Origin of the sequence: Fictibacillus barbaricus, assembly GCF_031457135.1 — a bacterium.
Lineage (GTDB): Bacteria > Bacillota > Bacilli > Bacillales > Fictibacillaceae > Fictibacillus > Fictibacillus barbaricus_A.
The window spans coordinates 1-55,479 of the sequence record NZ_JAVDWA010000011.1 but is presented as its reverse complement, the minus strand read 5'-3'; the positions used below and the strand labels follow the sequence as shown (position 1 = coordinate 55,479).

At 41.6% G+C, this 55,479-nt stretch carries 72 protein-coding genes and 2 other annotated features (1 of these 74 only partly in view); of the genes, 70 read left to right on the top strand and 2 right to left on the bottom strand.

Features of this window, described 5'->3' with window-relative positions:
* From radA to J2X07_RS18480, 67 genes are all read left to right on the top strand, one after another.
* On the top strand, window positions 1-1,278 hold the 3' portion of the coding sequence (gene radA / locus J2X07_RS18810) for a DNA repair protein RadA (protein ID WP_310262404.1). 96 nt of this gene lie to the left of the window's left edge; only the last 1,278 of its 1,374 coding nucleotides appear in the window; its start codon lies beyond the left edge, outside the window; its stop codon occupies window positions 1,276-1,278.
* A gap of 5 nt (window positions 1,279-1,283) precedes the next feature.
* On the top strand, window positions 1,284-2,357 hold the full coding sequence (disA, locus tag J2X07_RS18805) for a DNA integrity scanning diadenylate cyclase DisA (RefSeq protein ID WP_310262401.1): 1,074 nt from the start codon (window positions 1,284-1,286) through the stop codon (window positions 2,355-2,357).
* A gap of 81 nt (window positions 2,358-2,438) precedes the next feature.
* On the top strand, window positions 2,439-3,530 hold the full coding sequence (locus J2X07_RS18800; RefSeq protein ID WP_310262397.1) for a PIN/TRAM domain-containing protein: 1,092 nt from the start codon (window positions 2,439-2,441) through the stop codon (window positions 3,528-3,530).
* Between the two features lie 19 nt (window positions 3,531-3,549).
* Window positions 3,550-4,245: a 2-C-methyl-D-erythritol 4-phosphate cytidylyltransferase gene (ispD, locus tag J2X07_RS18795; protein ID WP_310262395.1), complete on the top strand. Its 696-nt coding sequence runs from the start codon at window positions 3,550-3,552 to the stop codon at window positions 4,243-4,245.
* Window positions 4,242-4,715, top strand: coding sequence for a 2-C-methyl-D-erythritol 2,4-cyclodiphosphate synthase (gene ispF / locus J2X07_RS18790; protein ID WP_310262391.1), 474 nt, complete (start codon window positions 4,242-4,244; stop codon window positions 4,713-4,715). Before ispD ends, ispF begins: the two co-directional genes overlap by 4 nt.
* A gap of 430 nt (window positions 4,716-5,145) precedes the next feature.
* Window positions 5,146-6,615 (top strand): glutamate--tRNA ligase, encoded by a 1,470-nt coding sequence (gene gltX / locus J2X07_RS18785; RefSeq protein ID WP_310262388.1) that lies wholly within the window; start codon window positions 5,146-5,148, stop codon window positions 6,613-6,615.
* A gap of 56 nt (window positions 6,616-6,671) precedes the next feature.
* Window positions 6,672-6,905, top strand: a binding site (T-box leader).
* 245 nt (window positions 6,906-7,150) lie between these two features.
* Window positions 7,151-7,798, top strand: a complete 648-nt coding sequence (gene cysE, locus J2X07_RS18780) for a serine O-acetyltransferase (protein WP_310262385.1) — start codon at window positions 7,151-7,153, stop codon at window positions 7,796-7,798.
* Window positions 7,799-9,202, top strand: a complete 1,404-nt coding sequence (gene cysS / locus J2X07_RS18775) for a cysteine--tRNA ligase (protein WP_310262384.1) — start codon at window positions 7,799-7,801, stop codon at window positions 9,200-9,202.
* Window positions 9,203-9,613, top strand: coding sequence for a Mini-ribonuclease 3 (locus J2X07_RS18770; protein WP_310262381.1), 411 nt, complete (start codon window positions 9,203-9,205; stop codon window positions 9,611-9,613). It abuts the gene before it with no gap.
* Window positions 9,614-9,615: 2 nt separating this feature from the next.
* Window positions 9,616-10,386 (top strand): 23S rRNA (guanosine(2251)-2'-O)-methyltransferase RlmB, encoded by a 771-nt coding sequence (rlmB, locus tag J2X07_RS18765; RefSeq protein WP_310262378.1) that lies wholly within the window; start codon window positions 9,616-9,618, stop codon window positions 10,384-10,386.
* On the top strand, window positions 10,383-10,901 hold the full coding sequence (locus J2X07_RS18760; protein WP_310262375.1) for an NYN domain-containing protein: 519 nt from the start codon (window positions 10,383-10,385) through the stop codon (window positions 10,899-10,901). The genes rlmB and J2X07_RS18760 overlap by 4 nt, the downstream gene beginning before the upstream one ends.
* Before the next feature lie 79 nt (window positions 10,902-10,980).
* Complete coding sequence (gene sigH, locus J2X07_RS18755) at window positions 10,981-11,631, top strand: RNA polymerase sporulation sigma factor SigH (RefSeq protein WP_310262372.1); 651 nt, start codon at window positions 10,981-10,983, stop codon at window positions 11,629-11,631.
* Between the two features lie 554 nt (window positions 11,632-12,185).
* Entirely contained in the window at window positions 12,186-12,335 is a 150-nt protein-coding gene (gene rpmG, locus J2X07_RS18750) for a 50S ribosomal protein L33 (protein WP_077365486.1), read from the top strand.
* Between the two features lie 58 nt (window positions 12,336-12,393).
* On the top strand, window positions 12,394-12,600 hold the full coding sequence (gene secE / locus J2X07_RS18745; RefSeq protein ID WP_310262367.1) for a preprotein translocase subunit SecE: 207 nt from the start codon (window positions 12,394-12,396) through the stop codon (window positions 12,598-12,600).
* 76 nt (window positions 12,601-12,676) lie between these two features.
* Complete coding sequence (nusG, locus tag J2X07_RS18740) at window positions 12,677-13,210, top strand: transcription termination/antitermination protein NusG (protein ID WP_310262364.1); 534 nt, start codon at window positions 12,677-12,679, stop codon at window positions 13,208-13,210.
* Between the two features lie 158 nt (window positions 13,211-13,368).
* On the top strand, window positions 13,369-13,794 hold the full coding sequence (gene rplK, locus J2X07_RS18735) for a 50S ribosomal protein L11 (protein WP_310262361.1): 426 nt from the start codon (window positions 13,369-13,371) through the stop codon (window positions 13,792-13,794).
* Window positions 13,795-13,950: 156 nt separating this feature from the next.
* Window positions 13,951-14,652, top strand: coding sequence for a 50S ribosomal protein L1 (gene rplA, locus J2X07_RS18730; RefSeq protein WP_310262358.1), 702 nt, complete (start codon window positions 13,951-13,953; stop codon window positions 14,650-14,652).
* A gap of 45 nt (window positions 14,653-14,697) precedes the next feature.
* Window positions 14,698-14,852, top strand: a sequence feature (ribosomal protein L10 leader region).
* A gap of 39 nt (window positions 14,853-14,891) precedes the next feature.
* Window positions 14,892-15,392: a 50S ribosomal protein L10 gene (gene rplJ, locus J2X07_RS18725; RefSeq protein ID WP_310262355.1), complete on the top strand. Its 501-nt coding sequence runs from the start codon at window positions 14,892-14,894 to the stop codon at window positions 15,390-15,392.
* A 47-nt stretch (window positions 15,393-15,439) separates the two neighbouring features.
* Window positions 15,440-15,805, top strand: a complete 366-nt coding sequence (rplL, locus tag J2X07_RS18720; protein WP_310262352.1) for a 50S ribosomal protein L7/L12 — start codon at window positions 15,440-15,442, stop codon at window positions 15,803-15,805.
* Window positions 15,806-15,904: 99 nt separating this feature from the next.
* Window positions 15,905-16,507, top strand: a complete 603-nt coding sequence (locus J2X07_RS18715; protein ID WP_310262350.1) for a class I SAM-dependent methyltransferase — start codon at window positions 15,905-15,907, stop codon at window positions 16,505-16,507.
* A 291-nt stretch (window positions 16,508-16,798) separates the two neighbouring features.
* Window positions 16,799-20,341, top strand: a complete 3,543-nt coding sequence (gene rpoB, locus J2X07_RS18710) for a DNA-directed RNA polymerase subunit beta (protein WP_310262347.1) — start codon at window positions 16,799-16,801, stop codon at window positions 20,339-20,341.
* 29 nt (window positions 20,342-20,370) lie between these two features.
* Window positions 20,371-23,994 (top strand): DNA-directed RNA polymerase subunit beta', encoded by a 3,624-nt coding sequence (gene rpoC, locus J2X07_RS18705; RefSeq protein WP_310262344.1) that lies wholly within the window; start codon window positions 20,371-20,373, stop codon window positions 23,992-23,994.
* A gap of 84 nt (window positions 23,995-24,078) precedes the next feature.
* Window positions 24,079-24,327, top strand: coding sequence for a 50S ribosomal protein L7ae-like protein (locus J2X07_RS18700; protein WP_077365502.1), 249 nt, complete (start codon window positions 24,079-24,081; stop codon window positions 24,325-24,327).
* Between the two features lie 120 nt (window positions 24,328-24,447).
* Window positions 24,448-24,870, top strand: a complete 423-nt coding sequence (rpsL, locus tag J2X07_RS18695; RefSeq protein ID WP_310262339.1) for a 30S ribosomal protein S12 — start codon at window positions 24,448-24,450, stop codon at window positions 24,868-24,870.
* A gap of 46 nt (window positions 24,871-24,916) precedes the next feature.
* The gene (gene rpsG / locus J2X07_RS18690; RefSeq protein WP_310262335.1) at window positions 24,917-25,387 is read left to right on the top strand and encodes a 30S ribosomal protein S7; all 471 of its coding nucleotides are present in this window, start codon (window positions 24,917-24,919) and stop codon (window positions 25,385-25,387) included.
* 73 nt (window positions 25,388-25,460) lie between these two features.
* Complete coding sequence (gene fusA / locus J2X07_RS18685; protein ID WP_310262333.1) at window positions 25,461-27,539, top strand: elongation factor G; 2,079 nt, start codon at window positions 25,461-25,463, stop codon at window positions 27,537-27,539.
* Between the two features lie 115 nt (window positions 27,540-27,654).
* Window positions 27,655-28,845 (top strand): elongation factor Tu, encoded by a 1,191-nt coding sequence (tuf, locus tag J2X07_RS18680; RefSeq protein ID WP_310262330.1) that lies wholly within the window; start codon window positions 27,655-27,657, stop codon window positions 28,843-28,845.
* A gap of 720 nt (window positions 28,846-29,565) precedes the next feature.
* Window positions 29,566-29,874, top strand: coding sequence for a 30S ribosomal protein S10 (gene rpsJ / locus J2X07_RS18675; RefSeq protein WP_053356198.1), 309 nt, complete (start codon window positions 29,566-29,568; stop codon window positions 29,872-29,874).
* 49 nt (window positions 29,875-29,923) lie between these two features.
* Complete coding sequence (gene rplC / locus J2X07_RS18670) at window positions 29,924-30,562, top strand: 50S ribosomal protein L3 (RefSeq protein WP_310262326.1); 639 nt, start codon at window positions 29,924-29,926, stop codon at window positions 30,560-30,562.
* Between the two features lie 17 nt (window positions 30,563-30,579).
* Complete coding sequence (gene rplD / locus J2X07_RS18665; RefSeq protein WP_310262324.1) at window positions 30,580-31,203, top strand: 50S ribosomal protein L4; 624 nt, start codon at window positions 30,580-30,582, stop codon at window positions 31,201-31,203.
* Window positions 31,203-31,490, top strand: a complete 288-nt coding sequence (rplW, locus tag J2X07_RS18660) for a 50S ribosomal protein L23 (protein WP_310262320.1) — start codon at window positions 31,203-31,205, stop codon at window positions 31,488-31,490. The genes rplD and rplW overlap by 1 nt, the downstream gene beginning before the upstream one ends.
* Window positions 31,491-31,518: 28 nt before the next feature.
* Window positions 31,519-32,349 (top strand): 50S ribosomal protein L2, encoded by an 831-nt coding sequence (rplB, locus tag J2X07_RS18655; RefSeq protein ID WP_310262317.1) that lies wholly within the window; start codon window positions 31,519-31,521, stop codon window positions 32,347-32,349.
* A 56-nt stretch (window positions 32,350-32,405) separates the two neighbouring features.
* Complete coding sequence (rpsS, locus tag J2X07_RS18650; protein WP_310262315.1) at window positions 32,406-32,684, top strand: 30S ribosomal protein S19; 279 nt, start codon at window positions 32,406-32,408, stop codon at window positions 32,682-32,684.
* Window positions 32,685-32,703: 19 nt separating this feature from the next.
* Window positions 32,704-33,045, top strand: coding sequence for a 50S ribosomal protein L22 (gene rplV / locus J2X07_RS18645; protein ID WP_066237948.1), 342 nt, complete (start codon window positions 32,704-32,706; stop codon window positions 33,043-33,045).
* A 3-nt stretch (window positions 33,046-33,048) separates the two neighbouring features.
* Window positions 33,049-33,708 (top strand): 30S ribosomal protein S3, encoded by a 660-nt coding sequence (gene rpsC, locus J2X07_RS18640; protein WP_310262313.1) that lies wholly within the window; start codon window positions 33,049-33,051, stop codon window positions 33,706-33,708.
* 2 nt (window positions 33,709-33,710) lie between these two features.
* Window positions 33,711-34,145 carry a 50S ribosomal protein L16 gene (gene rplP, locus J2X07_RS18635; RefSeq protein ID WP_066237943.1) on the top strand — a complete coding sequence of 145 codons (435 nt, stop codon included), beginning with the start codon at window positions 33,711-33,713 and terminating at the stop codon, window positions 34,143-34,145.
* Window positions 34,135-34,338, top strand: coding sequence for a 50S ribosomal protein L29 (gene rpmC / locus J2X07_RS18630; protein WP_066237940.1), 204 nt, complete (start codon window positions 34,135-34,137; stop codon window positions 34,336-34,338). The genes rplP and rpmC overlap by 11 nt, the downstream gene beginning before the upstream one ends.
* A gap of 22 nt (window positions 34,339-34,360) precedes the next feature.
* A complete protein-coding gene (rpsQ, locus tag J2X07_RS18625; RefSeq protein ID WP_310262307.1) occupies window positions 34,361-34,624 on the top strand; it encodes a 30S ribosomal protein S17 in 264 nt (87 codons plus the stop codon).
* A gap of 45 nt (window positions 34,625-34,669) precedes the next feature.
* Window positions 34,670-35,038, top strand: coding sequence for a 50S ribosomal protein L14 (rplN, locus tag J2X07_RS18620; protein ID WP_310262304.1), 369 nt, complete (start codon window positions 34,670-34,672; stop codon window positions 35,036-35,038).
* 57 nt (window positions 35,039-35,095) lie between these two features.
* The gene (rplX, locus tag J2X07_RS18615; protein ID WP_310262425.1) at window positions 35,096-35,407 is read left to right on the top strand and encodes a 50S ribosomal protein L24; all 312 of its coding nucleotides are present in this window, start codon (window positions 35,096-35,098) and stop codon (window positions 35,405-35,407) included.
* A 26-nt stretch (window positions 35,408-35,433) separates the two neighbouring features.
* Window positions 35,434-35,973, top strand: a complete 540-nt coding sequence (gene rplE, locus J2X07_RS18610; RefSeq protein WP_310262302.1) for a 50S ribosomal protein L5 — start codon at window positions 35,434-35,436, stop codon at window positions 35,971-35,973.
* Window positions 35,974-35,997: 24 nt separating this feature from the next.
* Window positions 35,998-36,183 (top strand): 30S ribosomal protein S14, encoded by a 186-nt coding sequence (gene rpsN / locus J2X07_RS18605; RefSeq protein WP_008356542.1) that lies wholly within the window; start codon window positions 35,998-36,000, stop codon window positions 36,181-36,183.
* 32 nt (window positions 36,184-36,215) lie between these two features.
* Window positions 36,216-36,614, top strand: coding sequence for a 30S ribosomal protein S8 (gene rpsH / locus J2X07_RS18600; protein WP_310262299.1), 399 nt, complete (start codon window positions 36,216-36,218; stop codon window positions 36,612-36,614).
* A gap of 29 nt (window positions 36,615-36,643) precedes the next feature.
* On the top strand, window positions 36,644-37,183 hold the full coding sequence (rplF, locus tag J2X07_RS18595; RefSeq protein ID WP_310262296.1) for a 50S ribosomal protein L6: 540 nt from the start codon (window positions 36,644-36,646) through the stop codon (window positions 37,181-37,183).
* Between the two features lie 34 nt (window positions 37,184-37,217).
* On the top strand, window positions 37,218-37,580 hold the full coding sequence (gene rplR / locus J2X07_RS18590; protein WP_310262294.1) for a 50S ribosomal protein L18: 363 nt from the start codon (window positions 37,218-37,220) through the stop codon (window positions 37,578-37,580).
* 14 nt (window positions 37,581-37,594) lie between these two features.
* Window positions 37,595-38,095 (top strand): 30S ribosomal protein S5, encoded by a 501-nt coding sequence (gene rpsE / locus J2X07_RS18585; RefSeq protein ID WP_310262421.1) that lies wholly within the window; start codon window positions 37,595-37,597, stop codon window positions 38,093-38,095.
* Between the two features lie 13 nt (window positions 38,096-38,108).
* Window positions 38,109-38,297 carry a 50S ribosomal protein L30 gene (gene rpmD, locus J2X07_RS18580; protein ID WP_066285557.1) on the top strand — a complete coding sequence of 63 codons (189 nt, stop codon included), beginning with the start codon at window positions 38,109-38,111 and terminating at the stop codon, window positions 38,295-38,297.
* Window positions 38,298-38,328: 31 nt separating this feature from the next.
* Window positions 38,329-38,769, top strand: coding sequence for a 50S ribosomal protein L15 (gene rplO / locus J2X07_RS18575; protein ID WP_310262290.1), 441 nt, complete (start codon window positions 38,329-38,331; stop codon window positions 38,767-38,769).
* Entirely contained in the window at window positions 38,769-40,070 is a 1,302-nt protein-coding gene (secY, locus tag J2X07_RS18570; RefSeq protein WP_310262287.1) for a preprotein translocase subunit SecY, read from the top strand. Before rplO ends, secY begins: the two co-directional genes overlap by 1 nt.
* A gap of 69 nt (window positions 40,071-40,139) precedes the next feature.
* Entirely contained in the window at window positions 40,140-40,793 is a 654-nt protein-coding gene (locus J2X07_RS18565; RefSeq protein ID WP_310262284.1) for an adenylate kinase, read from the top strand.
* The gene (map, locus tag J2X07_RS18560; protein WP_310262280.1) at window positions 40,790-41,536 is read left to right on the top strand and encodes a type I methionyl aminopeptidase; all 747 of its coding nucleotides are present in this window, start codon (window positions 40,790-40,792) and stop codon (window positions 41,534-41,536) included. The genes J2X07_RS18565 and map overlap by 4 nt, the downstream gene beginning before the upstream one ends.
* Window positions 41,537-41,553: 17 nt before the next feature.
* A complete protein-coding gene (locus tag J2X07_RS18555; protein WP_310262277.1) occupies window positions 41,554-41,874 on the top strand; it encodes a KOW domain-containing RNA-binding protein in 321 nt (106 codons plus the stop codon).
* Window positions 41,867-42,085, top strand: a complete 219-nt coding sequence (infA, locus tag J2X07_RS18550) for a translation initiation factor IF-1 (protein ID WP_066237890.1) — start codon at window positions 41,867-41,869, stop codon at window positions 42,083-42,085. The genes J2X07_RS18555 and infA overlap by 8 nt, the downstream gene beginning before the upstream one ends.
* A 35-nt stretch (window positions 42,086-42,120) precedes the next feature.
* Window positions 42,121-42,234: a 50S ribosomal protein L36 gene (gene rpmJ, locus J2X07_RS18545; RefSeq protein ID WP_007203526.1), complete on the top strand. Its 114-nt coding sequence runs from the start codon at window positions 42,121-42,123 to the stop codon at window positions 42,232-42,234.
* 18 nt (window positions 42,235-42,252) lie between these two features.
* A complete protein-coding gene (gene rpsM / locus J2X07_RS18540) occupies window positions 42,253-42,618 on the top strand; it encodes a 30S ribosomal protein S13 (RefSeq protein WP_310262262.1) in 366 nt (121 codons plus the stop codon).
* 20 nt (window positions 42,619-42,638) lie between these two features.
* Complete coding sequence (rpsK, locus tag J2X07_RS18535) at window positions 42,639-43,034, top strand: 30S ribosomal protein S11 (protein WP_310262260.1); 396 nt, start codon at window positions 42,639-42,641, stop codon at window positions 43,032-43,034.
* Window positions 43,035-43,174: 140 nt separating this feature from the next.
* Window positions 43,175-44,119, top strand: a complete 945-nt coding sequence (locus J2X07_RS18530) for a DNA-directed RNA polymerase subunit alpha (RefSeq protein ID WP_310262257.1) — start codon at window positions 43,175-43,177, stop codon at window positions 44,117-44,119.
* A gap of 58 nt (window positions 44,120-44,177) precedes the next feature.
* Window positions 44,178-44,540 carry a 50S ribosomal protein L17 gene (gene rplQ, locus J2X07_RS18525; RefSeq protein WP_310262255.1) on the top strand — a complete coding sequence of 121 codons (363 nt, stop codon included), beginning with the start codon at window positions 44,178-44,180 and terminating at the stop codon, window positions 44,538-44,540.
* 323 nt (window positions 44,541-44,863) lie between these two features.
* Entirely contained in the window at window positions 44,864-45,697 is an 834-nt protein-coding gene (locus J2X07_RS18520) for an energy-coupling factor ABC transporter ATP-binding protein (protein WP_310262252.1), read from the top strand.
* A complete protein-coding gene (locus J2X07_RS18515) occupies window positions 45,682-46,548 on the top strand; it encodes an energy-coupling factor ABC transporter ATP-binding protein (protein ID WP_310262249.1) in 867 nt (288 codons plus the stop codon). Before J2X07_RS18520 ends, J2X07_RS18515 begins: the two co-directional genes overlap by 16 nt.
* A gap of 1 nt (window position 46,549) precedes the next feature.
* Complete coding sequence (locus tag J2X07_RS18510; RefSeq protein WP_310262247.1) at window positions 46,550-47,347, top strand: energy-coupling factor transporter transmembrane component T family protein; 798 nt, start codon at window positions 46,550-46,552, stop codon at window positions 47,345-47,347.
* A gap of 15 nt (window positions 47,348-47,362) precedes the next feature.
* A complete protein-coding gene (truA, locus tag J2X07_RS18505; RefSeq protein ID WP_310262245.1) occupies window positions 47,363-48,103 on the top strand; it encodes a tRNA pseudouridine(38-40) synthase TruA in 741 nt (246 codons plus the stop codon).
* 162 nt (window positions 48,104-48,265) lie between these two features.
* Window positions 48,266-48,703, top strand: a complete 438-nt coding sequence (gene rplM, locus J2X07_RS18500; RefSeq protein WP_066237860.1) for a 50S ribosomal protein L13 — start codon at window positions 48,266-48,268, stop codon at window positions 48,701-48,703.
* A gap of 18 nt (window positions 48,704-48,721) precedes the next feature.
* A complete protein-coding gene (rpsI, locus tag J2X07_RS18495) occupies window positions 48,722-49,114 on the top strand; it encodes a 30S ribosomal protein S9 (RefSeq protein WP_310262238.1) in 393 nt (130 codons plus the stop codon).
* A gap of 550 nt (window positions 49,115-49,664) precedes the next feature.
* On the top strand, window positions 49,665-50,105 hold the full coding sequence (locus J2X07_RS18490; RefSeq protein WP_310262236.1) for a DUF2521 family protein: 441 nt from the start codon (window positions 49,665-49,667) through the stop codon (window positions 50,103-50,105).
* Between the two features lie 64 nt (window positions 50,106-50,169).
* Window positions 50,170-50,883: an N-acetylmuramoyl-L-alanine amidase CwlD gene (cwlD, locus tag J2X07_RS18485; RefSeq protein WP_310262233.1), complete on the top strand. Its 714-nt coding sequence runs from the start codon at window positions 50,170-50,172 to the stop codon at window positions 50,881-50,883.
* Between the two features lie 468 nt (window positions 50,884-51,351).
* Entirely contained in the window at window positions 51,352-52,404 is a 1,053-nt protein-coding gene (locus J2X07_RS18480; RefSeq protein ID WP_310262230.1) for an Mrp/NBP35 family ATP-binding protein, read from the top strand.
* A gap of 28 nt (window positions 52,405-52,432) precedes the next feature.
* On the opposite strand, the gene gerD is transcribed toward J2X07_RS18480, so the two are convergent.
* Window positions 52,433-53,047: a spore germination lipoprotein GerD gene (gene gerD, locus J2X07_RS18475; RefSeq protein WP_310262418.1), complete on the bottom strand. Its 615-nt coding sequence runs from the start codon at window positions 53,045-53,047 to the stop codon at window positions 52,433-52,435.
* 153 nt (window positions 53,048-53,200) lie between these two features.
* On the opposite strand from gerD, the gene J2X07_RS18470 reads away from it, so the two are divergent.
* Entirely contained in the window at window positions 53,201-53,803 is a 603-nt protein-coding gene (locus J2X07_RS18470) for a KinB-signaling pathway activation protein (RefSeq protein WP_310262227.1), read from the top strand.
* A gap of 127 nt (window positions 53,804-53,930) precedes the next feature.
* Here the strand turns inward: J2X07_RS18470 and pdaB are convergent, their stop codons facing one another.
* The gene (pdaB, locus tag J2X07_RS18465; protein WP_310262225.1) at window positions 53,931-54,692 is read right to left on the bottom strand and encodes a polysaccharide deacetylase family sporulation protein PdaB; all 762 of its coding nucleotides are present in this window, start codon (window positions 54,690-54,692) and stop codon (window positions 53,931-53,933) included.
* A gap of 81 nt (window positions 54,693-54,773) precedes the next feature.
* On the opposite strand from pdaB, the gene J2X07_RS18460 reads away from it, so the two are divergent.
* Both J2X07_RS18460 and J2X07_RS18455 read left to right on the top strand, forming a co-directional pair.
* On the top strand, window positions 54,774-55,217 hold the full coding sequence (locus J2X07_RS18460; protein WP_310262222.1) for a hypothetical protein: 444 nt from the start codon (window positions 54,774-54,776) through the stop codon (window positions 55,215-55,217).
* A gap of 53 nt (window positions 55,218-55,270) precedes the next feature.
* On the top strand, window positions 55,271-55,420 hold the full coding sequence (locus J2X07_RS18455; RefSeq protein WP_310262220.1) for a hypothetical protein: 150 nt from the start codon (window positions 55,271-55,273) through the stop codon (window positions 55,418-55,420).
* The last annotated feature ends 59 nt before the right edge of the window (window positions 55,421-55,479 follow it).

The window sequence follows — 55,479 nt, the reverse complement described above, 5'->3', positions numbered from 1 at the left end:
ATGGTCGAGGAAACAATCCGTCCTGAAAAAAGTGTTAGAGGATTAAGTTCTGGCAATTCAGCAATCAAGCAAAAGCCACAATCCATAGTGGAAGTCAAAAGTGAACAAGAACCGCGTATCCCAACAAACTATCAAGAGTTCAACCGGGTGTTAGGCGGAGGAATTGTACCAGGCTCTTTAGTTTTAGTTGGCGGCGACCCAGGAATCGGTAAATCAACGCTTCTTCTGCAAACTTCAGCTCAGCTCGCTCAAAAAGGAGAACGCGTTCTCTACATATCAGGTGAGGAATCCGTTAAGCAAACGAAGTTACGAGCAGACAGACTTGATATAGCAGCAAAAGATTTGTATGTTTTAGCTGAAACAGATATGGAGTTAATCGAGCAGGCGATGGCTGATATCATGCCATCTGTCATGATCATAGATTCCATTCAAACGGTTTATCGTTCTGAAGTAACATCAGCACCAGGCAGTGTTTCGCAAGTAAGAGAATGTACTTCTCATCTTATGCGGATGGCAAAGACAAAAGGTGTTGCTATTTTTATTGTCGGACATGTTACAAAAGAAGGTGCGATCGCAGGTCCTCGTCTTTTGGAGCACATGGTGGATGCCGTTTTATATTTTGAAGGGGAACGTCATCATACTTTTCGTATTTTAAGAGCGGTTAAAAACCGGTTTGGTTCAACAAACGAAATCGGAGTGTTCGAAATGAAGGAAGAAGGACTTGAGGAAGTATTGAATCCTTCACAAATCTTTTTAGAAGAACGCTCAAAAGGAGCAGCGGGATCAACCGTTGTGGCATCACTAGAAGGAACTCGCCCGATGCTAGTCGAACTTCAAGCACTCATCTCCCCTACCAGCTTCGGAAACCCTAGAAGAATGGCAACAGGAATTGAACATAATCGAGTTTCCTTATTGATGGCAGTTCTGGAGAAAAGGGTAGGATTACTTCTTCAAAATCAGGATGCTTATTTGAATGTGGCAGGCGGGGTAAGACTTGATGAACCAGCGATAGATTTAGCGATAGCGGTAAGCATTGCATCAAGCTTCAGGGATGTGCCGACGAAACCAACAGATGTTTTGATCGGAGAAATCGGTTTAACCGGTGAAGTAAGGAGGGTCTCACGTATTGATCAACGAGTACATGAGGCAGCAAAGTTAGGATTTACGCGTGCTATTATACCTGAAAAAAATATAGGTGGATGGACGGTGCCCAAAGGAATTGAGGTTCTCGGCGTATCCACTGTTTATGAGGCATTACAAGCAGCGTTAGGAGGGTAAAGCATATGGATCATGCGATTAAAGAAGCGATCATCAGCCAGATGCTGCAGCTCGTTGCCCCCGGAACACCGCTTCGGGAAGGGATCGACAACGTTTTACGGGCAAAAACTGGCGGACTGATTGTTGTTGGCTACAACGATAAAATAAAAGAGATCGTGGACGGGGGTTTTTCGATAAACTGCAAATACTCGCCCGCATCACTCTATGAACTGGCAAAGATGGACGGTGCCATCATTCTAAATGAAGAAGCAACAAAAATTTTGTTCGCTAACACTCAGCTGATTCCGGATACGGTTATTCCATCAACAGAAACAGGGATTCGACACCGTACAGCCGAGCGTGTCGCAAGGCAGACAGGGAATTTGGTCATTTCCATTTCTCAGCGCCGTAATGTAATCACGCTATATCAAGGAATGATTCGATATTCATTAAAGGAAATCGGCGTAATCTTGACGAAGGCGAACCAAGCGATACAAACATTGGAGAAATACAAAGTGGTGTTTGATCAAAGTGTTACAAATCTAGGTGCTTTGGAATTTGAAGAACTCGTAACTTTCCAGGAAGTTACACAAGTTATTCACCGAATCGAAATGGTTTTACGCATAAAAAATGAAATCATTAAATATGTTAATGAACTTGGTGTAGAAGGAAGGCTGATTCGGATTCAGATGGAAGAACTCGTTTCCAACATCGAAGAGGAAGCTTTGCTATTGATTAAAGATTACATGAAGGATATTAACAGCGATCCTTTTGCGATTCTTCGCCAATTAAACAAACTTTCCAGTGAAGAATTATTTGATGAATCCGTAATTATGAAACTTTTAGGCTTTTCAGCCGGTATGAATATACAAGATGAAACAATCCATCCGCGGGGATACCGTATTCTTGCCAAGATTCCAAGACTTCCTACTGTGATCATCGAAAACTTAACAGATGCATTTGAAAATCTTCCTCACATATTGCGTGCATCCATCGACGAATTGGACGAAGTAGAGGGAATTGGAGAGATTCGTGCAAGAAAAGTAAAAGAAGGCTTAAAGCGAATTCAAGAGCAGTTGTTTGTCGATCGGCATATTTAGTTTTTTAGTTAATTTTTTTAGATTTTATACGTTTCTATTACCGTTATTTTGTAAATAATGATTAGGGGAGGTGAATAAGGCATGCTAAAAAGAATTGTTCAATTGTTTTTCATAGTCATTGGGGGCATGCTCGGCTATCTTTATATTCCAGATTTAATTCGTGTACTGAATTTAGGTGATTTACCGAATCAAGTAACATCCCCATATGTTGGAGCGGTTATTGGTGCACTTATTCTATTTTTATCTACATTTTGGCTTTCTGATTACGTAGTAGGATTGATTCGATGGGCGGAAGAAACGGTTGTAAAAGCTCCTGCGACCGATTTGCTGTCAGGAACGATGGGGTTAATTATTGGACTAATCGTTGCCTTTTTAATTCAGTCACCGCTTAACAGTATGGATATTGTAGTGGTAAGCTCGATACTGCCAATCTTTATTACCTTTTTACTAGGGTATTTAGGGTTTCAAGTCGGGTTTAAAAAGAGAGATGAATTGATTCAGCTTTTCTCTTTAAACCGCGCAGGCAAAGAACGAAAAAAAGAAACGGAAACAGAAAAACCAAGAGGAATCTACAAGATTCTCGATACAAGTGTTATTATTGATGGACGGGTTGCAGATATCTGTCAAACCGGTTTCTTAGAAGGACCGCTGATTATTCCTCGCTTCGTACTCGAAGAATTGCAGTATATTGCGGACTCTTCTGATGTGTTGAAACGCAACAGAGGGCGCCGTGGTCTGGATATCTTAAATCGTATTCAAAAAGAACTTTCTATGAAAGTCGAAATCTATGAAGGCGATTTTGAAGAAGTAACTGAGGTGGACAGCAAGCTTGTTAAGCTGGCTCAGCTATTAACGGGTGTTGTTGTAACCAATGACTTTAACTTAAACAAAGTGTGCGAACTGCAAAATGTTGCCGTTCTGAACATTAATGATCTTGCCAATGCGGTAAAACCGGTTGTTCTACCGGGTGAAGAACTTGTCGTGCAAGTGATAAAAGATGGGAAAGAGCAAAATCAAGGTGTCGGTTATCTGGATGATGGCACAATGATCGTCGTAGAAGATGGACGAGATTACATCGGAAAAACGATAGATGTAGTCGTGACTTCTGTACTTCAAACATCAGCAGGACGGATGATTTTTGCTAAAAAAAAGCTGTTAGAAAAAGCATTGTAACGAACGGTGGGGAAAGCACGTGAATTATTGGACAGTCATTCCTGCTGCCGGACAAGGTAAACGAATGAATGCCGGGATTTCTAAACAGTGGATCGAACTATTGGGCAGACCGGTGCTCGCCTATACACTCGATGTCTTTGAAAAAGACCCAAATTGTAAGGGCGTTATTCTTGTCGGCAGCGAACAGGAACTAAAGCAGATGAAAGAATTTGTACAGACATTCCAATATACAAAAGTGCGTGAAATCGTTCCAGGTGGAAGTGAGCGGCAGCATAGTGTGTATGAAGGATTAAAAGTGGTCCCAGAAGATTGCGGACTGGTTCTCATCCATGACGCTGCTCGCCCATTCATTACAGAGCATCATATCGGGCAGCTCGTTGAAAATGCAGCAAAGACAGGGTCTGCTGTATTAGCGGTTCCTTTAAAAGATACTGTTAAACGAGTCGTTCAAAATCAAGTGGAAGAAACGATCGACCGATCCAGCTTGTGGGCTGTTCAAACCCCGCAAGCTTTTCGTCTTTCTCTCGTTAAACAGGCGCATGAAAAAGCAGCTGATGAAAAATGGGTCGGAACGGATGATGCAAGTCTTGTGGAACGAATTGGAGAAAACGTCGCTATTGTAATGGGAGACTATCATAATATAAAATTAACTACGTCTGATGACTTGTTATTCGGACAGGCTATTCTTTTAGAAAGACAGGGGGAAAAGGCATGATGCGTATCGGACAAGGTTTTGATGTACATGCATTTAGTGAAGGCAGACCTTTAATTATCGGCGGAGTTACGATTCCTTATGAAAAAGGCCTATTAGGTCATTCAGATGCGGACGTTCTTTTGCACGCGATTACCGATGCTTTACTAGGTGCAGCGGGAGAAGGAGATATCGGCAAACATTTCCCCGATACTGACCCTGCCTATAAAGGTGCAGATTCCAAACGTTTATTGCTTGATTCTTGGAAACTTGTCGAGAAGAAGGGATACCGTTTAGGTAATATAGATTGTACGATTATCGCTCAAAAACCTAAAATGCTGCCATACATTGAAGAGATGCGTTCGGTGATTGCCCGCATTTTTGATGTATCTGCAGAACAGATTAATGTAAAAGCAACAACAACTGAGAAACTAGGATTCCCAGGACGCGAAGAAGGAATAGCAGCCCAAGCTGTTGTTTTGATCGAAAAATAAGGCATTCATTCATAAAATAAGACTATCTTTTAAGGCTGGTTTTTATAGATTGTTGTTTTGGTTCGTTTTTGTGGATACCCTTCATTGACACGTTGATTGGAGGGCAAGGTGCGAGACTCCTGCGGAAAGCGAGCAGCCTGAAACGGAAATCAACTACTTTCAAGAGCTACAACGGTTACAAAAACAGTCTTTCTAAAAGCTTGTTGCTTTCAAATCTTTTAACTTCTTTGACTGTTGATTGGAGTGAAAGGTGCGAGACTCCTGCAGGACAGGCGGGCTGGTGAGACACTTAAAAGTGAAACGTACGAATGTGGCTCACCGTCTGCCCTGCGGAAAGCGAGTAGCCTGAAACGGAAATCAACTACTTTCAAGAGCTACAACGGTTACGAAAACAGCTTAAATCATAAATCAAACATAGAGGTGAAGCAAAATGGCAAACGACGTTAGGGTTCGATATGCACCAAGTCCGACTGGGCATTTACATATAGGTAATGCACGTGCGGCTCTTTTTAATTATTTATTTGCTCGTCATTTAGGCGGGAAATTCATTATCCGAATAGAAGACACCGATCAAAAGCGCAACATTCAAGGCGGAGAAGAAAGTCAGCTAAATCATCTGAAATGGCTTGGCATGGATTGGGATGAAAGTGTAGATATCGGAGGAGATTACGGACCATACCGCCAAATGGAACGTTTGGATCTGTATCAAAAATATACAGATGATCTTCTTTCAAAAGGTCTTGCTTACAAATGTTATTGTACGGAAGAAGAGCTTGAAGCTTCTCGTGAAGAACAGATGGCAAAAGGAGATACACCTGTTTATGACGGACGCTGCCGCAACCTAACAGATGAAGACCGTGCTGCTCTAGAAGCGGAAGGACGTAAGCCAAGTATTCGTTTCTTAGTACCGCAAGACCGTACCATTACGTTTGATGATATGGTTAAAGGTGAAGTATCTTTTGAATCCAGCGGTTTTGGCGATTTTGTAATCGTAAAAAAAGACGGTATTCCTACGTATAATTATGCTGTTGTTATTGATGATCATGAGATGGCAATTTCTCATGTATTGCGTGGAGATGACCATATTTCAAACACACCTAAACAAATTTTAATTTATGACGCACTAGGTTTCGAACACCCGAAATTCGGTCACACGACTCTAATCGTGAACGAAAACCGAAAGAAGCTAAGCAAGCGTGATGAATCGATTGTCCAATTTATCGAACAGTATAAAGACTTAGGATATTTACCGGAAGCTTTATTCAACTTCATTGCACTATTAGGCTGGTCGCCAGGCGGAGAAGAAGAAATTTTCAGCCGTGAAGAGTTTATTAAAATCTTTGATCCGAGCCGTTTATCTAAGGCACCTGCAGTATTTGATACACAAAAGCTGACTTGGCTGAACAATCAGTACATGAAACAGCAAGATCCTGAACGAATTGTGGAATTGTGTATCCCTCACTTAGTCAAAGCGGGAAGAATCGCAGAAAATCTGACTCCTGAAGAACAAGAGTGGGTAACGAAGCTTGTAGCCCTTCATCTGGAAAAGATGAGCTATGGCGCTGAAATCGTTGAATTGACAGAGCTTTTCTTCAAAGAAGAGATTGAGTATGAAGGAGAAGCAGAGGAAGTTCTTCAAGGTGAAGGCGTACCTGCTGTAATGGCTGCGTTCTTAAGCCAGGTTGAAAACAGCGGATCATTTGAAGCGGAAGATATTAAAGCGATGATGAAAGCTGTTCAAAAAGATACGGGTCAAAAAGGGAAAAACTTATTTATGCCGATCCGTGTTGCTACAACAGGACAAACACACGGTCCTGATTTACCGGCTGCTGTCGCGTTGTTAGGCAAGGAAGTTATCATTAAACGCCTAAATAACGTATTATCGAAAATTAGCAAGTAATAAAAGTACACATTTAGCAAAGATTATAATATAGTAAAAGAAACTTAAAAATGTGAGTGAAAACGCAGATGAGGAAAGTAGGCTAGGCGCCTTTTCTTACTAGAGAGAACCATCACCGGCTGAAAGTGGTTTAAGAAAATGCCTGCTGAAGTGCCCCTCGGAGTCCCGTGCTGAACGTTAAGTAGGCATGGGCGGATTCTCCCCGTTATGGAGCTAAAGGGAACAAATACAGGTTTTTTTAAGTATTTGTTAAACAGAGTGGGACCGCGTCTAACACAAGCGTCTCTGTGTCAATTGGCACAGAGGCGTTTTTTATTTGGCTCTTTTCTTAATATTGTTTTCAAAAAGGTTGTTGCTTTTTATTTATTGTCTTCTTTGACAGTTGATTGGAGTGAAAGGTATGAGACTCCTGCCGGAGAACAACAGCTTTCAAAGTGCAGAGGAAAGCGAGCAACCTGAAACGGAGATCAACAGCTTTCAAGAACAACAATGATTGCGAAACAGCTTTTATTTTAATGCAAGGAGGTTGGGAAACATGTTTTCTAGGATAAGAGAAGACATTCAGGTTGTTTTTGAAAAAGATCCAGCCGCAAGAAGTTCACTAGAAGTCATTTTAACGTATTCTGGCTTACATGCCGTTTGGGCGCACAGAATAGCACATAAACTCTTTAAACGCAGATGGTTCTTTTTAGCACGTGTGATATCGCAAATCAGCCGTTTTTTTACCGGGATCGAAATTCATCCTGGTGCACAGATTGGCCGACGATTTTTCATAGATCACGGAATGGGAGTCGTAATTGGCGAGACATGTATTATCGGGAATGATGTAACCATCTACCAAGGGGTAACTCTCGGAGGTACAGGGAAAGAAAAAGGAAAACGCCACCCGACTCTGGAAGATAACGTTTTAGTGGCAACAGGAGCTAAAGTTCTTGGATCGTTGACAATCGGTAAGAATTCAAAAGTAGGAGCGGGATCAGTCGTACTGCAAAATGTTCCACCGGACGCGACGGTTGTGGGTATTCCGGGCAGAGTCGTCATTAAGGACGGCATTAAAGTAGGCTGTGAACTCGATCATCGTGATCTGCCGGATCCGGTATCTGATAAATTTAGAGAATTGCAGCTTGAAATGAAGAAATTATCTGAACAGATGGAAAAACTGAAAAAAGGGAGTGAAGTTTAGATGAGTATCGTGATTTATAATACGCTGACACGCCAAAAGGAGCCTTTTGTTCCGCTAGAAGAAGGAAAAGTGAAAATGTACGTCTGCGGACCGACCGTATACAATTATATTCATATCGGAAATGGACGCCCTCCGATTGTATTTGATACAGTAAGACGATATCTGGAATACAGAGGATATGATGTAAATTTCATCTCTAACTTTACAGATGTTGACGATAAACTGATTAGAGCAGCGAAAGAAATGGGAAGCGATGTTCCGACGATCGCAGAAAAATTTATTAATGCTTATCACGAAGATACATGTGCACTAGGTGTTCAAAAAGCAGATGTTCATCCGCGCGTTACAGAAACCATGCCTGAGATTATTACGTTTATCGAAGATCTTATTAAAAAAGGCTATGCGTATGAAGCGGAAGGCGATGTTTATTTTAAAACCCGCTCATTCAAAGGATATGGCAAGCTTTCACACCAATCAATCGATGACTTGAGATCTGGAGCAAGAATTGAGGTTGGAGAAAAGAAAGAAGATCCGCTTGATTTTGCACTTTGGAAGGCGGCAAAAGAGGGCGAAATTTATTGGGAAAGCCCTTGGGGTAAAGGCCGTCCTGGCTGGCATATCGAGTGCTCGGCAATGGCTAAAAAATATCTTGGCGATTCAATCGATATTCATGGCGGCGGCCAAGATTTAGCGTTTCCTCATCACGAGAACGAAATTGCTCAATCCGAAGCATTAAATGAGAAGCCTATGGCTAAGTATTGGATGCATAATGGGTATATTAATATAGACAACGAAAAAATGTCCAAATCACTAGGAAACTTTGTGCTGGTTCATGATCTGATCAAACAAATAGATCCTAAAGTACTTCGATTCTTTATGCTGTCTGTACATTACCGCAACCCGATCAACTTCAGCCAAGAGTTATTAGATGCGGCCAAGACTAGCTTAAACCGAATTATGACAGCTTATGAGAATTTAAAGCACCGCTTAACGGTTACAGCAGACTTAGCTGAAGATACAGAGAAGTGGGCAAATATTGTCGAAACGACGAGAACAAAATTTATCGAAGCGATGGATGACGACTTCAATACAGCTAAAGCGATTTCTATTTTGTTTGATTTTTCTAGAGAAACAAATGTTTATCTTCAGGAAAAAAATACATCAAAAGACATGATCACAAGCTTTATTCAGCTATTTGATGAGTTAGCGGGAGTATTGGGAATCGTGCTGCAAAGGGAAGAAGAACTGCTGGACCAGCAAATTGAAGCCCTTATCGAGGAACGTAACCAAGCACGTAAAGACAAGAACTTTGCTCGAGCTGATGAGATCCGTGACAAGCTGAAAGAACAAAGCATTATTTTAGAAGATACCGCACAGGGCGTACGATGGAAAAGGGAAAAGTAAATGACACTATCTGATGGAGATTTCAAACAACTGAACGGAACCACGCTAGCCTATATGGGTGATGCGGTCATGGAACAATTTGTACGCGAGCATTTAATACGAAGCGGGCAAGTGAAGCCGAATAAGCTTCATGTAGCTGCGACCAAAATTGTTTCCGCAAAAGCTCAGGCTGGCATGGTTATTCAGTTGCTTGAAGAAGGTTTTTTTACAGAACAGGAAGTCGCCGTTATCAAGCGTGGACGCAACGCAAACCAAGGAACTGTCCCGAAAAATACGGACGTTCAAACTTACAGGCATGCCACAAGTTTTGAAGCCATTTTAGGATATTTGTATTTATTAAATGAGCATGATCGACTAGACGAAATCATGAAAAGAATACTTAACAACAAGACGAGAGAGGGGGAAGGCTGAAAATGAGTGAAAAAACGAATGAAGAACAAGAGCTTATTATTGGCAGAAATCCGGTGTTGGAGGTACTGCGCTCCGGCCGTGATATTAATAAAATTTTTGTAGGTGAAGGTTCTCAGAAGGGGCCGGTCAGCACGATCGTCTCCATGGCTAAAAAACAGAATGTGCTGGTTCAGTATGTTCCAAAGCAAAAACTGGATTCATTGAGCGGCGGAGGAAACCATCAAGGCGTAGTAGCGGGTGTTGCCGCATACAGCTATGCTGACATAGATGATTTGTTTAAAGCAGCTGAAGAACGAGGGGAAGAGCCGTTTTTTATTATCCTTGATGAACTGGAAGATCCTCATAACTTAGGGTCGATCATCCGAACCGCTGATGCAGTCGGTGCACACGGTGTTATCATCCCTAAAAGACGATCTGTAGGTTTAACTGCAACTGTGGCTAAAGCTTCTACAGGAGCGATTGAGTATATGCCTGTTGTGCGAGTTACGAACCTGGTCCAAACCATGAAGGAATTGAAAGAACGAGGAATGTGGTTTGCGGGAGCGGATATGAAAGGCAAAGAAGATTACCGTGCTGCGAAATGGGACATGCCATTAGGACTTGTAATCGGCAGTGAAGGAAAGGGAATGGGAAGACTCGTTTCAGAAACATGTGATTTTCTTGTCCAATTGCCGATGGTTGGGAAAGTTACTTCACTGAATGCTTCTGTTGCAGCAAGCCTTTTAATGTATGAGGTATACCGCAACCGCCATCCGCTTGAATTCAAAAAATGAAAATCCGCCACTATTTGATTGTTGATGGGTACAACATCATTGGCGCTTGGCCAGAGCTCAGAAGCTTAAAGAATTCCGATTTTGCTAAAGCGAGGGAATTGCTGATTGAGTATATGGCAGAATATCAAGGTTCTACAGGTTATAAGGTCATTGTTGTGTTTGATGCCCACCTGTCCCCGGGAATAGAGAAAAAAACAAAAAATTACCGCGTGGATGTTATTTTCACGCGGGAAAATGAAACAGCGGATGAACGGATTGAACGATTAGTTGGAGAATTAAAGTCTATCGAAACCCGTATATACGTTGCCACTTCCGATTCAACAGAACAGTGGCAGATATTTGGAAAAGGTGCACTAAGAAAATCTGCGCGTGAATTGAAGAATGAAATGGACGAGATTCAAAAGCAAATCCACGTGTCTGTCGGAGAACGAAAAAGAAAACAAAACAATTCATCGATCCCGTTATCTAACGAAATTGCCGAAATATTTGAAAGATGGAGAAGAGGTCAAAAATAAGGAATGTTGACGCTTTTGTGAAATATGAAGTATAATATTTCTATATTTTGCCGGTAAAAACCTGGTCGGGGGGATTGTCGTGAACATAGATCTCAAGGAACTATCAGTAATCGATTACGAGCTAATGGAAGATGAAAGCCTTGTGGAACTGGTTCATGAGGGAGACAGCGCAGCATTGGAGTATTTGATTAACAAGTACAAGAATTTTGTTCGTGCTAAAGCAAGGTCATATTTTCTGATCGGTGCTGACCGAGAAGATATCATTCAAGAAGGTATGATCGGGCTGTATAAAGCGATTCGCGATTTTAAAGAGGACAAGCTGTCATCCTTTAAAGCTTTTGCCGAATTGTGCATCACAAGGCAAATGATTACCGCTATTAAAACGGCTACAAGACAAAAGCATATTCCGCTCAATTCTTATGTGTCTTTGGACAAGCCTATTTATGATGAAGAATCAGACCGGACACTTATGGATGTCATATGCGGCACTAAGGTTACAGATCCAGAAGAACTGATTATCAATCAAGAAGAGTTTGATGATATTGAAGTAAAAATGGGAGAAATCTTGAGCGACTTGGAACGAAAAGTACTCATGCTGTATCTCGATGGAAGGTCATATCAGGAAATTTCAGTTGATCTCGATCGGCATGTAAAATCAATCGATAACGCGCTGCAGCGAGTCAAACGAAAATTAGAGCGGTATTTAGAATTAAGGGAAATAACTTCCTAATTTTTTTACTAAAAGATGAAAGTGTTTACAATCAGGAGAAAACGATTTTCTCCTGATTTTTTTTATGTATTACCTTATATAGTTTGATGTAGATTTCCCTCGAGTGGTGTAGACTCGTCGATATATTGTTCATTTCCGTTGAATTATGGTCCATTTCCGTTGGATTATCTAAAAAATCCGTGAGAATATATTAATTTTTCGTTGGATTAATAGATCTAAGGGTATGAATTGCTCCTCAGACTGTTTCTAAGAGTCCTTAGATTTACCTGCTGCGCCCATTTCCCCAATGGAATTACTCCAAATCGCTGTTTTTATAATTCGTTCATTTTTATTCGGTTGTTTTCCACTAAGATACTGCCGTGAATCATTTTACAAAATATGAAAATCACGAAAGATCACATAAACCTGATTCAAAAGTAGCGGATGATACATTTTCTAATCCGTTTTGAGGCTTTTTCCCTTTATTGACAAGCTTCTACCCCTATGTTAAGGTTTTAAAAGTAACATTGTAACGTGGATGATTGGGTTTGTCTCGCGAAAGGTGTTTATTTAGCATGAGAAAAAAAGTATTTTTAGCCTGTAAACAATGCTCTAAACGGAACTATACAACGATGAAGAACCAGCAAAACAATCCAGAACGAGTTGAGGTTAAAAAGTTTTGCAGTTATTGCAATGCTCATACCATTCACCAAGAAACCAAGTAAGCAATAAAAGCTTTTTTATAAATGTTTTAATGAATTAGAGGCATGGGGGTTTATTAAGATGGCGGACGTTGCAGAAAAGACAAAAAAGTCACCAGCTAAATTTCTGTCTGATGTAAATAAAGAGATGAAGCGAGTTAGCTGGCCAAAACGAAAAGAACTATTCCGTTATACGGGAGTTGTTTTGGCGACTGTATTGGTAATGGCAGTATTCTTCTGGATTGTGGATCTAGGGATTTCGCAATTAGTTGAATTGGTTTTAAAGTAGATTAGATATAGCTTCTTTTGGATAGAATGCTAGAGTATTATCCATTTTAGGAGGGAAAGGACACGGGTCCCGTCGTATGGAAAAAAATTGGTACGTAGTTCATACCTATTCAGGATATGAAAATAAAGTAAAAACAAACTTGGAAAAACGTGTAGAATCTATGGGCATGTCAGATAAGATTTTCCGTGTGCTTGTACCTGTGGAAGAAGAAACCGAGACAAAGAACGGCAAAACCAAAACAAGCATGAAAAAAGTATTCCCTGGTTACGTTCTTACGGAAATGATCATGACAGATGATTCATGGTACGTTGTCCGAAATACTCCAGGAGTAACAGGGTTTGTCGGTTCTGCTGGTGCTGGTTCTAAACCAACGGCACTTTTACCTGATGAGGTTGATCACATTCTTAAAGGTATGGGCATGGAAGCTCCTCGCGTTGAAGTTGATTTCGAAATCAAGGAATCTGTAAAGGTAAAAGAAGGTCCGTTTGCAGACTTTGTAGGAACGATTGAAGAGATCGACGCTACAAAACGCAAGCTGAAAGTTCACGTCAACATGTTTGGCCGTGAAACACCTGTAGAGTTAGAGTTTACTCAAGTTAGCAAGTTATAATGGAAAAACACTTGTAATCACTTTAAAAAAGTGATAGAATTTTTTATGTTTGATATTTCTAAACATCTGCTTCTTCTCGTTTAGCGGGGGAAGCGTAATTTATGAGTGGGAGGGTTTCGGCCCTAATACCACATCACGGACTTAAGGAGGTGTGTCGCGTGGCTAAAAAGGTTATTAAAATGGTGAAATTGCAAATCCCTGCTGGTAAAGCAAACCCGGCACCGCCAGTTGGACCTGCACTAGGACAAGCTGGGGTAAACATCATGGGATTCTGTAAAGAATTCAACGCTCGTACTGCTGATCAAGCTGGTTTAATCATTCCGGTAGAAATCACGGTTTTCGAAGACCGTTCATTTACATTCATCACTAAAACTCCTCCGGCTGCTGTTCTTTTAAAGAAAGCTGCGGGAATCGAGTCAGGTTCAGGTGAGCCGAACAAGAAGAAAGTTGCGACTGTAAAACGTGATAAAGTTCGCGAAATTGCAGAAACAAAAATGCCAGATCTAAACGCTGCTAGCGTTGAATCTGCTATGCGTATGGTTGAAGGTACAGCGCGCAGCATGGGAATTGTTATCGAAGACTAATTCCATGCCTGATGTATATTAGGTTGCGAGTAAATGGATAAAATCCTGCCGTACATCGGTTCGCAACCTTTATTCATGCAAAGCGTTTGATTGCACTTGAGAAAGTGCAATAAGTGGGAGGAATATCCGCTAAACCACATAAGGAGGACATTTACAATGGCAAACAAAGGTAAAAAGTACCAAGAAGCGGCTAAATTAGTAGACCGCACAAAAGCATATGAGCTTGCAGAAGCAATTGAGCTAGTTAAAAAAGCTGCACCTGCAAAGTTCGATGAGTCTGTAGAAGTAGCAGTTCGTCTTGGTGTAGACACTAAGAAAGCTGACCAGCAAGTTCGTGGAGCAGTAGTGCTTCCAAACGGAACTGGTAAAACTCAACGTGTATTAGTTTTCGCTAAAGGCGAAAAAGCAAAAGAAGCAGAAGCTGCTGGAGCAGATCACGTTGGAGATTCTGACTACATCAACAAAATCCAACAAGGCTGGTTTGAGTTCGACGTAATCGTTGCAACTCCAGACATGATGGCTGAAGTTGGTAAACTTGGACGTGTATTAGGACCTAAAGGTTTAATGCCTAACCCTAAAACAGGAACAGTTACATTTGAAGTAGAAAGAGCGATTAACGAAATCAAAGCTGGTAAAGTAGAATACCGTGTTGATAAAACAGGTAACGTTCACGTTCCAATCGGTAAAGTATCTTTCGAAGCTGAGAAGCTTGCAGAAAACCTTTCAACAATCATCGAAACATTGTTAAAAGTTAAACCTGCTGCTGCAAAAGGAACTTACATGAAGAATGTAGCTATTTCTTCTACTATGGGACCTGGGATCAAAGTTAATCCATCTTCATTCTCTGTAAAAAGATAGTTGACAAACGGGATTTGTCCCGTTATATTATATACTGTTAAACACAAATGCATCGGATGAATACCGTAGACAGCAGGAGCCAACAGGCTTAAACTTCCTGCCGAGGTGAAGCATCGATAAGCTCATTAGTATGTTACTTATGACTTTTAGATACTCACGCCTCCATTGTCTATGACGATGGGGGCTTTGTTTATGAACAAAACCTGCGGTGATGCAATCATTTTACAGGAGGTGTAATAATGAGCAGCATTTTAGAAACAAAAAAGCAGTTAGTATCTACGATCTCTGAGAAATTACAACAGAGCCAATCAACAATTGTTGTTGATTACCGTGGTCTTACTGTTGCACAGGTTACTGAACTTCGTAAGCAATTGCGTGACGCTGGCATTGAGTTCAAAGTTTACAAAAACTCAATGGTATCTCGCGCTGCCGAAGCGAATAACCTAAACGAATTATCAGAGCACTTAACTGGACCTACAGCGATCGCATTCTCAAATGACGATGTAGTAGCTCCTGCAAAAATCCTTAACGACTTTGCTAAGAAGAACGAAGCGCTTGAAATCAAAGCTGGTGTAATCGAAGGACGTATTGCTTCTAAAGAAGAAGTGAAAGCTCTTGCTGAACTTCCTTCAAGAGAAGGTCTTCTTTCTATGGTACTCAGCGTGCTTCAAGCACCTATCCGCAACTTTGCATTGGCTACTAAGGCTGTTGCTGAACAAAAAGAAGAGCAAGGCGCATAAGCTTTATCTTCAACCAATAACTTACATTCCTTAAGGAGGAAATTATAATGTCTAAAGAACAAATCATTGAAAGCCTAAAAACAATGACTGTTTTAGAGCTTAACGACCTAGTTAAAGCAATCGAAGAAGAGTTTGGTGTTACTGCTGCTGCTCCTGTAGCTGCTGCTGGTGGAGCTGCTGGTGGAGACGCTGCTGCTGAACAAACTGAATTCGATGTAATTCTTACAAGTGGTGGAGCTTCAAAGATCAAAGTTATCAAAGTTGTTCGTGAACTTACAGGTCTTGGACTTAAAGAAGCGAAAGAACTTGTTGACGGTGCTCCAAAGCCAGTTAAAGAAGGCGTAGCTAAAGAAGAAGCTGAAGAAATCAAAGCTAAACTTGAAGAAGTTGGAGCTTCTGTTGAAGTTAAGTAATTCAATTGGAAAGGTTCGCCCGATGGCGGACCTTTTTGTTTGTTTTGCTCTTACAGCTGGGAATACTGTCTTTATCATAAGGTAAGGAGAGTCTAAGGTATGAAAAATCATTATTATTCTGAAACACCAGGTGCGCAAAGCAAGAGAGAAACCTGGGAATTTGAATTAAAAGGCAACAAGTTTCGATTCACAACAGATGCCGGGGTTTTTTCGAAAAAAGAAGTTGATTTTGGGAGCCGTGTTTTAATAGATTCTTTTCATGCGCCGGAAGTATCTGGTGATTATCTTGATGTCGGATGCGGTTACGGACCGATCGGTTTAACGCTTGCGAAAGAAGAACCTGATCGTATCGTTCAGATGGTGGACATTAATGAACGGGCTGTCGAGTTATCGAAATGGAATGCTCAGCAAAACAAAATCAATAATGTGAAAATTAAAAAGAGCTATCTTTTTTCTGAAGTGCAGGACAGTGAATTCGCTGCTGTAATAACGAATCCGCCAATACGTGCTGGAAAAGCAGTTGTTCATCAGATTTTTGAAGAAGCGCATGGTAAACTTCGGGCTGGCGGTGAGCTTTGGGTCGTTATACAAAAGAAGCAAGGTGCACCATCTGCCATTGAAAAAATTGAAGAGCTATTCGGGCAAGTCGAAACAGTTGCGAAGAAAAAAGGGTATTATATTTTACGCGCAATAAAAGTTTGACTTGATAAATCCCGTATGTTAGTATTATAAAATGCCAATGGATTCGCATTTTCCTGCTTATTTTTCGTGGTAAGCGAAAAAACGTTGATAAATCAACGTTTTTTACTCATGTTTAGACGTATAAAGTGCGAAAAAGTTGGACAAAATTATATAATCAGCATTATCAAAATAGGAAAACTGCGGTTTTAAATTTATGAAACCCTTTTTCTTTTTGTTTTCTTATATTCTTACTAGAATATTAGAAAGAAATAAAAAACACGAAAAAAACGCTGGATTTGAGGGGTGAAGCAGTTGACAGGTCAACTAGTTCAGTTTGGACGCCACCGCCAACGAAGAAGTTATGCAAGGATTAGCGAAGTGCTTGAATTACCAAACTTAATTGAAATTCAAACCGCTTCCTATCAATGGTTTCTTGATGAGGGGTTACGTGAAATGTTCCGAGACATTTCGCCGATTGAAGATTTTACAGGCAACCTCGTTTTAGAGTTTATTGATTATAACCTAGGTGAGCCGAAGTATCCTGTAGATGAATCAAAAGAGCGCGATGTTACTTACGCTGCTCCGCTTCGTGTGAAAGTGCGTCTGATCAATAAAGAGACGGGCGAAGTAAAAGAGCAGGAAGTATTTATGGGAGATTTCCCGTTAATGACAGATACGGGAACCTTTGTGATCAACGGGGCAGAGCGTGTTATTGTATCACAGCTCGTTCGTTCACCAAGTGTTTACTATAGTGAGAAAATAGACAAAAACGGTAAAAAAGGTTTTACCGCTACTGTCATTCCAAACCGCGGTGCTTGGCTTGAGTTTGAAACAGATGCCAAGGACGTAGTTTATGTGCGTATCGACCGCACAAGGAAAATCCCGATTACCGTATTGCTTCGTGCTTTAGGGTTTGGGTCTGATCAAGAAATCATTGATTTGCTTGGAGAAGACGAGTATCTGCGCAATACGCTGGATAAGGATAATACAGAAGGTACAGAAAAAGCCCTTCTCGAAATCTATGAACGTCTTCGTCCGGGAGAGCCTCCAACAGTAGATAATGCAAAAAGTTTATTAGATTCACGTTTCTTTGATCCGAAACGCTATGACTTAGCAAACGTTGGACGTTATAAAATCAATAAAAAGCTTCATATAAAGAATCGTCTATTCAACCAAAAGTTAGCGGAAACTTTAGTGGACGCTGAAACTGGTGAAGTTATTGCAGAAGAAGGCACTTTGCTGGACCGCAGAACTTTAGACAAAATCATTCCTGCTCTTGAGAGCGGTGTAGGTTTTAAAACGGTTACTCCTGCAGGCGGAGTAGCAGAAGATCAGGATATTTCCTTACAATCTATTAAAATCTATGCGCCGGATGATCAAGAAGGCGAAAGAGTGATTAATGTTATCGGTAATGGTTTTGTTGATAAAGAAATCAAAAACATTACGATTTCAGATATCATCGCTTCAATTAACTACTTCTTTAACTTACTGCATCAAGTAGGTAATACAGATGATATTGACCATCTTGGGAACCGTCGTTTGCGTTCTGTTGGTGAGCTTCTGCAAAACCAATTCAGAATCGGACTTTCCAGAATGGAACGCGTAGTCCGCGAACGTATGTCTATTCAAGACACGAACGCGATTACACCGCAAGCATTAATTAATATCCGTCCTGTTATTGCTTCAATTAAAGAGTTCTTCGGAAGCTCTCAGCTTTCACAGTTCATGGATCAAACGAACCCGCTTGCAGAATTGACGCACAAACGCCGTCTTTCCGCACTAGGGCCAGGTGGTCTTACACGTGAACGTGCTGGCTTTGAAGTTCGTGACGTTCACTATTCCCACTATGGGCGTATGTGTCCGATCGAAACACCGGAGGGTCCAAACATCGGTTTGATCAACTCGCTTTCCAGTTTTGCGAAAGTGAATCAGTATGGATTTATTGAAACGCCATACCGACGCGTTGATCCTGATACAGGCAATGTAACAAGCCGAATTGATTACTTGACTGCCGATGAAGAAGATTTATATGTAGTTGCACAGGCGAACTCACTGCTTGGTGAGAACGGTGAATTCTTAAATGAAGACGTAATCGCTCGTTTCCGTGGAGACAACACAGTTGTAAAACGTGACCGCATCGATTATATGGATGTATCTCCAAAACAGGTTGTATCTGCTGCGACAGCGTGTATCCCGTTCTTGGAAAACGATGACTCCAACCGTGCCCTAATGGGAGCGAACATGCAACGTCAGGCTGTACCTCTGCTTGTTCCTGAATCACCGATTGTTGGTACAGGAATGGAACACGTTTCCGCAAAAGACTCCGGAGCTGCAGTTATCTGTAAGCACGAAGGAATTGTAGAGCGTGTAACAGCAAAACAAGTAAAAGTACGCCGTATTAAAGAAGTAGATGGCAAGGAAGTTTCTGGCGACCTTGACACTTACAACATGCTTAAATTTATTCGTTCCAACCAAGGAACGTGTTATAACCAGCGTCCGATTGTTTCTGCTGGAGACCGTGTAACAAAAGGAGAAATCCTTGCAGACGGACCTTCAATGGAAAAAGGTGAACTTGCTCTAGGACGTAACGTTCTCGTTGCATTCATGACATGGGAAGGTTACAACTACGAGGATGCTGTCATCATGAGCGAACGTCTTGTAAAAGACGATGTGTACACTTCTATTCATATTGAAGAGTATGAGTCAGAAGCACGTGACACGAAGCTTGGACCGGAAGAAATCACGCGTGATATTCCTAACGTTGGTGAGGATGCATTACGCAATCTGGATGAGCGTGGAATTATCCGCGTTGGTGCAGAAGTTAAAGATGGCGACATCTTAGTAGGTAAAGTAACTCCTAAGGGTGTTACAGAGCTTACTGCAGAAGAACGTCTATTGCATGCGATCTTCGGAGAAAAAGCACGTGAAGTGCGTGATACTTCATTGCGAGTACCTCACGGCGGCGATGGTATTGTATTGGATGTAAAAGTATTTAACCGTGAAGACGGCGATGAACTTCCTCCTGGTGTTAACCAGCTCGTTCGTGCATATATCGTGCAAAAGCGTAAGATTCACGAAGGGGATAAAATGGCAGGACGTCACGGTAATAAAGGTGTAATTTCTAAAATTATGCCAGAAGAAGATATGCCATATCTTCCAGATGGAACACCAGTTGACATCATGTTAAACCCGCTAGGGGTACCTTCCCGTATGAACATCGGTCAGGTATTGGAACTTCATCTTGGAATGGCTGCACGTCAGCTTGGAATTCACGTTGCAACACCGGTATTCGATGGTGCGCGTGAGGAAGATGTATGGTCAACGATCGAAGAAGCCGGAATGGCTCGCGATGGTAAAACGGTACTTTATGATGGACGTTCAGGTACTGCTTTTGATAACCGAGTTTCAGTTGGTGTCATGTATATGATCAAACTTGCTCACATGGTTGACGATAAGCTGCATGCTCGTTCTACTGGACCATACTCACTTGTTACACAGCAGCCGCTTGGTGGTAAAGCACAATTCGGTGGTCAGCGTTTCGGGGAGATGGAAGTTTGGGCGCTTGAAGCATATGGCGCTGCATACACACTTCAGGAAATTCTTACGGTCAAGTCGGATGACGTTGTCGGCCGTGTGAAAACGTACGAAGCCATTGTTAAAGGTGAAAACGTTCCTGAGCCAGGTGTTCCAGAATCGTTTAAGGTATTAATTAAAGAACTTCAATCTCTAGGAATGGACGTTAAAATCTGTTCTGGAGACGACAAGGAAATTGAAATGAGAGAGCTTGATGATGAAGACGATCAGGCAAGCGAGAAATTAAATCTAAATCTTGAGTCTTATACTGCACATGACTAAAACAGGATATCAAAAGGGAGGTACGCTCCTTGATAGATGTAAATAATTTTGAATATATGAAAATTGGTCTTGCTTCACCGGATAAGATCCGGTCGTGGTCAAGAGGGGAAGTAAAGAAACCTGAAACAATCAACTACCGTACACTTAAGCCTGAAAAAGACGGCTTGTTCTGCGAAAGAATTTTCGGTCCTACTAAAGACTGGGAATGTCATTGCGGAAAGTATAAGCGCGTCCGTTATAAAGGTGTCGTTTGTGACCGATGTGGTGTAGAAGTAACAAGAGCAAAAGTTCGACGTGACCGTATGGGTCACATCGAGCTTGCTGCTCCGGTTTCCCACATTTGGTATTTCAAAGGAATTCCAAGCCGTATGGGTCTTGTTTTGGATATGTCTCCAAGAGCGCTAGAGGAAGTTATCTACTTTGCATCTTACGTTGTTACAGATACAGGTGATACTCCGCTCGAAAAGAAACAGCTGCTTTCTGAAAAAGAATTCCGCACATACCGTGAAAAGTATGGAAAAGGATTTTCTGCCCAAATGGGTGCAGAAGCAATTAAGCGTCTTTTAGAAGATATCGATGCTGAAAAAGAAGTTGAAGCTCTAAAAGAAGAGCTGAAAACGGCTCAAGGACAGCGTCGTACACGCGCGATTAAACGATTAGAAGTACTTGAAGCATTCCGTCACTCTGGCAACAAAGCGGATTGGATGATTCTTGAAGTGCTACCGGTTATCCCGCCGGAATTGCGTCCGATGGTTCAGCTGGATGGCGGACGTTTCGCCACTTCTGACTTGAATGACCTATACCGCCGTGTAATCAACCGTAACAACCGTTTGAAGCGTCTATTAGATCTTGGTGCTCCTAACATTATCGTTCAAAATGAAAAACGTATGCTACAAGAAGCGGTCGATGCTTTAATCGACAATGGTCGCCGTGGCCGTCCGGTGACAGGACCAGGAAACCGTCCGCTTAAATCTCTTTCACATATGCTGAAAGGGAAACAAGGGCGTTTCCGTCAAAACTTGCTAGGTAAACGTGTTGACTACTCTGGCCGTTCGGTTATCGTTGTAGGACCGAACTTGAAGATGTACCAATGTGGTTTGCCTAAAGAAATGGCACTTGAATTGTTTAAGCCGTTTGTTATGAAAGAACTCGTATCAAAAGGACTAGCACATAACATTAAGAGTGCTAAACGCAAAGTAGAACGTGTTCAGCCTGAAGTTTGGGATGTTCTTGAAGAAGTTATTCGCGAGCACCCAGTTCTGCTAAACCGTGCACCTACACTTCACAGACTTGGAATTCAAGCATTTGAACCAACACTTGTTGAAGGTCGCGCTATCCGTCTTCACCCGCTCGTATGTACAGCTTATAACGCTGACTTTGACGGTGACCAAATGGCGGTTCACGTACCTTTATCAGCTGAAGCGCAAGCTGAAGCTCGTATTCTTATGCTTGCTGCCCAAAACATCTTGAACCCTAAAGATGGTAAGCCGGTAGTAACACCTTCACAGGATATGGTATTAGGTAACTATTACCTGACTTTAGAACGTGCAGGAGCTATTGGTGAAGGTTCTGTGTTTAAAGATATCAATGAAGCAATTATTGCTTACGAAAACGGATACGTTCACTTGCATACAAGAATTGCAGTGCCTGTTTCCACTTTAAATAAAGAATCCTTTACGGAAGAACAGCAATCAAAACTTCTTATGACAACAGTAGGTAAATTGTTATTCAATGAAATCCTGCCGCCGTCATTCCCATACATTAACGAGCCGACTACTTCGAACCTTCAAGTAGAAACACCTGAGAAATATTTCTTAGACCCGGCTGCTGATGTAAAAGAAGAAATCGCAAAATGCGAGGAGATTGTTCCTTTCAAGAAAGGTATTCTCGGTAAGATTATCGCTGAGATCTTCAAGCGCTTTAAAATTACCGAAACCTCTATCATGCTTGACCGCATGAAAGAATTAGGATTTAAATATTCTACGCGTGCGGGTATAACGATCGGTGTTTCCGATATCGTAGTATTACCTGAAAAGCAGGAAATCCTTGCTGAAGCGGAAGAAAAAGTAGTAAACGTAACAAAGCAATTCAGACGTGGTCTAATCACAGAAGAAGAGCGTTACGAGCGTGTTATCAATATTTGGAGTGCTTCTAAAGACGTGATTCAAAATAAATTGATGGGTACACTTGATAAGCGTAACCCGATCTTTATGATGAGTGACTCTGGTGCCCGTGGTAACGCATCTAACTTTACACAGCTTGCTGGTATGCGTGGTTTGATGGCCAACCCGGCTGGTAAAATTATCGAGCTTCCAATCAAATCAAGTTTCCGTGAAGGTCTAACAGTACTCGAGTACTTTATCTCTACTCACGGAGCGCGTAAAGGTCTTGCCGATACAGCTCTTAAAACAGCTGACTCAGGTTACCTGACTCGTCGTTTGGTTGACGTAGCTCAAGACGTAATCGTCCGTGAAGATGATTGTGGAACGGATAGAGGCTTAGAAGTTGCAGCTATTAAAGAAGGCAACGAAGTAATCGAACCGCTGCATGAGCGTCTAATCGGCCGTGTAGCCTTTAAAAAGGTTTATCACCCAGAAACAAATGAAATTTTAGTAGATGTAAACGAATTAGTTACAGAAGATATGGCTGCTTACATTGAAGAAGTCGGCGTAAAAGCTGTAACGATTCGTTCAGTATTTACTTGTGATACTCGTCATGGTGTTTGTAAAAAATGTTATGGACGTAACCTTGCAACTGGATCTGATGTTGAAGTCGGAGAAGCAGTTGGTATTATCGCAGCTCAATCCATCGGTGAACCAGGTACACAGCTTACAATGCGTACCTTCCATACAGGTGGGGTAGCCGGTGATGATATCACACAAGGTCTTCCGCGTATCCAAGAATTGTTTGAAGCCCGTAATCCTAAAGGTCAAGCTGTTATTTCCGAGCTTGTCGGTACGGTTGTCGGCGTAAACGATGCAAAAGATAAGCGTGAAGTGGTTGTACAAGGTGAAATCGAATCTAGATCTTACACAATCCCATTCGGTGCCCGTATTAAGGTAGTGGAAGGCGATAAAGTAGTTGCAGGTCAAGTATTGACTGAAGGTTCGATTGACCCGAAAGAACTTATTAAAGTTCGCGGTGCAGAAGGCGTTCAAGAATACCTATTGCGTGAGGTACAGAAAGTTTACCGTATGCAAGGGGTAGAAATTGGAGATAAGCACGTTGAAGTAATGGTTCGCCAAATGCTTCGTAAAGTGCGTATCATCGATTCTGGAGATTCTAAAGTTCTTCCGGGAGCCCTTATGGACATTCATGCCTTTACGGATGTTAACCGCAGTGTGCTTCTTGAAGGCGGGACACCAGCAACTGGCCGTCCAGTACTTCTTGGTATTACGAAAGCATCTCTTGAAACAGAATCGTTCCTATCTGCTGCATCGTTCCAGGAAACAACGAGAGTTCTTACTGATGCTGCCATTAAAGGTAAGCGTGACGAATTGCTTGGACTCAAGGAAAACGTTATTATCGGTAAGCTGATCCCGGCTGGTACTGGAATGAACCGCTACAGAAAAATCGGAATTAATTCTCCGGTAGTAGAAGAAGAGAACAATGAAGAGGCAGAATTGCCTACAGAACTTGTTTCTCAAGATTAATAAATGAAATGTTGACATCGGGAGCCCATCGGTGATATTATTACGGATGTGCTCCTAAGAATTGTTACTTTGGAGGATATTTGTATGTCTTATGAAAAAGTGACACAGGCTTCTGAAATTATCGTAGGTACTAAGCAAACAATCAAAGCTTTACAGAACGGCGAAGTCAAAGAACTAGTCGTGGCGGAAGATGCCGATTTTCGTGTGACGAGCAAAGTATTGCAGATCGCTGAAGAAAAGCAAGTTCCAATTGTGAAGGTTGATTCTATGAAAAAGCTTGGCAAAGCATGCGGTATAGATGTCGGAGCCGCAACTGTTGCGATAAAAGGATAATATATATGTTTTTGCGCGTGGAGCAAGTCAGCACCGCTCTAAATGCGCAAAAACTTTCTTTTGTCCCAAAATGAACCGCCCGGGTCGGTGGTATTACATGAAAAGAGAGGAGGAAAACAAATGCCTACAATTAACCAACTAGTTCGCAAAGGTCGCGTTTCTAAAATCAAGAAATCTGACTCTCCTGCTTTGAACAAAGGTTATAACAGCTTCAAAAAGTCCCAAACTAACGTTACTTCTCCGCAAAAGCGTGGAGTTTGTACACGTGTTGGTACTATGACTCCTAAGAAGCCGAACTCAGCGCTTCGTAAATATGCGCGTGTTCGCTTAACAAACGGAATCGAAGTTACAGCTTACATTCCTGGTATCGGCCACAACCTTCAAGAGCACAGTGTTGTTCTTATCCGTGGAGGACGTGTAAAGGATTTACCAGGGGTACGTTACCACATCGTTCGTGGTGCTCTTGATACGGCTGGTGTAAACAACCGTATGCAAGGTCGTTCTAAATACGGAACGAAGCGTCCTAAAGCTGCTAAGAAATAATATCGTATGATAAATAAAAAATAATGATCTGAAAGGAGGGGACCACATGCCACGTAAAGGACCTGTTACTCGTCGTGATGTGTTACCTGATCCAATTTACAAGTCTAAGCTTGTTACTCGTCTAATCAACAAAATTATGATTGACGGTAAGAGAGGGGTAGCTCAAACAATCTTGTACAATGCGTTCGACCTTGTTAAAGAACGTACAAACCAAGATCCTATGGAAGTGTTTGAACAAGCTCTTAAAAATATCATGCCAGTTCTAGAAGTACGTGCACGCCGTGTTGGTGGTGCTAACTATCAAGTGCCTGTAGAAGTTCGCCCAGAGCGCCGTTCTACATTAGGACTTCGTTGGTTAACAAACTATGCTCGACTTCGCGGAGAAAAGACAATGGAAGAACGTCTTGCGAATGAAATCATGGATGCTGCAAACAACACAGGAGCTTCTGTTAAGAAGCGTGAAGATATGCACAAAATGGCTGAAGCGAACAAAGCGTTTGCTCACTACCGCTGGTAAAATAATAGGGACAGTTATTATGACTGTCTCTAAAAACTATAAATATTCCTTTTAATAGGAAGGAGAGAATTTCATGGCTAGAGAATTCTCCTTAAAAAATACTCGTAATATCGGTATCATGGCTCACATCGATGCTGGTAAAACAACGACTACTGAGCGTGTACTTTACTATACTGGCCGTATCCACAAAATTGGTGAAACTCATGAAGGAGCTTCACAAATGGACTGGATGGAGCAGGAACAAGAGCGCGGAATCACAATTACTTCCGCTGCAACTACTGCTCAATGGAAAGGTCACCGTGTCAACATCATTGATACACCAGGTCACGTAGACTTTACAGTTGAAGTAGAACGTTCATTACGTGTATTAGACGGAGCGGTTGCTTTACTTGATGCACAATCAGGTGTTGAACCACAAACAGAAACAGTATGGCGTCAAGCGACTACTTACGGAGTTCCCCGTGTAGTATTCGTAAACAAAATGGACAAGATTGGTGCAGACTTCTTATATTCTGTAAAAACCATTCATGACCGCCTTGGTGCTAACGCACATCCGATCCAATTACCGATCGGTGCTGAAGACCAATTCGAAGCAATCATCGACTTAGTTGAGATGAATGCAGTATTCTACAGTAATGACCTTGGTACTGATATCGAAGTTCGTGACATCCCGGAAGAACACATGCCATTAGCTGAAGAATACCGTGGTAAATTAATTGAAGCGGTAGCTGAACTTGACGAAGAAATGATGATGAAGTACTTAGAGGGCGAAGAAATTACGAAGGAAGAACTTAAAGAAGGTATCCGTAAAGGTACTTGTAATGTTGAGTTCTACCCAGTAATGTGTGGATCTGCATTTAAGAACAAAGGTGTTCAGCTTATGCTAGACGCTGTTCTTGATTACCTTCCATCGCCAGTTGATGTACCTGCAATCAAAGGTACTCTTCCAGATTCAGAAGATGAAGTAACTCGTGAATCAAGTGACGAAGCACCATTCTCTGCACTTGCATTTAAAGTTATGACTGACCCTTATGTTGGTAAGTTAACATTCTTCCGTGTTTACTCTGGTACATTAAACTCAGGATCATACGTACAGAACTCAACTAAAGGAAAGCGCGAGCGTGTTGGACGTATCCTTCAAATGCACGCAAACTCCCGTGAAGAGATTTCTATCGTATACGCTGGAGATATCGCAGCTGCTGTAGGTCTTAAAGACACTACAACTGGTGATACACTATGTGACGAGAAGAGCCTTGTTATCTTAGAATCAATGGTGTTCCCAGAGCCAGTTATCTCACTATCTATCGAGCCTAAGTCTAAAGCAGACCAAGACAAGATGGGTATGGCGCTTGCTAAGCTTGCTGAAGAAGATCCAACATTCCGTACTGAAACAAACGAAGAAACTGGACAAACGATCATCGCAGGTATGGGTGAACTTCACCTTGATATCCTAGTTGACCGTATGCGCCGTGAATTTAAGGTAGAAGCTAACGTGGGTGCTCCTCAGGTTGCTTACCGTGAAACAATTCGCCAAGCTGCTAAAGTTGAAGGTAAATTCGTTCGTCAGTCTGGTGGTCGTGGACAATACGGTCACGTTTGGATTGAATTCGAGCCAGGTGAAGAAGGATCTGGATTCGTATTTGAAAACAAAATCGTTGGTGGGGCAGTTCCTCGTGAATACATCCCTGCAGTTCAATCTGGTATTGAAGAATCAATGAAAAACGGAATGCTTGCTGGGTTCCCATTATTGGACCTTAAAGCTCGTATCGTTGATGGATCTTACCATGATGTTGACTCCAACGAAATGGCGTTTAAAATTGCCGGTTCAATGGCTCTTAAAAACGCAAAATCAAAGTGTGACCCTGCAATTCTTGAGCCGATCATGAAAGTTGAAGTTACGGTTCCTGAAGAGTACATGGGTGACATCATGGGTGACGTAACTTCTCGTCGTGGACGTGTTGAAGGTATGGAAGCTCGTGGTAATGCACAAATCGTTAAAGCGATGGTTCCACTTTCTGAGATGTTCGGATACGCAACTAGCTTGCGTTCACGTACTCAAGGACGCGGTACTTACTCAATGCACTTCGATCACTACGAAGAAGTACCTAAGTCAATCTCTGAAGAAATCATCAAAAAAGCATCTGGAGCTTAATCTCTCCGGTTGTAAGAAATCAAGTTTTCATGTAATCTAAAATAGGCAGTAAGAACTGTCTGTTTTAAATAAAAAAACTACTATATGTAACCATATTTAAGGAGGAATCTTTCTCATGGGTAAAGAGAAATTTGATCGTTCCAAAACGCATGCTAATATTGGTACTATTGGTCACGTTGACCATGGTAAAACAACTTTAACAGCTGCTATCTCTACTGTTCTTGCAAAGAAAAACGGTAAAGGTATCGCTATGGCTTATGACCAAATCGATGGTGCTCCAGAAGAGCGCGAACGTGGAATCACAATCTCAACTGCACACGTTGAGTATGAAACTGATTCTCGTCACTATGCACACGTAGACTGCCCAGGACATGCTGACTATGTTAAAAACATGATCACTGGTGCAGCACAAATGGATGGTGGGATCCTAGTAGTATCTGCTGCTGACGGCCCAATGCCACAAACTCGTGAGCACATCCTTCTTTCTCGTCAAGTAGGTGTACCTTACCTTGTTGTATTCATGAACAAGTGTGACATGGTAGATGACGAAGAACTTCTTGAGCTAGTAGAAATGGAAGTTCGTGACCTTCTTTCTGATTATGACTTCCCTGGTGATGACATTCCAGTTATCAAAGGTTCTGCTCTTAAAGCTCTTGAAGGAGACGCTGAGTGGGAAGCTAAAATTCTTGAATTAATGGATGCAGTTGACTCTTATATCCCAACTCCTCCACGTGACGTTGATAAGCCATTCATGATGCCAGTTGAGGATGTATTCTCAATCACTGGCCGTGGTACAGTTGCTACTGGACGTGTTGAGCGTGGACAAGTTAAAGTTGGTGACGTAGTTGAGATCCTTGGTCTTACTGAAGAGCCAAAATCAACTACTGTAACAGGTGTTGAAATGTTCCGTAAGCTTCTTGATTATGCTGAAGCTGGTGACAACATTGGTGCACTTCTTCGTGGGGTTTCCCGTGATGATGTTGAGCGTGGACAAGTTCTTGCTAAGCCAGGTACTGTTAAAGCTCACACTAACTTCACATCAGAAGTTTATGTTCTTTCAAAAGAAGAGGGTGGACGTCACACTCCATTCTTCTCTAACTACCGTCCTCAGTTCTACTTCCGTACAACTGACGTAACTGGTATCATCCAACTTCCTGAAGGCGTTGAAATGGTAATGCCTGGTGATAACGTTGAGATGACTATCGAACTAATCGCTCCAATCGCAATCGAAGAAGGAACAAAGTTCTCTATTCGTGAAGGTGGACGTACAGTTGGTGCAGGTGTAGTTGCAACAATCACTAAGTAATCTTATTACTTTAATAAAAGCACTCTCCATTGGAGGGTGCTTTTTTATAGTTAAAAATGCAAATGCACTGCTGCGGTTTGTCGAGTTTTGTCAGCTCGGGAGTATATAGTGAAAAGTCGGTGGATTATAGAGCAAGTTCGGTGGATTATGGTTCAAGTCCGTTGAATTATAATTAAAACTCGGTGAATTATCTCAATTTACTGTTCGAGAACAGCTGGTTGTTGCCCGCACCATGATAAAACTTACGTATATATATGATATTCTCGCGCTAAATTTGTAAAACCTCAGGAAATCGTCCTCAACTCACACGAAATTTTCTAAATATACTCGCGAAAAACAAATTCTAATAATCAGCACCTCGATCTCACATTCTGACCAGCTGTTATACCAATGAATAACCGCATCGATTATTAAATAAAATTCCATTAAAACTTACCGGTATTACCTCGTATTTTCAAACCTGCAATTTGAACAAAATTCCTGTTGAAATAGCCACTATAACTCTCTATAATAGAAAAAGTGCGATTGCGCAATAAATATACAAATAAAACTTGCATTAGGCGTTGATTTTCTCTATAATGAGTAATGTTGGTCATTCACTGCGATGATCCGGAAGGTTGCTGACACACTAGGCCCCTTTGCCATGGCTGGTGATATCAGGTTAAATTTCCGCGGAGCAATGTCTGTTTATCAAAATAGGCGAATAAAGGAGGGAAAAAAATGGCAAAGCAAAAGATTCGTATCCGTTTAAAGGCGTATGATCACAGAATTCTGGATCAATCAGCTGAAAAAATCGTAGAAACTGCTAAGCGTTCAGGTGCAAAGGTATCAGGTCCAATCCCACTACCTACTGAGAAAGCTATTTACACAATCCTGCGTGCGGTTCATAAGTACAAGGATTCTCGTGAGCAGTTCGAAATGCGTACACACAAGCGCTTGATCGATATCATCGAGCCAACACCACAAACTGTTGATTCATTAATGCGTTTGGATCTACCGTCTGGTGTAGACATCGAAATTAAACTATAATTTCATGATTGCTTTATATAATTTTACTTATTAATAGGAGGTGTGACGAATGACCAAAGGAATCTTAGGTAAGAAAATTGGTATGACTCAAGTTTTCGCTGAAAACGGTGATTTAATTCCAGTTACTGTAGTAGAAGTAACTCCTAACGTTGTTCTTCAAAAGAAATCCGCAGAGAACGATGGCTACGAAGCTATCCAACTTGGATTTGACGATAGAAAAGAATCCCGTACTAACAAGCCGCAAACAGGTCATGCAGCAAAAGCTAGCACTAGCCCTAAGCGCTACGTTAAAGAATTCCGTAATGTTGATGTTGCGGGATACGAAGTTGGTCAGGAAGTCAAGGTTGATATTTTTGCAGAAGGTGAAGCTGTAGACGTTACTGGAACATCTAAAGGAAAAGGTTTCCAAGGTGTTATCAAGCGTCACGGACAATCACGCGGGCCAATGAGCCACGGTTCCCGTTATCACCGTCGTCCTGGTTCAATGGGTGCAGTTGACCCTAACCGTGTTTTCAAAGGGAAAGCATTGCCTGGACGTACTGGTGGAGATACAGTAACTGTACAAAACCTTGAAGTTGTTAAGGTTGATACAGAGCGTAATCTTCTATTGATCAAAGGTAACGTACCTGGAGCGAAAAAGAGCTACGTTACAATTAACTCTGCTGTTAAAGCAAAGGATGCTAAATAAGGAAGGAGGACAATCTGATGCCAAAAGTAGCATTATTTAAACAAGATGGTACTCAAGCTGGCGATATCGAATTAAACGAATCCGTTTTCGGTATTGAACCAAATAAAAGCGTGCTTTTCGACGCTGTTATTATGCAGCAAGCATCACAGCGCCAAGGAACGCACGATGTAAAGAATCGTTCTGAAGTTGCTGGTGGTGGACGCAAGCCTTGGAAACAGAAAGGTACTGGACGTGCTCGTCAAGGATCTATCCGTTCTCCACAATGGGTTGGCGGTGGAGTGGTTTTCGGACCAACACCAAGAAGCTATTCATACAAACTTCCTAAGAAGGTTCGCCGTTTAGCTATTAAATCAGCGCTATCTTCTAAGGTTATTGATAACGATTTAATCGTTTTAGAAGCACTTGCTTTTGATGCGCCTAAAACAAAGGACATGATGCAAGTACTTTCAAATCTATCCGCAGATCGCAAAGCACTAGTTGTTACAGCAGACTACAATGACTATGTTGCATTATCTGCTCGAAACATCCCTGGCGTAACAGTAGTTACGGCAAACGGCGTTAGTGTTCTTGACGTGTTAAACCACGACAAGCTTCTTATGACTAAAGACGCTGTGGAAAAAGTAGGGGAGGTGCTCGCATAATGGAAGCTCGTGATGTGATTAAGCGCCCCGTTATTACAGAGCGTTCAACTGAAATAATGGCTGACAAAAAATATACATTCGAAGTTGATACTCGTGCTACTAAGACTCAAATCAAAGGCGCACTAGAAGAAATCTTCGGTGTTAAAATTCAATCTGTAAACACTGCTACTTACAAAGGTAAGTTCAAGCGTGTAGGCCGTCATACTGGTTATACGTCTAAGCGTAAAAAAGCAGTAGTAACATTAACTCCAGAAAGCAAAGAACTCGACTTTTTTGAAGGAGTTTAAAAAGAACTCGTAAAGGAGGGAAATTACGATGGGTATTAAAAAGTTTAAACCGACAACAAACGGTCGTCGTGGAATGTCTCAGCTTGACTTTGCTGAAATCACAACTGACCAGCCAGAAAAATCCTTGCTTGCTCCTGTTACCAGAAAAGGTGGACGTAACAACCAAGGTAAACTAACTGTTCGTCATCAAGGTGGTGGACACAAGCGTAAGTATCGTATCATCGATTTCAAACGTAACAAAGATGGAATACCAGGTCGCGTTGCTACAATCGAATACGATCCAAACCGTACAGCTAACATCGCTCTTATCCACTATGCAGATGGTGAGAAGCGTTATATCTTAGCTCCTAAAGGAATTAAAGTAGGACAAGAAATTCTGTCCGGAACTACAGCTGATATCAAAGTAGGTAACTCACTTCCATTAGCTAACATTCCTGTAGGTACTACAATTCACAACATCGAACTTAAGCCTGGTAAAGGTGGACAGCTAGCTCGTTCAGCTGGTGCTGAAGCTCAACTTCTTGGTAAAGAAGAGAGATATGCTCTAGTTCGTCTAGGTTCTGGTGAAGTTCGCATGATCCTTCTTACTTGCCGTGCAACAATCGGTCAAGTTGGTAACTTGGAACACGAACTTGTAAACGTTGGTAAAGCAGGTCGTTCTCGTTGGAAGGGTATCCGCCCAACAGTTCGTGGTTCTGTAATGAACCCTAACGATCACCCGCACGGTGGTGGTGAAGGCCGCGCTCCAATCGGACGTAAATCGCCAATGTCTCCATGGGGTAAACCTACTCTTGGTTACAAAACGCGTAAGAAAAACAGCCAAACTGACAAGTACATTGTACGTCGTCGCAAAAAATAATGTGATTGTCCTACGGTTCAAACGAGCCGTAGCGCAAACACAAAGGAGGTTCTCAAATGAGTCGCAGTTTGAAAAAAGGGCCTTTTGTAGATGACCACTTGATGAAAAAGGTCGAGGCGCTTAACGAATCTAACGACAAGAAAGTTGTTAAAACTTGGTCTCGTCGTTCTACGATCTTCCCTGACTTCATCGGTCACACAATCGCTGTTTATGATGGTCGTAAACATGTGCCAGTATACTGTACAGAAGATATGGTCGGACACAAGTTGGGTGAATTTGCACCAACTCGTACTTACAAAGGCCATGCAGCTGATGATAAGAAAACTAGACGTTAATTGAGGGGAGGTACACAAAATGGAAGCAAAAGCAATTGCTAAACAAGTGCGTATTGCTCCTCGTAAAGCTCGCATCGTAATCGACTTGATTCGAGGTAAGCAAGTAGGTGAGGCACTTGCGATTCTACGTTTGACGCCTAAAGCAGCTTCTCCTGTAATTGAAAAGGTGCTTAAGTCTGCTATTGCAAACGCAGAACACAACTATGAAATGGAACCGAACAACTTAGTGATTAAGCAAGCGTTCGTTGATGAAGGTATTACTCTTAAAAGATTCCGTCCACGTGCGATGGGTCGAGCAAGCCGTATCAACAAACGTACTAGCCACATCACAATCGTTGTTTCTGAAAAGAAGGAGGGTTAAGACGTGGGTCAAAAAGTAAATCCAATAGGTCTACGTATTGGCGTCATCCGTGACTGGGATTCAAAGTGGTACGCTGAAAAGGATTACGCTAATCTTTTACACGAAGACCTTAAAGTCCGTTCATATATTGAAAAGCGTCTAAAGGACGCAGCAGTTTCCGGTATCGAGATCGAACGTGCCGCTAACCGTGTTAATATCACAATCAAAACTGCTAAGCCAGGAATGGTTATCGGTAAAGGCGGATCTGAAGTCGAAGCACTTCGTAAAGCTCTTAACGATATTACTGGTAAAAGAGTTCATGTTAACATCTTTGAAATCAAACAAGCAGACGTTGATGCTAAGCTAGTTGCTGAAAACATCGCTCGTCAACTTGAAAACCGCGTATCTTTCCGTCGTGCAATGAAGCAGGCGATCCAACGTGCTATGCGTGCTGGAGCGAAAGGTATTAAAACTCAAGTATCAGGCCGTCTTGGCGGAGCTGATATCGCTCGTGGTGAACATTACAGTGAAGGAACTGTTCCTCTTCACACTCTTCGTGCAGACATCGATTACGGTACTGCTGAAGCAGACACAACTTACGGTAAGCTTGGTGTAAAAATCTGGATTTACCGTGGTGAGGTCCTTCCAACAAAAGGAACGAAAAAAGCGGAAGGAGGCAAATAATTATGTTATTGCCAAAACGTGTTAAATATCGTCGCGAACACCGTGGTAAAATGCGTGGTAACGCGAAAGGCGGAACGGAAGTTCATTTCGGGGAATTCGGATTGCAAGCTCTTGAAGCTTCATGGATTACTAACCGTCAGATCGAAGCAGCTCGTATTGCGATGACTCGTTATATGAAGCGTGGCGGTAAAGTATGGATCAAAATTTTCCCGTCTAAGCCTTACACTGCAAAGCCTCTAGAAGTCCGAATGGGATCTGGTAAAGGTGCTCCTGAAGGATGGGTAGCAGTAGTTAAGCCAGGAAAAGTTATGTTTGAAATCGCTGGTGTCTCTGAAGAAGTGGCACGCGAAGCGTTGCGTCTTGCAGCACACAAACTTCCTGTAAAATGTAAGTTTGTTAAACGCGAAGAAGTGGGTGGTGACACAAATGAAGGCTAATGATATTCGTAACCTGACCACTGCTGAAGTTGAACAAAAAGCAAAAGCACTTAAAGAAGAGCTTTTTAACCTTCGTTTCCAACTGGCGACAGGTCAATTAGAAAACCCGGCCCGCATTCGTGAAGTTCGTAAAGCAATTGCCCGTGCAAAAACGGTTTTACGTGAAAGAGAGCTTGGGATTACTAACGGTTAATTCTTGAGAGGAGGTTCGCACAATGAGTGAACGTAACCAGCGCAAAGTGTACACTGGTCGTGTTGTTTCTGACAAGATGGACAAAACGATTACAGTACTTGTAGAAACATACAAGACACATTCTTTATACAGTAAGCGCGTTAAATACTCTAAAAAGTTAAAAGCGCATGATGAAAACAATACTGCTAAGATCGGTGATATCGTAAAAATTATGGAAACGCGTCCGCTTTCCAAAGACAAGCGATTCCGTCTATTGTCAGTAGTTGAAGAAGCAGTAATTATTTAATAAATTGTTCGGATTATATATATATCCGAAAGGAGGTCCATTCGCATGATTCAACAAGAATCCCGTTTAAGAGTTGCTGATAACTCTGGTGCTAAAGAAGTTCTTTGCATTAAAGTTCTTGGTGGTTCTGGACGTAAGTATGCTAATATCGGTGACATTATCGTTTGTACTGTTAAGTCCGCAACACCAGGTGGCGTTGTTAAGAAAGGTGACGTAGTAAAAGCGGTAGTGGTACGTACTAAGCGTGGAATGCGTCGTAATGACGGATCTTACATCCGCTTTGATGAAAACGCGGCTGTAATCGTTAAAGACGACAAAGGTCCTCGAGGAACTCGTATCTTCGGACCAGTAGCCCGTGAACTTCGTGACAAGCAATTTATGAAAATCGTTTCTCTTGCTCCAGAAGTTCTTTAATATATTTACTAGCAAGGCGTTTATTGTCTTGTAAGGAGGTGCAACATCACAATGCCATTGCATGTGAAAAAAGGCGATAAAGTTCAAGTAATTTCCGGTAAGGATAAAGGCAAACAAGGTGTAATCCTTGAAGCGTATCCGAAGCAAAACCGAGTGCTTGTAGAAGGCGTGAACGTTGTTAAAAAACACGCTAAACCTTCTCAGGCTAATCCGCAAGGCGGAATTCTTAGCCAAGAAGCACCGATTCATGCTTCTAACGTAATGCCTCTTGACCCTAAAACTGGTGCTCCTACTCGTGTAGGTTACAAAACAGTTGATGGAACAAAAGTTCGTGTGGCCAAAAAATCTGGTGAAACCCTAGATAAATAAGTCTCATAGTGAAAGGAGGACACATAATGAACCGTCTACAAGAGAGATATAAAGCAGAGATCATGCCATCTCTAATGGAGAAGTTTGAATATACTTCTGTCATGCAAGTACCTAAGATTGAAAAAATCGTAATTAACATGGGTGTAGGTGAAGCTGTTTCTAACTCTAAAGTTTTAGATACTGCTGTTGAAGAACTTACTGCTATCGCTGGTCAAAAGCCTGTGATTACTCGTGCTAAGAAATCTATCGCTGGATTCAAACTTCGTGAAGGTATGCCGATCGGATCAAAAGTTACACTTCGCGGAGAGCGCATGTATGACTTCCTTGATAAGTTAATCAGCGTATCCCTTCCACGTGTTCGTGACTTCCGCGGGGTTTCTAAGAAATCTTTCGATGGTCGCGGTAACTACACACTTGGTGTAAAAGAACAATTGATCTTCCCTGAGATCGATTACGATAAAGTAAACAAAGTTCGCGGAATGGACATCGTTATTGTAACGACTGCGAACACTGACGAGGAAGCTCGCGAGCTATTAACTCAAGTCGGAATGCCATTCCAAAAATAACCTTTAGCCAAAGGAGGTCTACCCGTGGCAAAGAAATCTATGATTGCTAAGCAACAACGCAAGCAAAAGTTCAAAGTGCAAGAATATACGCGCTGTGAACGTTGTGGGCGTCCTCATTCAGTAATCCGCAAGTTCAAACTGTGCCGTATTTGTTTCAGAGAACTTGCTTACAAAGGTCAAATTCCTGGCGTAAAGAAAGCCAGCTGGTAAAACCCTGAAAAAAGGGAAGGAGGTAACTAGTAATGGTTATGACAGATCCAATTGCAGACATGCTAACTCGTATCCGCAACGCTAACACTGTTCGTCACGATAAGTTGGAGCTTCCTGCTTCTAACGCAAAGAAAGAAATTGCTGAAATCCTTAAGCGTGAAGGCTTTGTTCGTGATGTGGAATATGTAGAGGACAGCAAACAAGGAATGATTCGTATCTTCCTTAAGTACGGTTCTAACAACGAACGTGTAATCTCAGGTCTTAAACGTATTAGTAAGCCTGGTTTACGTGTATATGCAAAATCTACTGAACTGCCACGTGTACTTGGCGGACTTGGAATTGCTATCGTATCAACATCAAAAGGTTTAATGACTGATAAAGAAGCGCGCCAATCAAAAATGGGCGGCGAAGTACTAGCGTACGTTTGGTAAGGTAATAAAAAGCGAATGGAGGTGTCATCATGTCTCGCGTAGGTAATAAACTTATTGAAGTTCCAAGCGGCGTTACGATCGATGTTGCTTCTGACAACACTGTTTCTGTAAAAGGCCCTAAAGGTGAACTTTCTCGCAAATTTAATGCTGACATTAAAATTAATCTTCAAGATAACCAAATTACAGTGGAACGCCCGAGCGACCACAAAGAGCACCGTGCACTACACGGTACTACTCGCAGCGTATTAAACAACATGGTAATTGGTGTAACAAACGGATATGAAAGAGCTCTTGACATCATTGGTGTCGGTTACCGTGCATCTAAGTCTGGTAACAAGCTTGTACTTAACGTTGGTTACTCCCACCCTGTTGAAATCGTTCCTGAACAAGGAATTGACATCGAAGTACCTTCAAACACAAAGGTAATCGTTAAGGGTATTGACAAGCAACGTGTTGGTGAAGTTGCTGCAAACATCCGTTCAGTTCGTGCGCCAGAGCCTTACAAAGGTAAAGGTATCCGTTACGAAGGTGAATTCGTACGCCGTAAAGAAGGTAAAACAGGTAAATAAAGCCGTTAGTTAAAAACGGAAAGGAGTGCAAAGGATGATCACGAAAGCCGATAAGAATGTCGCTCGTAAGAAAAGACATGCTCGTGTTCGCCGCGTGGTAAGCGGAACAGCACAACGTCCTCGTTTGAACGTATTCCGTTCTACAAAGCACATTTATGCTCAATTGATCGATGATCAAAATGGCGTAACGATTGTATCTGCATCTTCACTTGATAAAGGTGTAAATGTAGAAAACGGTGGAAACGTAGATGCTGCTAAAGCGATTGGTGAAGAAATCGCAAAGCGTGCAGTTGAAAAAGGAATCAAAGCGGTTGTATTTGACCGTGGCGGTTATTTATACCATGGACGTGTTAAAGCATTAGCAGACGCAGCTCGTGAAGCTGGGTTAGAATTTTAATCGAAGGAGGGAACCTGATGCGTATCGACCCTAACAAACTTGAACTTGAAGAACGCGTCGTTACGGTTAACCGTGTAGCTAAGGTAGTAAAAGGTGGACGTCGTTTCCGCTTTGCTGCAGTGGTTGTCGTAGGTGACAAAAATGGTCACGTTGGATTCGGTACTGGTAAAGCCCAAGAGGTGCCAGAAGCGATCCGTAAGGCGATTGAAGATGCTAAGAAAAACTTAATATCTGTACCAATCGTAAAAACAACAATCCCACACCTAATCGTTGGTCGTTTTGGAGCAGGTAACGTGCTTCTTAAGCCAGCTTCTGAAGGTACTGGAGTTATTGCCGGTGGACCTGTACGTGCGGTATTGGAGCTTGCTGGTGTAGGTGACATTCTTTCTAAGTCACTTGGATCTAACAACCCAATCAACATGGTTCGTGCAACACTTGAAGGATTGAAAAATTTAAAGCGTGCTGAAGACGTTGCGAAACTTCGTGGCAAATCAGTATCTGAGCTTTTAGGTTAAGGAGGGAAATTAGATGGCTAAGAAATTAGAAATCACCCTCACTCGCAGTGTTATCGGCCGTCCGGAAAACCAACGTGTAGTTGTTAAAACTCTAGGTTTGCGCAAAATGCACCAGACGGTTGTACACGAAGATAACGCGGCTATCCGCGGTATGGTTAACAAGGTATCTCACCTTTTAACAGTGAAAGAATTAGAAGCGTAAAAAGATAAATAAACCATGAGGAGGTGCTCACATGAAACTTCATGAGTTGAAGCCATCAGAAGGATCCCGTAAAGTTCGCAACCGTGTAGGTCGCGGTATCGGATCTGGAAACGGTAAAACAAGTGGTCGTGGTCATAAAGGTCAAAACTCTCGTTCAGGCGGTGGAGTAAGACCAGGATTCGAGGGTGGACAAAACCCGTTAGCACGTCGTTTACCGAAGCGTGGGTTTACAAATCCTACTCGTAAAGAGTATGCGGTTGTTAACCTTGAAAAGCTTGCACGTTTTGAAGAAGGAACAGAGGTAACTCCAGAACTTCTTCTTGAAACAGGTGTTGTAAGCAAGCTTAATGACGGAATTAAAGTTTTAGGCAATGGCAAGTTGGAAGTTAAGCTTACAGTTAAGGCGCATAAATTCTCTGTTTCTGCTAAAGAAGCAATTGAAGCAGCGGGCGGAAAAACTGAGGTGATCTAATGATCCAGTCAATCTCCAACATTTTTCGTGTGGGTGATCTGAGAAACAAGATATTGTTTACACTTGCTATGCTTGTGGTGTTCCGTCTTGGAACATTCATTCCAGTACCGGGTGTAAACCGCGATGTTCTAACATTTAGTTCGGATAACAGTGCTAGCATATTTGGTTTTCTAAATACGTTTGGCGGTGGAGCGTTGAAAAACTTCTCCATCTTCGCAATGGGTATCATGCCGTATATTACAGCTTCAATCATCGTGCAGCTTTTGCAGATGGATGTTGTTCCTAAGTTTACGGAATGGAGTAAGCAAGGTGAAGTAGGGCGAAAGAAATTAGCTCAGTTCACACGCTATGGAACAGTTGTTCTTGGTTTTATCCAAGCGATCGGTATGTCTATCGGTTTCAACAATCTATTTCCAGGACTCGTTCAAGACCCTAGCATTACTACGTATCTATTTATCGCGCTAGTTTTAACTGCAGGTACTGCATTTTTAATGTGGTTAGGCGAACAGATTACCCTTAAAGGAATTGGAAACGGCATTTCGGTTCTGATTTTTGCGGGGATTGCCGCTGCTATTCCTACATCAGTTAATCAGCTTTTCACAACGCAATTTAAAGGCGGAAGCGATCAGATGTTTATGCACATCGTTACGATTGCACTGCTTGCAATAGCGATTGTATTCATCATTATGGGTGTTATTTTTATTCAACAAGGTGTTCGGAAGATCCCGATTCAGTATGCAAAACGTGTCGTTGGAACAAAACCTGTTGGTGGCCAGTCAACGCATTTGCCGATCAAAGTTAATGCAGCAGGTGTAATACCGGTTATCTTCGCGATTTCCTTGCTTATTACACCGAGAACTGTTGCAGGATTCTTTGGGCAAAACAATGTGACGACTTGGATTATCAACACGTTTGACTATACGAAACCAGTCGGAATGATTATATATGCGCTCCTAATTATCGGGTTCTCGTATTTCTATACGTTTATCCAGGTAAATCCGGAGCAAATGGCGGAAAACTTGAAAAAGCAGGGTGGATACATTCCTGGTATTCGTCCAGGAGCTAACACTCAAACTTATATAACAAGAATTCTGTATCGATTAACGTTTGTTGGATCACTATTCCTTGCTGCAATTGCAGTACTTCCAGTTGTCTTTACAGCAATTCCAGGTTTGAACTTGCCGCCAGCCATTAAAATTGGTGGAACAAGCTTGCTGATTGTTGTAGGTGTGGCATTAGACACCATGAAGCAGATTGAGAGTCAGCTAATTAAGCGACACTACAAAGGCTTCATTAAATAGGAGCGTGGGAAGATCTTTCTTCCCAGCAAACTATTTAAAAAAGACGATTGTGATTTATGGAGGGATTAGATGTATCTAGTCTTAATGGGTTTACCCGGCGCAGGTAAGGGTACTCAAGCAGAAAAAATTGTTGAGAAATACGGAATTCCGCATATTTCTACCGGAGATATGTTCCGGGCTGCAATTAAAGAGGAAACTCCTCTAGGACTTGAGGCAAAATCGTACATGGATGCGGGTAACCTCGTTCCAGACGAAGTTACAATCGGTATCGTACGTGACCGGCTTTCTAAAGCAGACTGTGAAAAAGGATTTCTACTAGATGGTTTCCCTCGAACTATAGCTCAAGCGGAAGCACTGGAAGAAATCACGAATGAGCTAGGCCGAAAAATTGATTATGTGCTAAACATTTCAGTGGATTCGGATAAACTTATGCAGCGCTTAACAGGTCGCCGGATTTGCCAAACATGCGGAAGCACGTATCATGTAATATTCAACCCGCCAAAGGTTGAAGGAGTATGTGATAAAGACGGCGGTACGCTTATCCAACGTCAAGATGATAATGAAGAGACCGTTCGAAACCGTTTGAATGTGAACATGAAGCAGGCAAAACCATTGCTTGATTTTTATGGTGATAAAGGTTACCTGAAAAACATAAATGGTGATCAGGATATCGACAAAGTCTTTCAAGACATTGACCAACTTATTGGGGGATTGGCGAAATGATTATCTGCAAAACGCCGCGCGAGATTGAACTTATGCGGGAAGCAGGTCGCATCGTTGCCTTAACTCATCAAGAGTTAAAAAAACACATAAAACCTGGCATAACAACAAAGGAACTGGACAAAATTGCTGATAAGTTTATCCGCAGCCATGGTGCAATTCCTTCATTTAAAAACTATAATGGTTTTAGCGGAAGCATTTGTGCTTCTGTGAATGAAGAGCTTGTACATGGAATACCAGGTAAACGCGTACTAAACCATGGCGACATTATCTCTATAGATATTGGGGCGAAGTACAACGGTTACCACGGGGATTCCGCTTGGACGTACGGAGTTGGAGAGATTTCTGATGAAGCTCAAAAACTTCTGGATGTAACCGAAGAGTCTTTGTATAAAGGACTTGAAAAAGCAAAGGCCGGTGCCCGATTAACCGATATTTCTCATGAAATACAAAAGTATGCTGAGGGAGAAGGATTTTCAGTTGTCCGTGAGTATGTAGGACACGGAATAGGCCAGGACTTACATGAGGACCCGCAAATTCCTCATTACGGACCGCCTGGAAAAGGGCCGGTCTTGAAAAAGGGTATGGTTTTAGCAATAGAACCGATGATCAACGCGGGAACTCGCTATGTTCGAACATTATCCGATAACTGGACGGTTGTCACAACGGATGGCAAATGGTGTGCTCACTTTGAACATACGGTTGTCATTACGGAGGAAGGCTTTGAAATCTTAACAAAGATCTAAGTGAAGGTGATGAAATGGTGAGCGAATCTGATTCGGTACCGAACTTAGGACAGATGGTTCGGATACTTAAAGGAAGAGACGCAGATCGGTTAGGTGTTATAATCGGTATTCTAGATGAACGTTTTGTTCTCGTTGCGGATGGCGACAAACGTAAATACGATCGCGCCAAACGTAAGAACCTGAACCACTTAGAGCTGCTTGATTTTATTTCTCCGGAAGTTGTAAAAAGCATTCTTGAAACAGGTCGTGTTACCAACGGCAAATTACGTTATGCAGTAGCGAAGTTTTCCGACGAGAAAGTCATTGCTCTGAAGAAGGGAGATCAAGTCGATGGCTAAAGATGATGTTATCGAGGTAGAAGGTACGGTTATCGAGCCTTTGCCGAACGCCATGTTTCGTGTTGAACTAGAAAACGGACACAAAGTTCTAGCGCACGTTTCTGGAAAGATTCGTATGCACTACATTCGAATTCTGCCAGGAGATAAAGTAACCGTAGAATTGTCTCCGTATGATTTATCACGTGGTCGTATAACGTATCGTTTTAAATAAATCTATATACTCCGCGACATAAGGAGGTTAAAAAAATGAAGGTAAGACCATCAGTCAAACCAATATGTGAAAAATGTAAAGTGATTCGCCGCAGAGGCACTGTAATGGTGATCTGTGAAAATCCGAAACATAAACAAAAACAAGGTTAATTACAGGGAGGTGCAATTATGGCACGTGTTGCAGGTGTAGATATTCCTCGCGATAAGCGAGTAGTTATCTCTTTAACTTATATCTTCGGAATCGGGAAAACAAAAGCACAGCAAATTCTTGCTGAAGCTGGTGTTTCAGAGGAAACTCGCGTTCGCGATTTAACTGAAGAAGAATTAAACAAGATCCGCGAAGTCATCGATGGACACAAAGTTGAAGGTGACCTTCGTCGTGAAGTGTCTCTTAACATTAAGCGTCTAATCGAGATCGGAGCATATCGTGGTGTTCGTCATCGTCGTGGATTACCAGTACGTGGTCAAAACACGAAGAACAACTCTCGTACTCGTAAAGGACCTCGTCGTACAGTAGCGAATAAGAAAAAGTAAGAAAAGGAGGTAAACTCTAAATGGCAAAAGCACGTAAGACTAATACACGTAAGCGTCGTGTCAAAAAGAATATTGAAGTCGGCGTAGCACATATCCGTTCAACATTTAATAACACGATCGTAACAATTACTGACACGCACGGGAACGCAATTTCTTGGGCGACTGCTGGTCACATGGGATTTAAAGGATCTCGTAAGTCTACTCCATTCGCAGCACAAATGGCTGCTGAAACAGCTGGTAAAACAGCTATGGAAAATGGTATGAAGACGTTGGAAGTATCCGTTAAAGGACCTGGAGCTGGACGTGAAGCTGCAATCCGTGCCCTTCAAGCGGTAGGCTTAGAAGTAACAGCTATTCGTGATGTTACTCCTGTACCACACAACGGTTGCCGTCCGCCAAAACGTCGTCGCGTATAATCATATACACGGTATATAATTCCATTACTTGTCTATAATGGTTATGTAGAAATAGTTTTGGTAAGATAAGTCGGAATGCCTATGGGAATTTCGGCTGGAGATCCAGCCGAAATTCGACGTTTGAAGGAGGGTTCAGTTGAATGATCGAAATCGAAAAGCCAAGAATTGAGACGGTTGAAATCAGCGACGATGCCACATACGGAAAGTTTGTTGTTGAACCACTTGAACGTGGATACGGGACTACACTAGGCAACTCCTTGCGTCGTATCTTGTTGTCCTCACTACCTGGTGCAGCAGTTACATCTATTCAGATCAATGGCGTATTGCATGAGTTCTCAACAGTTGAAGGTGTAGTTGAAGATGTTACTACTATTATCTTAAACTTGAAAAAGCTTGCAATGAAGATTTACTCTGATGAAGAAAAGACACTTGAAATTGATATTCAAGGTGATGGTGTCGTAACAGCTGGAGACATTACACATGACAGTGATGTTGAAATCCTTAACCCGGATCTTCATATCGCAACACTAGCAAAAGGTGCTCATTTCCAAATGAAGCTTTTCGCAAAACGTGGTCGTGGTTATGTTCAGGCAGAAAACAACAAACGCGATGACATGCCTATTGGTGTTATTCCAGTTGATTCCATTTACACGCCAATTTCGCGTGTGAATTATCAAGTTGAAAACACTCGTGTAGGACAAGTAACAAACTATGACAAGCTAACGCTTGATGTATGGACAGATGGGAGCATTCGTCCAGAGGAAGCAGTTTCTCTTGGTGCGAAGATCATTAGCGAACATTTAAATATTTTTGTTGGCTTAACAGATCAAGCTCAGAACGCTGAGATTATGGTAGAAAAAGAAGAAGACCAAAAAGAAAAAGTTCTTGAAATGACTATTGAAGAGCTTGATCTTTCTGTTCGTTCTTATAACTGCCTAAAGCGTGCTGGAATAAATACAGTTCAAGAACTTGCGAATAAGTCTGAAGAGGACATGATGAAAGTACGCAACCTTGGAAAGAAATCTCTTGAAGAAGTTCAAGAGAAACTTGACGAGCTAGGTCTTTCATTACGCGCTGACGATTAATTCGTAAAACGCGCTTTTTCAAGACTAGAGAGAAACGCGCAGAGGAGGGAATACAAGCATGGGATACCAAAAGTTAGGTCGTGTATCTGCGGTTCGTAAAGCAATGCTTCGTGATTTAACAACTGATTTAATTATCAACGAGCGTATTGAAACTACAGAAGCACGTGCAAAAGAAGTTCGTAAATTTGCTGAAAAAATGATTACGCTTGGTAAGCGTGGAGACCTTCATGCTCGCCGTCAAGCAGCTTCATTCCTTCGTAATGAAGTAGCTGACAGTGAGAGTGGTCAAAGATCTCTTCAAAAGCTTTTCAGTGACCTTGGACCTCGCTTTGCTGAGCGTAACGGTGGTTACACTCGCATCGCAAAAATCGGCCCTCGCCGTGGTGATGGTGCACCAATGGTTATCATTGAATTAGTTTAATAAACCGATTAAAGGGCGGGATCAAGTCTTAAATGACAATCTTGCCCTTTTTATTTTAGTTTTTTTCCTAAATGATTGCCCTTTGAAAAGTTTTGCAAAAAAGACTCCATTGAAAAGTTGATTGGAGTGTAAGTTGCGAGACTCCTGCGGGATCAGGGTGACAGGTGAGACGATTCAATCTCGCCAAGGCGGCGAGTGGGCTCACCGCGCGCCCCGCGGAAAGCGAACAATCTGAGACGGAAATCAACCGCAACTTTAGAAGTTTGTATGATTGACAGCAGAGAGAAGCTTAGAATGAGCAGCAGCTAAGAGGAGGATGTCACATGGAAAACATCATTTCAGTTAAAGATGTGACCTTTTTGTATCCAGGAGAAGAGAATTCCACGCTGAAAAATGTCAGCTTGGACGTTAATCAAGGAGAATGGCTTTCTATAGTAGGGCATAACGGCTCTGGCAAGTCCACCCTGGCAAAATTATTGAACGGGTTGTTATTGCCCAATGAAGGTGCCGTAATCGTGTCAGGCAAGTACTCTACGATGAGCCAAGAAGATATATGGGAAGTTCGCAGACAAGTAGGTATGGTATTTCAAAATCCTGATAATCAGTTTGTTGGGACAAGCGTTCAGGACGATATTGCGTTCGGACTTGAGAATTTCGGCGTTCCCCGGGAAGAAATGGTCAAGCGTATTAACGAGAGTGTACATCGAGTCGGAATGGAAGCTTTTTTAAACCAGGAGCCTCATCAGCTATCCGGAGGTCAGAAGCAAAGAGTTGCCATTGCCGGTATATTGGCGCAAAAGCCTTCAGTAATCATACTGGATGAAGCTACTTCTATGCTCGATCCGATTGGGCGAATAGAAGTCATGCAAACCGTTCGTGAATTGAATGAAAAAGAAGGAATTACTGTTATCTCAATTACGCATGATTTAGAGGAAGCGTTAAGTGCAGACAGAGTGGTCGTAATGAAAATGGGTGAAAAAGCAGCTGAGGGTAAGCCTGAAGATATTTTTCAGCAAAGAGAATTATTACTGTCAGCAGGTCTGGATTTACCGTTTTCACTAAAGTTAAGCGAAGCTCTCCTTCAAGAAGGTGTGGAGCTTGATAAAGGTTATTTGACGCAGGAAGAGCTGGTGAATGCAATATGGAAATTAGCATAAAACAACTTCAGCATCTATATATGCAAGGAACACCGTTTGAAAGACGTGCACTTCATAATGTTACACTCCACATCGCGGACGGGACGTTCTTCGCTCTGATCGGTCATACGGGTTCGGGCAAGTCGACATTGATTCAGCATTTGAACGGTCTTTTAAAGCCCTCTTCAGGTTCGGTTCAATTAGGCGAAACACTTATTAAAGCTGGCGGAAAAAAACAAAACTTAAAACCGCTTAGAAGAAAAGCTGGGATTGTCTTTCAATATCCGGAACACCAACTCTTTGAAGAAACGGTAGAAAAAGATATTATGTTTGGCCCAATGAACTTCGGCGTCTCAGAATCAGAAGCGAAAAATATAGCTTCAAACGTCATTGAAATGGTGGGACTGCCGCAAACGGTATTAAGTAAATCACCATTTGACCTTAGTGGAGGGCAAATGCGCAGAGTAGCAATCGCAGGTGTGCTTGCTATGAACCCTGAAGTACTTATTCTTGATGAACCTACAGCAGGCTTGGATCCAGCAGGGCGCGTGGAAATTATGGACTTATTTTATCGTCTTCATCAAACAAACCATTTAACGACGGTTCTCGTTACTCATAGTATGGAGGATGCGTCAAAATACGCAGATGAAATTGCCGTTATGCATAAAGGCGAATTGTACCTGCATGGCAATCCAAGTCAAATCTTCAGTCAGCGGGAAGCATTGCAAAAAGTAGGACTAGACATACCAGAAACCGTTCAATTTTTATTAAAATGGAACGAATTATCGGGTCAGAATCTTTCTCTTCATGAGTTTACGATAGAGGAACTTGCTAAACGCATAAGTGAAACCCTGAAGAAGAGGGGGAACTAACATGCTGCAGAATGTTATAATCGGCCAATATTATCCTGCGGAATCTCCTCTGCATAAGATGGATTCCCGTTCAAAATTGATCGCCGCTTTTGTGTACTTATTCATCGTTTTTTTAGCGAATAACTGGCTGACTTATGGGATCTTGACTGTTTTTACTGTCTTTACGATAACGGCTTCCAAAGTTCCGATGCGCTTTTTATATAAAGGATTAAAACCGATCTTGATTTTGGTTGTCTTTACAATGCTGCTGCATATCTTTTTAACAAAAGAAGGCGACTTATTGTATAAGGCAGGGTGGCTGGAGATCTATGAAGGCGGCGTGAAACAAGGTATTTTTATCGCGATGAGACTATTATTGCTCGTGATGATGACGTCGCTTTTAACGCTGACCACAACGCCAATCGATATAACAGACGGTCTGGAGCACTTGCTCGGTCCATTAAAAAAGTGGAAGCTTCCGGTACACGAATTTGCATTAATGATGTCGATCTCACTTCGTTTCATTCCAACGCTGCTGCAGGAAACTGAGAAAATCATGAAAGCACAAATGGCAAGGGGAGCCGACTTCACAACGGGTTCATTAAAAGAAAGAGCGAAGGCATTCGTTCCACTGCTTGTACCTTTGTTTGTCTCTTCTTTTAAACGTGCAGAAGAGCTGGCACTTGCAATGGAAGCGCGCGGCTATCGCGGCGGTGAAGGAAGAACAAGGCTGAGAGCACTCGAATGGAATAAAAGGGATTCAATCGCAATAGTGCTATTAGCCCTGCTTACAATCTTCCTCATTTTATTACGCAGTTAAAAAAGGAGAATGAAAATGGCTCGTATGAAAGTAACGGTAGCATATGACGGCACAGATTTTGCGGGCTACCAGATACAGCCTATCGGAAGAACGGTGCAAGGTTCCGTTCAAGCGGTACTAAAAAAGATACACAAAGGGGAATTTGTCCCTACATCAGCTTCTGGGCGGACGGATGCTGGAGTTCATGCCATTGGACAAGTGATTCATTTTGATACGGATATGGATATACCTGCTTCTGGATGGCAAAGAGGGTTAAATGCCATGCTTCCAAAAGATATTCAAGTAAGAGACGTTGAGGAAGTAGATGAGACGTTTCATTCCCGTTTTTCATCGGTAAGCAAAGAGTATCATTATAAACTGCTTACAGGGAATCAGCCGGATATCTTTAGAAGAAATCATGCATTTTATTTTCCCTACCGTTTAAATAGGGATGATATAAAAATCGGATGCGAGCAATTTCTAGGGACTCATGATTTCACTTCGTTTTCTTCTGTAAAAACACATGTAACGGATAAAGTAAGAACGATCTACGAATTATCTTTGATTGAAGATGGTGATGACCTGACCTTTAAAATTAAAGGCAGTGGCTTTTTATACAACATGGTGAGGATCATTGTAGGTACTCTGCTGGATGTGGGTCAAGGAAGAAAAAGACCAGAAGATATTAAAACCATTATCGAACGTAAAGATAGAGCATTTGCAAGCAAAACAGCACCTGCTCATGGACTTTATCTGCATCAAGTGAATTACGAGTAGAAATCTGAAGAAATATTAGGATACACTTGACATCGTTGTTTATATATTATAAGATATTATTTGGTATTTCTAAAGATATCGTCCACATGCCCCGGAGATATTTTGGGAAATGTTCACATTGAATATAATTGAATTTGATTGAAGATACAGGAGGGAAAACACATGCGTACGACTTTCATGGCGAAAGCTTCTGAAGTAGAACGTAAATGGTTTGTGATCGACGCTGAAGGCAAGACTCTAGGACGTCTTTCGAGTGAAGTTGCTTCTATCCTTCGCGGTAAGCATAAGCCTATTTATACACCACACGTTGACACTGGTGATCACGTAATCATCATCAACGCGGAAAAGATCGAATTAACAGGTAAGAAATTAACAGACAAAATTTATTACCGCCACACGGGTCACCCAGGTGGACTTCGTACGAGAACTGCATTAGAAATGCGTACAACTCGTCCGGTCCAAATGCTTGAGCTAGCAATCAAAGGTATGCTTCCAAAGAACAGCCTTGGTCGCCAAATGTTCAAAAAGCTTCACGTTTATGCTGGAGCTGAGCACAATAACCAAGCACAAAAACCTGAGAACTACGAATTACGCGGTTAATTAAAGGAGGGTATTTACGTGGCACAAGTACAATATTATGGCACTGGACGTCGTAAGCACTCCGTTGCACGTGTACGATTAGTTCCTGGTGAAGGCCGTATCGTTATCAACGGACGTGACATAGACGAATTTTTCGGATTAGAAACATTAAAGCTTATCGTTAAGCAACCACTTAACACAACAGAAACTAACGGCAAATATGACGTATTAGTAACTGTACATGGTGGTGGATACACTGGACAAGCGGGAGCTATCCGTCACGGGATTTCTCGTGCGCTTCTTGAAGCAGATCCTGAGTACCGTGGATCACTTAAAGCAGCTGGATTCCTTACTCGTGACGCTCGTATGAAAGAGCGTAAGAAGTACGGACTTAAAGGCGCTCGTCGTGCACCTCAGTTCTCAAAACGTTAATCTTTCAAAAACCTGTTCTCCATTTGGAGAGCGGGTTTTTTTTATGAGGTAAAAAGTATAAGTGTTCTGAACGAAGCTCTTGAGCTGTTTTTAATTAAATGGACAGTTGAATAAGAAAATACTTATTAAAATGAGCTGAAACGTAAATAAAAATGACAAAACATTAGATCATGAAGAAAGTTATCACATATGAGCAGGTTTCCTGGATTGGAAACCTGCTCTTTTTGTTCTTTTAGATCAGTTATGAGCGTAAAGTGAGTTTCTATGAGCAAAAATTGAATGCTATGAGCAAAAACGAAATTTTAAGAGCAAAAACGGAATTCTAAGAGCAAAAACCCAATTTTTATGAGCAATTGTGTAACACCTAAAATAACACGTACCGTAAAAGGGCTCTGTTCACATTCATTATGAAAAATTTTGAAACAAACAGACTTTCTGATGCCATCTTTTCCCTTACCATCTTTTGTGCAGTGTCGATACGCAGTTGTCTGCAGAAAATAAACGTATGGAATAACAATGCGTTTACAACACGCAAGAAGGGGAGAAAGTCGTGGCTATTGTTCTAAATAATTTTAGAGAAAAACAACGATTCAAAAAAGAAAATTTCGAACGAAAAGTTCTTCGAGATTTATCATTGCCTAACATAAAAAAAGAATTCCAGCGGTTATTTCAGCCGTTCTTTGAATATTCTTTGCTGTATCAAAATGATATTGAGGATGCTTGTATTGATATGGCGATTGACGCCTATTTGCTCGGAGCGGGTTATAGCCGTTTCGCTTATCATGGCGAGACATTAGAAAAAATCAAAGACCGTTCATACGAAAAACAAAAAGCCCTAGCGGATGGTCTGTTTGAATATTGGCAGTTTTGGTGCTGGGGAACTGAGATGATGATGGAATCACTGCATCTTTGCTGTGAAGCATATATTCATGTTTGGTGGATGGAAGGCTACCGAAACGGTGAAAAGCGATATAGAATGAAACTTCATTAAGTTATAATTTTCTTCTTGTCCCATATATATAGTGATATATGGCTTGTTTATAGGGGGACAAAACATGAAGAAATGGGTGAAGTGGGCATCACTCGCTCTAGGATGTGCTGTACTGATCTTTATTTTCACCTATCATTTTTTAGATAATGACTCTTGGCGCCCTTGGAACCTTCCACTATCCGGAAAAATCATCGTGATCGATCCCGGTCATGGAGGTGCTGACGGAGGTGCGGTTGGGGATGGTGAAGTTGTTGAAAAAGAAATTGCATTAAATATTTCCATGAAGCTGCGCGATTATTTGCAAGAAGCAGGAGCATTCGTTATCATGACACGCGAGTCTGATAAAGACTTAGCGGAAAAAGGGACAAAAAAATTAAGACATCGTAAATATGAGGATTTAAAAGCGCGAAGAAAAATCATTAATAACAACGATGCGGACTTATTTATCAGTATTCATTTGAATTCACTGCCTTCCTCCAGATGGAGAGGCGCGCAAGTTTTTTTCCACCCCGGAAGAGAAGAGAGCGAAGGAGTATCCAAATTCATTCAAGATGAAATTAAAAGAAATCTTGAAAACACGAATCGTCTTGCAAAATCAATCGAAGGTCTATATTTACTCCGTACAGCAGAAATACCGGGTGCTTTAGTGGAAGTAGGGTTTTTATCTAATCCAAGTGAGCGAGAATTATTAAAAACAAAACCATATCAAAAAAAAGTGGCAGCCTCTATTTATCAAGGAATGCTCAGATATTACACGAACGAAACTCCTCCGGAATGAGGAGTTTTTTTGGCTTTTGATTAAAGGTTTTTTCAAAAGATTGTTGCTTTTGAATCGTATAATTCTTTCTCATCATTGAAAAGTTGATGGGAGTGCAAGGTGCGAGACTGCTGGGGGAATAGTGGGTCAGAGGAAAAGCGGAAGTGGCTTGTTCAGCCCCGACAAGCAAAAGGGAAAGGGGCTAGGAAGGCGCTTTTTGCCTTCAGGACCATTTAACTTTTGACCTCGAGGGGCTGGCCGCTGCAGCTAGACAGGTGAGATACTTTAGGTGCAAAGCACGAGGTAGCTCACCGCACGCCCCCCGGAAAGCGAGCATCCTGAAACGGAAATCAACCACTTACAATAGCAGCAATGAATACGAAAATTGCCTTATATAAATCAATTACTTCTTTAAAACCGCTTACATGCTAAAAAGGATGTTCCTATGCTATACTAAAAAGGAATTTTACAGGTAAAGGATGTGTCTTTGTGCTTACAGAAGAAAAAGTAATTGAGCTGTTAGGTTCTATAAAAGATCCTTATTTACATAAAAGTGTTGTGGATTCCGGAAGTATCCGGGAATTAAAGATCAAAGAAGGATACGTTGGATTAAAACTAGGCCTTGCTCATACAGGTACACCTGAACAGATGCAGCTGCAGCAGCAAATTGTACAAGTGCTAAAAAATGCAGGAGTAGAATCAGTCGGTCTCCGTTTTGAAAAAAGAGAAGATATTCAAACAGATGGACAACAGCAAGAAGCTCAGCAGCAACCGGGAACTCCATCGCTTCTTTCCGAGAACAGCAAGACTGAGTTTATTGCAATCGCAAGCGGAAAAGGCGGAGTAGGGAAATCTACTGTGTCTGTAAACCTGGCGGTAGCTCTCGCGCGTTTAGGTAAAAAAGTAGGACTGATCGACGCAGATATTTACGGCTTCAGTGTTCCAGATATGATGGGAATTCAAGAACGGCCAAAAGTAAAAGGCGATCGCATTTTTCCTGTTGAACGATTTGGGGTAAAAGTCATTTCAATGGCGTTTTTCGTTGAAGACAACGCACCTGTTATTTGGCGCGGACCGATGTTAGGCAAGATGCTTATGAACTTCTTTAGCGAGGTAGAATGGGGCGACTTGGATTATGTGCTTCTTGATCTTCCTCCTGGAACTGGTGACGTTGCATTAGATGTTCATAAGATGCTTCCGAGCTGTAAAGAAGTCATTGTAACTACACCTCATGCAACTGCTGCCTTTGTTGCGGCAAGAGCGGGTACGATGGCAATCAAGACAAACCATCAAGTACTTGGAATCGTGGAGAACATGTCCTATTTCCAAAGTGAAACAACAGGGGAAAAAGAATATGTTTTCGGTAAAGATGGCGGAAAACGTTTAGCAGAAGAATTAAAAGTTCCATTGCTTGGTCAAATTCCTTTAGGCCAGCCAAAAATAGACGAAGATGATTTTGCGCCAAGTGTATATGAAAGAACACATCCGATTGGCGAACATTACATTAACATCGCTAAAACCGTTATCGAAAAAACAAAATAAAAAAAAGCCTCTCTTTATTGGGAGGCTTTTATTGTGTGGTTGCACTGCTTTCTGTACTTTTCTTAGCAGAAGCTTCTTTTCCTTTTTTCGAAATAGACTGGTCAATTTCATCATGTGCCACTTTTTTCAGCATTTCTTGTATTTGAGCTTGAACAATCGGACTGTTGAATGTTTCAAGCATTATTTTTTTCATTTCTTTTCTTACAGGCTGTGTATCAACGAGTGATAATAATTTCTGTGCCATTTGCGGATTTTGCATAATCTTCATAACCTCAGCCTGATATTGAGGATCTTTCATAAGATCTTTCATTAGTTTTTCATGTTCTTTTCGCATACTTTTTGCAAAGGCTGCAGAGAACTTAGGGTCTTTAAATTGCTTTTGCCAAAACTTCTCTCCTTTTTCAGAAAGAAGCTGTTGTTCGATCGTCTGTTTAATGACATCCTGATCAATCAAAATTTCCTGCTGAATTTCTTTATCGGATAATACTTCTTTAATGGCTTTTTTGCCTTCATCAGTTTTCAGTAAGTCTACAAGCATCTTCTTTTGTGTTTGGTAATCCATCTGCGAGCTGCCTTGTGCTTCATTTTGGGCACATCCAGTAAGGCTGCCTGCTAGTAGGATGCAAAAAAAGAACATATACATTTTCTTCAACGATTCCTCCTCCTTTCCGTTGGGTTCGTTACTGTTAGGATTGATGTTTTAGACATATTTATACTGGTTATTTAAAGGAAAACTGGCAATTTAAAAAGGACATTGGTACAATCGTTTACGGAGCATGTATGAGGGGGAAAACACGTGAAAATCAAAAGTTGGCTCTTTTTATTCTTTACCACCATTCTCATTGGTATTACAGGTGCCATTGTAGTTGGTCTTTTCTTGAAATTGCCAGAAGGCGGCAGCTTTTTAGACTTTTTCTTATATATCCTTGGACTAATTGGTTTTGGAGCTTTGTTCAGTGTTTTTAGTCAAATGGGCTTTTTTGCGTATTTAACCGTTCATCGATTTGGTTTGGGGATTTTCAAAAGCCACAGTCTTTGGAATGGTGTACAGCTTTTATTAATTGCAGTTGTATTGTTTGATTTGTTTTATTTAAGATATTCTTCATTTCATAAAGAAGGAGAAAGCATCCTGAACTATATTGCCATTCCTCTTCTTCTTTTAGCATATGGCATGATCATTGCTTTCTTAAAGGTAAAGCAAACGAACAATGTTGCATTTATACCTACATTGTTTTTCATAACGGTAGTGACGGTACTGGAGTGGGTACCTGTTTTAAAAGAGAACAATACGTTATCATTATGGATGGCATTTATTCCGCTGATCTTATGTAATACGTATCAAATATTAATGCTGCACAGATTACTACAGTCGAATCAAAAAAAGCCTCTTGCATCATAACGTGCAAAGGCTTTTGTTTTTTATTCAGCGGTAAAATTTTTAGAAGGAAAGCGGGAAGGTTTTTTTGTGGCGGAGGTTTCGAAATAGAAAAAGACTGACCTCCAATGATGAGATCAGTCTTGTGCACTCATTTAACTTCCTTCGTATTCGCTGCTGTGTTCGCGATCATTTCGCTGACACTGACGAACTTAAATCCGTCCGTTTTTAATTTCTCGATAATTTGCGGCAGAGCTAAATGCGTTTGTTTAACAGAGTCAGATGCATGAAGCAAAATAATGTCTCCGGCTTTTGTTCCATCTGTCGCAGTTTCCACGATTTTATTTACGCCAGGGTTTTTCCAGTCCTTCGTATCGATGCTCCAATGTACCACTGTATGGTGCAAATCCTCAGAAATGTTTAAAATGCGATCATCAAAATTTCCATTTGGCGGACGAAGAAGTGAAGTCGTCTTTCCTGAAACCTTCTTGATCTTTTCCTGTGCTAAAAGGATATCTCGTTTAATCTGTTTGTCTTCCCATTCTGTATAACTTTTATATTGATATCCAAGGCTAGCTACCTCATGACCATCCTTCACAATACGTTCTACAATTTCTGGATGACGTTCTGCCCATGCTGCGGATAAGAAGAATGTGCAGTTTTTTATTCCCTTCTCTTTTAGTACGTCCAGAATGGGAGTAACACGCTTATCACCCCAGCTAATATCAAATGTTAGTGCCACTTTGTTTCCCTTATCTTCTCCTTTGTAGATCGCACGTGGTCCGTCTTTTGATGAGAAAACAGATAGCTGCTGCTGTCCTACGAATGCGAGGGAAGCAGCAAAGAATGCCGCAAATACAACGACCATGTATTGTTTAAGTTTCTTGCCGTTAACAACATAAAAAAATTTCATAAAAACAAATCCCCCTTGTCCATTCTTCCTTACAAAATATTTATGAATCTCTGGACAAGATATGCAGGAAAATTTTAAAACTTGAAAATAATAACAAACTCTTTTCGTGGCAATAATGAAAAAGGAAATGGTTCTTTTCTAAATGATTGTTGCTTTTGGTTCGCCGTGTTCATTCTCATCATTGACAGGGAAGATACTGCAGGTGAAATTCGCCAGCTGACAGTACGTCTCGGAAATCAACCACTTACTACAAGAGCAGCAAGGAATGCGAAAGCAGCCAAAGAAAAAAGAGCGGGGTGTAGTGTCTTGGTAGGTATGATGTTAAACCATCTGGAATTAAACGAATTTGAATATGTATTAAAAAAAGAGATGGAAGAAATCCGATTTGATCTAGAGGATCAAAAACTCGATCGTATTGTTAAACTTGTGCTCGAAGAAAGATATCAAGTGCTATATCATTTGTTTTGCAGGTTTGCACAGCCAGCTGATTGCAGAAGATATTTGAGAAAAACAGAGGTTAATTAATTTTTATTAGAAAAAGTATTGACCTTTATATTGTGTAGGTGGTATATTACTTCTTGTCGCTTTTACAAGAAGCGGATGAAACAAAAAAAGATTCACTGAAAAAAGCTGTTGACATCAACATGCTGGCGGTGGTATCTTATAAAAGTCGCCAAAACGAGCGACAACGAAAAACAAGTTCTTTGAAAACTGAACAAAAGAAATAGGTAAGGAATTAAGAATTAATTCCGTCAGTTTTAAAAACGAGCAAGACAAACACTTTTAT

Excerpts from the sequence above, each read along its gene's own strand:
- rplE (WP_310262302.1), top strand. The coding sequence starts at position 35,434 with ATGAACCGTCTACAAGAGAGATATAAAGCAGAGATCATGCCATCTCTA.
- disA (WP_310262401.1), top strand. The coding sequence starts at position 1,284 with ATGGATCATGCGATTAAAGAAGCGATCATCAGCCAGATGCTGCAGCTC.
- rplW (WP_310262320.1), top strand. The coding sequence starts at position 31,203 with ATGGAAGCTCGTGATGTGATTAAGCGCCCCGTTATTACAGAGCGTTCA.
- rpmJ (WP_007203526.1), top strand. The coding sequence starts at position 42,121 with ATGAAGGTAAGACCATCAGTCAAACCAATATGTGAAAAATGTAAAGTG.
- rplN (WP_310262304.1), top strand. The coding sequence starts at position 34,670 with ATGATTCAACAAGAATCCCGTTTAAGAGTTGCTGATAACTCTGGTGCT.
- gltX (WP_310262388.1), top strand. The coding sequence starts at position 5,146 with ATGGCAAACGACGTTAGGGTTCGATATGCACCAAGTCCGACTGGGCAT.
- rpsM (WP_310262262.1), top strand. The coding sequence starts at position 42,253 with ATGGCACGTGTTGCAGGTGTAGATATTCCTCGCGATAAGCGAGTAGTT.
- rplB (WP_310262317.1), top strand. The coding sequence starts at position 31,519 with ATGGGTATTAAAAAGTTTAAACCGACAACAAACGGTCGTCGTGGAATG.
- rplV (WP_066237948.1), top strand. The coding sequence starts at position 32,704 with ATGGAAGCAAAAGCAATTGCTAAACAAGTGCGTATTGCTCCTCGTAAA.
- cysS (WP_310262384.1), top strand. The coding sequence starts at position 7,799 with ATGAGTATCGTGATTTATAATACGCTGACACGCCAAAAGGAGCCTTTT.
- infA (WP_066237890.1), top strand. The coding sequence starts at position 41,867 with ATGGCTAAAGATGATGTTATCGAGGTAGAAGGTACGGTTATCGAGCCT.
- rpsK (WP_310262260.1), top strand. The coding sequence starts at position 42,639 with ATGGCAAAAGCACGTAAGACTAATACACGTAAGCGTCGTGTCAAAAAG.
- J2X07_RS18700 (WP_077365502.1), top strand. The coding sequence starts at position 24,079 with ATGTCTTATGAAAAAGTGACACAGGCTTCTGAAATTATCGTAGGTACT.
- rpmD (WP_066285557.1), top strand. The coding sequence starts at position 38,109 with ATGGCTAAGAAATTAGAAATCACCCTCACTCGCAGTGTTATCGGCCGT.
- rpmG (WP_077365486.1), top strand. The coding sequence starts at position 12,186 with ATGAGAAAAAAAGTATTTTTAGCCTGTAAACAATGCTCTAAACGGAAC.
- J2X07_RS18715 (WP_310262350.1), top strand. The coding sequence starts at position 15,905 with ATGAAAAATCATTATTATTCTGAAACACCAGGTGCGCAAAGCAAGAGA.
- pdaB (WP_310262225.1), bottom strand. The coding sequence starts at position 54,692 with ATGAAATTTTTTTATGTTGTTAACGGCAAGAAACTTAAACAATACATG.
- ispF (WP_310262391.1), top strand. The coding sequence starts at position 4,242 with ATGATGCGTATCGGACAAGGTTTTGATGTACATGCATTTAGTGAAGGC.
- truA (WP_310262245.1), top strand. The coding sequence starts at position 47,363 with ATGGCTCGTATGAAAGTAACGGTAGCATATGACGGCACAGATTTTGCG.
- rlmB (WP_310262378.1), top strand. The coding sequence starts at position 9,616 with ATGAGTGAAAAAACGAATGAAGAACAAGAGCTTATTATTGGCAGAAAT.
- rplQ (WP_310262255.1), top strand. The coding sequence starts at position 44,178 with ATGGGATACCAAAAGTTAGGTCGTGTATCTGCGGTTCGTAAAGCAATG.
- rplC (WP_310262326.1), top strand. The coding sequence starts at position 29,924 with ATGACCAAAGGAATCTTAGGTAAGAAAATTGGTATGACTCAAGTTTTC.
- rplA (WP_310262358.1), top strand. The coding sequence starts at position 13,951 with ATGGCAAACAAAGGTAAAAAGTACCAAGAAGCGGCTAAATTAGTAGAC.
- rplL (WP_310262352.1), top strand. The coding sequence starts at position 15,440 with ATGTCTAAAGAACAAATCATTGAAAGCCTAAAAACAATGACTGTTTTA.
- rplF (WP_310262296.1), top strand. The coding sequence starts at position 36,644 with ATGTCTCGCGTAGGTAATAAACTTATTGAAGTTCCAAGCGGCGTTACG.
- J2X07_RS18760 (WP_310262375.1), top strand. The coding sequence starts at position 10,383 with ATGAAAATCCGCCACTATTTGATTGTTGATGGGTACAACATCATTGGC.
- rpsQ (WP_310262307.1), top strand. The coding sequence starts at position 34,361 with ATGAGTGAACGTAACCAGCGCAAAGTGTACACTGGTCGTGTTGTTTCT.
- J2X07_RS18515 (WP_310262249.1), top strand. The coding sequence starts at position 45,682 with ATGGAAATTAGCATAAAACAACTTCAGCATCTATATATGCAAGGAACA.
- rpsH (WP_310262299.1), top strand. The coding sequence starts at position 36,216 with ATGGTTATGACAGATCCAATTGCAGACATGCTAACTCGTATCCGCAAC.
- J2X07_RS18800 (WP_310262397.1), top strand. The coding sequence starts at position 2,439 with ATGCTAAAAAGAATTGTTCAATTGTTTTTCATAGTCATTGGGGGCATG.
- J2X07_RS18520 (WP_310262252.1), top strand. The coding sequence starts at position 44,864 with ATGGAAAACATCATTTCAGTTAAAGATGTGACCTTTTTGTATCCAGGA.
- rplM (WP_066237860.1), top strand. The coding sequence starts at position 48,266 with ATGCGTACGACTTTCATGGCGAAAGCTTCTGAAGTAGAACGTAAATGG.
- cwlD (WP_310262233.1), top strand. The coding sequence starts at position 50,170 with ATGAAGAAATGGGTGAAGTGGGCATCACTCGCTCTAGGATGTGCTGTA.
- rpsG (WP_310262335.1), top strand. The coding sequence starts at position 24,917 with ATGCCACGTAAAGGACCTGTTACTCGTCGTGATGTGTTACCTGATCCA.
- gerD (WP_310262418.1), bottom strand. The coding sequence starts at position 53,047 with ATGTATATGTTCTTTTTTTGCATCCTACTAGCAGGCAGCCTTACTGGA.
- J2X07_RS18530 (WP_310262257.1), top strand. The coding sequence starts at position 43,175 with ATGATCGAAATCGAAAAGCCAAGAATTGAGACGGTTGAAATCAGCGAC.
- rplD (WP_310262324.1), top strand. The coding sequence starts at position 30,580 with ATGCCAAAAGTAGCATTATTTAAACAAGATGGTACTCAAGCTGGCGAT.
- J2X07_RS18510 (WP_310262247.1), top strand. The coding sequence starts at position 46,550 with ATGCTGCAGAATGTTATAATCGGCCAATATTATCCTGCGGAATCTCCT.
- secE (WP_310262367.1), top strand. The coding sequence starts at position 12,394 with ATGGCGGACGTTGCAGAAAAGACAAAAAAGTCACCAGCTAAATTTCTG.
- rpmC (WP_066237940.1), top strand. The coding sequence starts at position 34,135 with ATGAAGGCTAATGATATTCGTAACCTGACCACTGCTGAAGTTGAACAA.
- map (WP_310262280.1), top strand. The coding sequence starts at position 40,790 with ATGATTATCTGCAAAACGCCGCGCGAGATTGAACTTATGCGGGAAGCA.
- J2X07_RS18770 (WP_310262381.1), top strand. The coding sequence starts at position 9,203 with ATGACACTATCTGATGGAGATTTCAAACAACTGAACGGAACCACGCTA.
- rplJ (WP_310262355.1), top strand. The coding sequence starts at position 14,892 with ATGAGCAGCATTTTAGAAACAAAAAAGCAGTTAGTATCTACGATCTCT.
- rpsL (WP_310262339.1), top strand. The coding sequence starts at position 24,448 with ATGCCTACAATTAACCAACTAGTTCGCAAAGGTCGCGTTTCTAAAATC.
- cysE (WP_310262385.1), top strand. The coding sequence starts at position 7,151 with ATGTTTTCTAGGATAAGAGAAGACATTCAGGTTGTTTTTGAAAAAGAT.
- rplO (WP_310262290.1), top strand. The coding sequence starts at position 38,329 with ATGAAACTTCATGAGTTGAAGCCATCAGAAGGATCCCGTAAAGTTCGC.
- tuf (WP_310262330.1), top strand. The coding sequence starts at position 27,655 with ATGGGTAAAGAGAAATTTGATCGTTCCAAAACGCATGCTAATATTGGT.
- nusG (WP_310262364.1), top strand. The coding sequence starts at position 12,677 with ATGGAAAAAAATTGGTACGTAGTTCATACCTATTCAGGATATGAAAAT.
- rpsS (WP_310262315.1), top strand. The coding sequence starts at position 32,406 with ATGAGTCGCAGTTTGAAAAAAGGGCCTTTTGTAGATGACCACTTGATG.
- rplR (WP_310262294.1), top strand. The coding sequence starts at position 37,218 with ATGATCACGAAAGCCGATAAGAATGTCGCTCGTAAGAAAAGACATGCT.
- rplP (WP_066237943.1), top strand. The coding sequence starts at position 33,711 with ATGTTATTGCCAAAACGTGTTAAATATCGTCGCGAACACCGTGGTAAA.
- rpsJ (WP_053356198.1), top strand. The coding sequence starts at position 29,566 with ATGGCAAAGCAAAAGATTCGTATCCGTTTAAAGGCGTATGATCACAGA.
- secY (WP_310262287.1), top strand. The coding sequence starts at position 38,769 with ATGATCCAGTCAATCTCCAACATTTTTCGTGTGGGTGATCTGAGAAAC.
- fusA (WP_310262333.1), top strand. The coding sequence starts at position 25,461 with ATGGCTAGAGAATTCTCCTTAAAAAATACTCGTAATATCGGTATCATG.
- J2X07_RS18565 (WP_310262284.1), top strand. The coding sequence starts at position 40,140 with ATGTATCTAGTCTTAATGGGTTTACCCGGCGCAGGTAAGGGTACTCAA.